The 55,125-nt window shown below is 73.9% G+C and carries 50 protein-coding genes and 1 riboswitch (2 of these 51 running past the window's edge); of the genes, 23 read left to right on the top strand and 27 right to left on the bottom strand.

Annotated features, from left to right (window positions below; genetic code table 11):
* From ACIRVF_RS14585 to ACIRVF_RS14575, 3 genes are all read right to left on the bottom strand, one after another.
* On the bottom strand, positions 1-536 hold the 5' portion of the coding sequence (locus ACIRVF_RS14585) for a YoaK family protein (protein ID WP_402816676.1). Its footprint begins 142 nt before the window's first position; only the first 536 of its 678 coding nucleotides appear in the window; the start codon lies at positions 534-536; the stop codon falls past the left edge of the window.
* A gap of 52 nt (positions 537-588) precedes the next feature.
* Complete coding sequence (locus ACIRVF_RS14580; RefSeq protein WP_402816674.1) at positions 589-1,323, bottom strand: MgtC/SapB family protein; 735 nt, start codon at positions 1,321-1,323, stop codon at positions 589-591.
* A gap of 139 nt (positions 1,324-1,462) precedes the next feature.
* Positions 1,463-3,127: an NRAMP family divalent metal transporter gene (locus ACIRVF_RS14575; protein WP_402816672.1), complete on the bottom strand. Its 1,665-nt coding sequence runs from the start codon at positions 3,125-3,127 to the stop codon at positions 1,463-1,465.
* A gap of 358 nt (positions 3,128-3,485) precedes the next feature.
* A riboswitch (M-box (ykoK) riboswitch) is annotated at positions 3,486-3,662 on the bottom strand.
* Positions 3,663-3,838: 176 nt separating this feature from the next.
* Between ACIRVF_RS14575 and ACIRVF_RS14570 the strand changes: the two genes are divergently transcribed.
* The 4 genes from ACIRVF_RS14570 (at position 3,839) to ACIRVF_RS14555 (ending at position 8,779) form a co-directional block, all read left to right on the top strand.
* Positions 3,839-4,600, top strand: a complete 762-nt coding sequence (locus ACIRVF_RS14570) for an ABC transporter ATP-binding protein (protein WP_402816851.1) — start codon at positions 3,839-3,841, stop codon at positions 4,598-4,600.
* Positions 4,597-7,338, top strand: coding sequence for an FtsX-like permease family protein (locus tag ACIRVF_RS14565; protein ID WP_402816670.1), 2,742 nt, complete (start codon positions 4,597-4,599; stop codon positions 7,336-7,338). Before ACIRVF_RS14570 ends, ACIRVF_RS14565 begins: the two co-directional genes overlap by 4 nt.
* A 224-nt stretch (positions 7,339-7,562) precedes the next feature.
* Positions 7,563-7,898: a BlaI/MecI/CopY family transcriptional regulator gene (locus ACIRVF_RS14560; protein ID WP_402816849.1), complete on the top strand. Its 336-nt coding sequence runs from the start codon at positions 7,563-7,565 to the stop codon at positions 7,896-7,898.
* On the top strand, positions 7,895-8,779 hold the full coding sequence (locus ACIRVF_RS14555) for a M56 family metallopeptidase (protein ID WP_402816668.1): 885 nt from the start codon (positions 7,895-7,897) through the stop codon (positions 8,777-8,779). Before ACIRVF_RS14560 ends, ACIRVF_RS14555 begins: the two co-directional genes overlap by 4 nt.
* Before the next feature lie 105 nt (positions 8,780-8,884).
* Here the strand turns inward: ACIRVF_RS14555 and ACIRVF_RS14550 are convergent, their stop codons facing one another.
* The gene (locus ACIRVF_RS14550; RefSeq protein ID WP_402816666.1) at positions 8,885-9,955 is read right to left on the bottom strand and encodes an NlpC/P60 family protein; all 1,071 of its coding nucleotides are present in this window, start codon (positions 9,953-9,955) and stop codon (positions 8,885-8,887) included.
* A 358-nt stretch (positions 9,956-10,313) separates the two neighbouring features.
* Between ACIRVF_RS14550 and ACIRVF_RS14545 the strand changes: the two genes are divergently transcribed.
* From ACIRVF_RS14545 to ACIRVF_RS14530, 4 genes are read left to right on the top strand one after another with little or no spacing between them, the layout of a single operon-like run.
* Positions 10,314-12,182 (top strand): methylmalonyl-CoA mutase subunit beta, encoded by a 1,869-nt coding sequence (locus ACIRVF_RS14545; protein WP_402816664.1) that lies wholly within the window; start codon positions 10,314-10,316, stop codon positions 12,180-12,182.
* Positions 12,179-14,392 (top strand): methylmalonyl-CoA mutase, encoded by a 2,214-nt coding sequence (scpA, locus tag ACIRVF_RS14540; RefSeq protein ID WP_402816662.1) that lies wholly within the window; start codon positions 12,179-12,181, stop codon positions 14,390-14,392. Before ACIRVF_RS14545 ends, scpA begins: the two co-directional genes overlap by 4 nt.
* A gap of 12 nt (positions 14,393-14,404) precedes the next feature.
* Positions 14,405-15,397 (top strand): methylmalonyl Co-A mutase-associated GTPase MeaB, encoded by a 993-nt coding sequence (gene meaB, locus ACIRVF_RS14535; protein ID WP_402816660.1) that lies wholly within the window; start codon positions 14,405-14,407, stop codon positions 15,395-15,397.
* Between the two features lie 5 nt (positions 15,398-15,402).
* The gene (locus ACIRVF_RS14530) at positions 15,403-15,816 is read left to right on the top strand and encodes an SRPBCC family protein (RefSeq protein WP_402816658.1); all 414 of its coding nucleotides are present in this window, start codon (positions 15,403-15,405) and stop codon (positions 15,814-15,816) included.
* Positions 15,817-15,819: 3 nt separating this feature from the next.
* Here the strand turns inward: ACIRVF_RS14530 and ACIRVF_RS14525 are convergent, their stop codons facing one another.
* From ACIRVF_RS14525 to ACIRVF_RS14500, 6 genes are all read right to left on the bottom strand, one after another.
* A complete protein-coding gene (locus ACIRVF_RS14525; protein WP_402816656.1) occupies positions 15,820-16,008 on the bottom strand; it encodes a hypothetical protein in 189 nt (62 codons plus the stop codon).
* 180 nt (positions 16,009-16,188) lie between these two features.
* A complete protein-coding gene (locus ACIRVF_RS14520; RefSeq protein ID WP_402816654.1) occupies positions 16,189-17,676 on the bottom strand; it encodes an NADH-ubiquinone oxidoreductase-F iron-sulfur binding region domain-containing protein in 1,488 nt (495 codons plus the stop codon).
* Positions 17,673-18,524, bottom strand: a complete 852-nt coding sequence (locus ACIRVF_RS14515) for a hypothetical protein (RefSeq protein WP_402816652.1) — start codon at positions 18,522-18,524, stop codon at positions 17,673-17,675. Before ACIRVF_RS14515 ends, ACIRVF_RS14520 begins: the two co-directional genes overlap by 4 nt.
* A gap of 484 nt (positions 18,525-19,008) precedes the next feature.
* Positions 19,009-19,653: a pyroglutamyl-peptidase I gene (gene pcp / locus ACIRVF_RS14510; RefSeq protein WP_402816650.1), complete on the bottom strand. Its 645-nt coding sequence runs from the start codon at positions 19,651-19,653 to the stop codon at positions 19,009-19,011.
* 22 nt (positions 19,654-19,675) lie between these two features.
* A complete protein-coding gene (locus ACIRVF_RS14505) occupies positions 19,676-20,650 on the bottom strand; it encodes a DUF979 domain-containing protein (protein ID WP_402816648.1) in 975 nt (324 codons plus the stop codon).
* Positions 20,647-21,366, bottom strand: coding sequence for a DUF969 domain-containing protein (locus tag ACIRVF_RS14500; RefSeq protein WP_402816645.1), 720 nt, complete (start codon positions 21,364-21,366; stop codon positions 20,647-20,649). Before ACIRVF_RS14500 ends, ACIRVF_RS14505 begins: the two co-directional genes overlap by 4 nt.
* A gap of 159 nt (positions 21,367-21,525) precedes the next feature.
* Here ACIRVF_RS14500 and ACIRVF_RS14495 point away from each other — a divergent pair, with 159 nt between their 5' ends.
* Genes ACIRVF_RS14495 through ACIRVF_RS14480 form a run of 4 tightly spaced genes read left to right on the top strand, consistent with a single transcriptional unit; the run spans position 21,526 to position 24,643 of the window.
* Positions 21,526-22,329 carry a GntR family transcriptional regulator gene (locus ACIRVF_RS14495; protein WP_402816643.1) on the top strand — a complete coding sequence of 268 codons (804 nt, stop codon included), beginning with the start codon at positions 21,526-21,528 and terminating at the stop codon, positions 22,327-22,329.
* Positions 22,326-23,108, top strand: coding sequence for a LamB/YcsF family protein (locus tag ACIRVF_RS14490; RefSeq protein WP_402816641.1), 783 nt, complete (start codon positions 22,326-22,328; stop codon positions 23,106-23,108). The genes ACIRVF_RS14495 and ACIRVF_RS14490 overlap by 4 nt, the downstream gene beginning before the upstream one ends.
* Before the next feature lie 40 nt (positions 23,109-23,148).
* A complete protein-coding gene (locus ACIRVF_RS14485) occupies positions 23,149-23,772 on the top strand; it encodes an allophanate hydrolase subunit 1 (RefSeq protein WP_402816639.1) in 624 nt (207 codons plus the stop codon).
* A gap of 10 nt (positions 23,773-23,782) precedes the next feature.
* The gene (locus ACIRVF_RS14480; protein ID WP_402816637.1) at positions 23,783-24,643 is read left to right on the top strand and encodes a biotin-dependent carboxyltransferase family protein; all 861 of its coding nucleotides are present in this window, start codon (positions 23,783-23,785) and stop codon (positions 24,641-24,643) included.
* Between the two features lie 76 nt (positions 24,644-24,719).
* Here the strand turns inward: ACIRVF_RS14480 and ACIRVF_RS14475 are convergent, their stop codons facing one another.
* Both ACIRVF_RS14475 and ACIRVF_RS14470 read right to left on the bottom strand, forming a co-directional pair.
* The gene (locus tag ACIRVF_RS14475; protein WP_402816635.1) at positions 24,720-25,769 is read right to left on the bottom strand and encodes a glycosyltransferase family 2 protein; all 1,050 of its coding nucleotides are present in this window, start codon (positions 25,767-25,769) and stop codon (positions 24,720-24,722) included.
* A 287-nt stretch (positions 25,770-26,056) separates the two neighbouring features.
* Positions 26,057-26,659 (bottom strand): superoxide dismutase, encoded by a 603-nt coding sequence (locus tag ACIRVF_RS14470; protein ID WP_402816633.1) that lies wholly within the window; start codon positions 26,657-26,659, stop codon positions 26,057-26,059.
* Between the two features lie 163 nt (positions 26,660-26,822).
* Between ACIRVF_RS14470 and tsaD the strand changes: the two genes are divergently transcribed.
* Positions 26,823-27,920, top strand: a complete 1,098-nt coding sequence (gene tsaD, locus ACIRVF_RS14465; RefSeq protein WP_402816631.1) for a tRNA (adenosine(37)-N6)-threonylcarbamoyltransferase complex transferase subunit TsaD — start codon at positions 26,823-26,825, stop codon at positions 27,918-27,920.
* 23 nt (positions 27,921-27,943) lie between these two features.
* Here tsaD and ACIRVF_RS14460 read toward each other — a convergent pair whose 3' ends face one another.
* Together ACIRVF_RS14460 and ACIRVF_RS14455 are read right to left on the bottom strand one after the other, a co-directional pair.
* A complete protein-coding gene (locus ACIRVF_RS14460; RefSeq protein ID WP_402816629.1) occupies positions 27,944-31,129 on the bottom strand; it encodes a type 2 lanthipeptide synthetase LanM family protein in 3,186 nt (1,061 codons plus the stop codon).
* Between the two features lie 193 nt (positions 31,130-31,322).
* Positions 31,323-31,502, bottom strand: a complete 180-nt coding sequence (locus ACIRVF_RS14455) for a hypothetical protein (protein ID WP_030279901.1) — start codon at positions 31,500-31,502, stop codon at positions 31,323-31,325.
* A 416-nt stretch (positions 31,503-31,918) separates the two neighbouring features.
* On the opposite strand from ACIRVF_RS14455, the gene ACIRVF_RS14450 reads away from it, so the two are divergent.
* The 3 genes from ACIRVF_RS14450 (at position 31,919) to ACIRVF_RS14440 (ending at position 34,556) form a co-directional block, all read left to right on the top strand.
* A complete protein-coding gene (locus tag ACIRVF_RS14450) occupies positions 31,919-32,446 on the top strand; it encodes a hypothetical protein (protein WP_402816627.1) in 528 nt (175 codons plus the stop codon).
* 164 nt (positions 32,447-32,610) lie between these two features.
* Positions 32,611-33,873 carry a sensor histidine kinase gene (locus tag ACIRVF_RS14445; protein WP_402816625.1) on the top strand — a complete coding sequence of 421 codons (1,263 nt, stop codon included), beginning with the start codon at positions 32,611-32,613 and terminating at the stop codon, positions 33,871-33,873.
* Positions 33,870-34,556: a response regulator gene (locus ACIRVF_RS14440; protein WP_402816623.1), complete on the top strand. Its 687-nt coding sequence runs from the start codon at positions 33,870-33,872 to the stop codon at positions 34,554-34,556. Before ACIRVF_RS14445 ends, ACIRVF_RS14440 begins: the two co-directional genes overlap by 4 nt.
* Before the next feature lie 66 nt (positions 34,557-34,622).
* Here ACIRVF_RS14440 and katG read toward each other — a convergent pair whose 3' ends face one another.
* On the bottom strand, positions 34,623-36,839 hold the full coding sequence (gene katG, locus ACIRVF_RS14435; protein WP_402816621.1) for a catalase/peroxidase HPI: 2,217 nt from the start codon (positions 36,837-36,839) through the stop codon (positions 34,623-34,625).
* Positions 36,840-37,049: 210 nt separating this feature from the next.
* Here katG and ACIRVF_RS14430 point away from each other — a divergent pair, with 210 nt between their 5' ends.
* From ACIRVF_RS14430 to ACIRVF_RS14420, 3 genes are all read left to right on the top strand, one after another.
* Complete coding sequence (locus tag ACIRVF_RS14430; RefSeq protein WP_402816619.1) at positions 37,050-37,463, top strand: Fur family transcriptional regulator; 414 nt, start codon at positions 37,050-37,052, stop codon at positions 37,461-37,463.
* Between the two features lie 101 nt (positions 37,464-37,564).
* Positions 37,565-38,038, top strand: coding sequence for an RrF2 family transcriptional regulator (locus ACIRVF_RS14425; RefSeq protein ID WP_402816617.1), 474 nt, complete (start codon positions 37,565-37,567; stop codon positions 38,036-38,038).
* 44 nt (positions 38,039-38,082) lie between these two features.
* Positions 38,083-39,276 (top strand): MFS transporter, encoded by a 1,194-nt coding sequence (locus tag ACIRVF_RS14420; protein WP_402816615.1) that lies wholly within the window; start codon positions 38,083-38,085, stop codon positions 39,274-39,276.
* A gap of 116 nt (positions 39,277-39,392) precedes the next feature.
* On the opposite strand, the gene ACIRVF_RS14415 is transcribed toward ACIRVF_RS14420, so the two are convergent.
* Positions 39,393-40,736, bottom strand: a complete 1,344-nt coding sequence (locus ACIRVF_RS14415) for a cytochrome P450 (protein WP_402816613.1) — start codon at positions 40,734-40,736, stop codon at positions 39,393-39,395.
* 94 nt (positions 40,737-40,830) lie between these two features.
* On the opposite strand from ACIRVF_RS14415, the gene ACIRVF_RS14410 reads away from it, so the two are divergent.
* Positions 40,831-41,451 (top strand): L-threonylcarbamoyladenylate synthase, encoded by a 621-nt coding sequence (locus ACIRVF_RS14410; protein WP_402816611.1) that lies wholly within the window; start codon positions 40,831-40,833, stop codon positions 41,449-41,451.
* Between the two features lie 17 nt (positions 41,452-41,468).
* Here ACIRVF_RS14410 and ACIRVF_RS14405 read toward each other — a convergent pair whose 3' ends face one another.
* The 4 genes from ACIRVF_RS14405 to ACIRVF_RS14390 form a co-directional block, all read right to left on the bottom strand.
* The gene (locus ACIRVF_RS14405; protein WP_402816609.1) at positions 41,469-41,726 is read right to left on the bottom strand and encodes a hypothetical protein; all 258 of its coding nucleotides are present in this window, start codon (positions 41,724-41,726) and stop codon (positions 41,469-41,471) included.
* Positions 41,723-42,433 (bottom strand): hypothetical protein, encoded by a 711-nt coding sequence (locus tag ACIRVF_RS14400; protein WP_402816607.1) that lies wholly within the window; start codon positions 42,431-42,433, stop codon positions 41,723-41,725. The genes ACIRVF_RS14405 and ACIRVF_RS14400 overlap by 4 nt, the downstream gene beginning before the upstream one ends.
* Before the next feature lie 14 nt (positions 42,434-42,447).
* Positions 42,448-43,287 (bottom strand): helix-turn-helix domain-containing protein, encoded by an 840-nt coding sequence (locus ACIRVF_RS14395; protein ID WP_402816605.1) that lies wholly within the window; start codon positions 43,285-43,287, stop codon positions 42,448-42,450.
* Positions 43,288-43,451: 164 nt separating this feature from the next.
* The gene (locus ACIRVF_RS14390; protein ID WP_402816603.1) at positions 43,452-44,234 is read right to left on the bottom strand and encodes an SDR family NAD(P)-dependent oxidoreductase; all 783 of its coding nucleotides are present in this window, start codon (positions 44,232-44,234) and stop codon (positions 43,452-43,454) included.
* Between the two features lie 171 nt (positions 44,235-44,405).
* Between ACIRVF_RS14390 and ACIRVF_RS14385 the strand changes: the two genes are divergently transcribed.
* Positions 44,406-45,068, top strand: coding sequence for an NADPH-dependent F420 reductase (locus tag ACIRVF_RS14385; protein WP_402816601.1), 663 nt, complete (start codon positions 44,406-44,408; stop codon positions 45,066-45,068).
* A 93-nt stretch (positions 45,069-45,161) separates the two neighbouring features.
* On the opposite strand, the gene galK is transcribed toward ACIRVF_RS14385, so the two are convergent.
* Both galK and galT read right to left on the bottom strand, forming a co-directional pair.
* On the bottom strand, positions 45,162-46,301 hold the full coding sequence (gene galK / locus ACIRVF_RS14380) for a galactokinase (protein ID WP_402816599.1): 1,140 nt from the start codon (positions 46,299-46,301) through the stop codon (positions 45,162-45,164).
* On the bottom strand, positions 46,298-47,494 hold the full coding sequence (gene galT, locus ACIRVF_RS14375) for a galactose-1-phosphate uridylyltransferase (RefSeq protein WP_402816597.1): 1,197 nt from the start codon (positions 47,492-47,494) through the stop codon (positions 46,298-46,300). Before galT ends, galK begins: the two co-directional genes overlap by 4 nt.
* A gap of 103 nt (positions 47,495-47,597) precedes the next feature.
* Here galT and ACIRVF_RS14370 point away from each other — a divergent pair, with 103 nt between their 5' ends.
* Complete coding sequence (locus ACIRVF_RS14370; protein ID WP_402816595.1) at positions 47,598-48,407, top strand: DeoR/GlpR family DNA-binding transcription regulator; 810 nt, start codon at positions 47,598-47,600, stop codon at positions 48,405-48,407.
* A 102-nt stretch (positions 48,408-48,509) separates the two neighbouring features.
* Here ACIRVF_RS14370 and ACIRVF_RS14365 read toward each other — a convergent pair whose 3' ends face one another.
* From ACIRVF_RS14365 to ACIRVF_RS14345, 5 genes are read right to left on the bottom strand one after another with little or no spacing between them, the layout of a single operon-like run.
* On the bottom strand, positions 48,510-49,538 hold the full coding sequence (locus ACIRVF_RS14365; RefSeq protein WP_402816594.1) for a LacI family DNA-binding transcriptional regulator: 1,029 nt from the start codon (positions 49,536-49,538) through the stop codon (positions 48,510-48,512).
* 37 nt (positions 49,539-49,575) lie between these two features.
* Positions 49,576-51,312, bottom strand: a complete 1,737-nt coding sequence (locus ACIRVF_RS14360) for a glycoside hydrolase family 36 protein (RefSeq protein ID WP_402816593.1) — start codon at positions 51,310-51,312, stop codon at positions 49,576-49,578.
* 5 nt (positions 51,313-51,317) lie between these two features.
* The gene (locus tag ACIRVF_RS14355; protein WP_402816592.1) at positions 51,318-52,145 is read right to left on the bottom strand and encodes a carbohydrate ABC transporter permease; all 828 of its coding nucleotides are present in this window, start codon (positions 52,143-52,145) and stop codon (positions 51,318-51,320) included.
* On the bottom strand, positions 52,142-53,104 hold the full coding sequence (locus tag ACIRVF_RS14350) for a carbohydrate ABC transporter permease (protein ID WP_402816591.1): 963 nt from the start codon (positions 53,102-53,104) through the stop codon (positions 52,142-52,144). The genes ACIRVF_RS14355 and ACIRVF_RS14350 overlap by 4 nt, the downstream gene beginning before the upstream one ends.
* On the bottom strand, positions 53,101-54,444 hold the full coding sequence (locus ACIRVF_RS14345; RefSeq protein WP_402816590.1) for an extracellular solute-binding protein: 1,344 nt from the start codon (positions 54,442-54,444) through the stop codon (positions 53,101-53,103). Before ACIRVF_RS14345 ends, ACIRVF_RS14350 begins: the two co-directional genes overlap by 4 nt.
* Positions 54,445-54,758: 314 nt before the next feature.
* Here ACIRVF_RS14345 and ACIRVF_RS14340 point away from each other — a divergent pair, with 314 nt between their 5' ends.
* Positions 54,759-55,125 carry the 5' portion of a hypothetical protein gene (locus tag ACIRVF_RS14340; protein ID WP_402816589.1) on the top strand. The gene runs 197 nt beyond the window's last position, so 367 of the gene's 564 nt are visible here — the first part of the coding sequence; its start codon is at positions 54,759-54,761; its stop codon lies off the right edge, out of view.

The raw sequence follows: 55,125 nt of genomic DNA, 5'->3' as shown, positions 1-55,125 counted from the left end.
GCGCCCGCGAACATCCAGACGGCCGAGGCCAGTCGGCGCGATCCGGTGAGGTCCGCGGCGAGGGCGGTGATGGTCATCGTGAGCACGGTGGTGGTCAGATCGGGGACCTTGAGCGAGCGGACCACCGCGTTCTGCCCGCCCATGGCGAGGGCGAGCAGCCCGATCAGGGTGTAACGGGCCGTCTCCGAGCTGTGGCCGGCCACGGCCGCCAGGAGGATGCTCACGGCTACGAACACCGACTGTACGGCGACGGCGACGGTCAGCAGGCGCCCCCGGTGGCCGGGCAGGCGCCGGAAGAGGTGGCCGCCGGCCAGGGCGCCGAGCAGGAAGGCGGCGAGGGCGGACAGCGAGGCGGTGGCGGACAGCCCGGGGGCGCCGGCCAGGGCGAAGCCGAGGAACACCACGTTGCCGGTCATGTTGGCGACGAAGACGTGCCCGAGTGACAGGTAGCTGACCGCGTCCACCACCCCGGTGACCACGGTCAGCACCAGCAGCATCGGCACCAGCGGCCCGTGCTCGGGGTCGGGTTTCGGCATCGGGCCTCCCGGAGGGTTCGTGTGACGGTCTTTCCGTTCTGCACCGGCGCCGTCAGGCCAGCGCCGGGTTGCCCGGCTCGTCCGGCTCCTCGTCCAGGTGCCAGTGGAGGTCCCGCACGCCGGGCTCCAGGGACAGCCGGGTGACGACCTGTTCGAGGGCCGGGGCGACCTGGCCGCTGATCGCCACGGTGGCCCGCAGGCTGGTGGCGTCGCCCTGGTCGGTGCGGCGGGCGCGCAGGCCGGTGGGGGCGAGGCCGGAGGCGGTCAGGGCCTGGAGCAGCAGGGCGCGGATGTGGGTCTCGGACTTGCGGTCGCACTCCAGGTGGACGGTGGCCCGGGAGGTGGAGTCCGGGTCGCTGCCGGACTGCGGGGCCCGGTCGAGCAGCCGCCCGGCCGGGCGCAGCACCAGGTGGACGGCGAGCACGGCGAGGGTGCCGAGGACGGCGAGGTCCAGCTTGCCGGAGGCGGCCAGCACCCCGACGGCGGCCGAGCACCACAGGGTGGCGGCGGTGTTGAGGCCGCGCACGCCTGCGCCGTCGCGCAGGATGACGCCACCGCCGAGGAAACCGATGCCGGAGACGACGTAGGAGGCGACCCGGGTGGGGCTGCCGGTGTCGCCGACGGCTTCGCTGTAGAGGACGAACAGGGTGGCCCCGGCGGCGACCAGGGCGTTGGTGCGCAGGCCGGCCATCCGGGCGCGCCACTGGCGCTCGACGCCGATCAGCGCGCCGCAGGCGACGCCGGTGGCGAGCCGGACCAGGAACTCGACGGTGGTCAGGGTGTGCACGACGGCACCTCCTCCGGAGGATCCGCCGGACCCACGGGAGTCGCTGCACTCACGGGAGTCGCGGGGAACGCGGGCAAAGGGAACGGACGGGCGGCGAGCCGCTGCCCACCGCCCGTCCGTACGGGTTGCGACCGGTGGCTCAGTGGTTCAGAGCGGTCTGCACGATCTTGATGATGACCATGACCATCGCGATCAGCAGGTAGGCGCGCAGGGCCCCCATGCCGACCTTGCGGGCGGTGGACATCACCGGACGGCTCAGCGTTTCCAGCGGGGGCATCCGCCAGTCCTCGCGGCCGGTGCGGTCGATCGGGTCCTCCTTGGTGCCCCGGCGGCCGAAGGTGAAGAAGTACCCGGCGACCAGCGCGCCCGCGACCCCGCAGCCGGCCATGATCCACAGGATCGCGCCGGAGCTGATGTCCGGCCAGACCACCGAGGCGGTGAGGATCAGCGAGAGCATCACCAGCACGCCGACCACCGTCGAGGTGAAGGCGTTGGTCCTCGGCCCGTTGACCCACGGGCCGAGCACGGCCCTGTCGTTGCAGAGCAGCAGCAGGAAGACGGTCGCGGAGGGCAGCAGCACCCCGGCGAGCACCTGGACGAACTGGGTGATCAGGCCCTGGGTGTAGCCGTTGGAGAGCAGGGTGATCGCCGCGGCGACCACCACCAGGCCCGCGTACACCGCGTAGAAGCCCTTGGCGCCCTTGACCCCGCGGTGCAGTGAGTGCCTGATGCCGAAGACGTCTCCGATGGCGTAGGCGGTGGACAGCGAGACCGCGAAGGCGCCGATGATCGAGGCGTCCAGCAGGGCGATGGCGAACAGCACGCCCGCCAGGTGTCCGGCCTTGTCCTCGATGCCCTTGGCCACGGCGGCGGTGTCGGAGAACTGGCCGAAGCCGTCGGTGCCCGCGAAGGCCGCCGCCGTGAGGCCGATCAGCGCGGCCGCGCCGACGATGACCACGACGATCCCGATCCACAGGTCGACCTTCTCGTACTTCATGAAACGCGGGGTGATCCGCTTGTCGATCACGTACGACTGCTGGAAGAACAGCTGCCACGGGGCGACGGTGGTGCCGACGATCGAGATGATGACCAGCATCACGGCGGCCAGCTGGCCGGCGCCGCCGGGCATGGTCGGCGTGACGAGGTCGTGGGCCATCTGCGAGGTCCGGGGGTGGACCAGGAAGTAGATCGGGACCAGCAGCAGCGAGCCGACGCACAGCGTGATGGCGACCCGCTCGAAGCGCTGGAAGGAGCCGGTGAAGGCAGAGGCGATGATGATGGCCGCCGCCAGCACCACCGAGACGACCTTCGGCAGTCCGAGGTACCCGGCCGCCATGGTGACGCCGATGAACTCGGTGACCAGGGTGAGGGCGTTGAGCAGGAAGAGGTCGATGACGCTGAACGCGCCCCAGAACCTGCCGAAGCGCTCCAGGATGAGCCGGGCGTGGCCGACGCCGGTGACCGCACCGAGGCGCAGCACCATCTCCTGGTTGACGTACAGCACCGGGACGAGCATCAGCAGGGTCCACAGCAGCTGGGTGCCGTAGTTCTGGCCGGCCTGGCCGTAGGTGGAGAAGGCGCCGGCGTCGTTGTCGCCGACCATCACGATCAGGCCGGGGCCGACGATCGCCAGCAGGGTCTTGAGCCGGGCGGAGAGTCCGCTGCGGGGGGTGGTGTCGTCGAGCCGGATGGTGCCGAGGGCGCCCTTGATGTCGCCGACGTGGGCGTCGTCGAGCACGGCGGACGGGGCGGCGGGAGCGGTGGGGACCGTGGGGACCTTCGGGTCCAGCATCACGTTGGTCATGGCGGAGCCTCCCTGCCCTCTGCCTTGAGAGGGCGACAGGGGGCACGCAGCAGCGATCCTCCCTGCGGGCGCACGCCGTCCGCTCCGTACGGCGACGCTGAGCGGCGGCGGCCGTGCGGGCATGACGAAGCGTCAGGCGGCTTGTGTCCGGGCATGGCAGAGCTCGGGACGAAGCGCCGGGTGAACGCGCAGGGAAGGTTGTTACCGCGTGCCGGAGGTGTTCGAGAGCATGCGGGGGTAGGGGCTACTGTGGCCCGGACTATTGCAGTCCATTTCTCTCGCCTCCTCCCGGTCGGGGGCGCACCGACTGTGCGCCGCGTCGCGACACGGCAAGGAGCACACCGGCCGACGATGGACCGGTACACCCCAACTCGTCAGAGCTTTGGCACTCCACGGCGTGTCCAGCCGGATCGGCCGGAAGCCACTTGGGGTCAACCCTTAACTCGGGAAGACCTGTCCTGAACCTGGGCGTCTCTCGACGTCGTCGGGTCAGTGGCCTGTGTCCGTGAAGACGCCTCACCGAACGAGGTGCCTTTTCAAACCTCGAAAAGCATAGCCCCGCCACGGCCACCGCACGTCACCTTTTCGGCTGATCTTCGACAGCTTTGTAGAACCTTGACCGAACCGGCCCGGCTTGTGCATTCACTGGCGGCATATATAGTTCACCGACATATACAGCTGAACAGCTCACGAGGGGGAACTGTGTCCCACATCGATCCGAGCCGGCCCGCACCCGTCCTGCAGCTGTCCGGGGTCTCCCGGGTGCACGGGCGCGGTGCCGCCGAGGTCCACGCCCTGCGCGGGGTCGACCTGACCGTCCACGCGGGCGAGTTCGTCGCCGTGATGGGGCCGTCCGGCTCCGGGAAGTCGACCCTGCTGACCCTGGCCGGCGGGCTGGACCTGCCCAGCGACGGCCAGGTGCTGGTCGAGGGCGTGGCCCTCGGCGGGCTCGGCCGGGGCCGGCTCGCCGACCTGCGGCGGCGGTCCGTCGGGTACGTCTTCCAGGACTACAACCTGATCCCGGCGCTCACCGCCGCCGAGAACATCGCCCTGCCGCGCGAACTCGACGGCGTCTCCGGCCGCACCGCCCGCCGGGAGGCGCTGGCCGCCCTGGAGGAACTGGGCATCGGCGAGCTCGCCGACCGCTTCCCCGACGACATGTCCGGCGGCCAGCAGCAGCGCGTCGCCATCGCCCGCGCCCTGATCGGCGAGCGCCGGCTCGTCCTCGCCGACGAGCCGACCGGCGCGCTGGACTCGGCCACCGGCGACGCCGTGCTCGCCGTGCTGCGCGCCCGCTGCGACGCCGGGGCGGCCGCCGTGATGGTCACCCACGAGGCCTCGCACGCCGGTTGGGCGGACCGGGTGGTCCACCTGCGGGACGGCGCGATCGCCTCGGAGAGCACCGGGCGCCGCTCCGGCGGCTGCCAGGCCGCCGTCCACCGGCCCAACCACCTGGGCCAGGTGGTCCGGTGAAGTTCGGAGCGTGGAAGGTCGCGCTGCGGCTCGCCCGGCGCGACGCACTGCGGGCCAAGGGGCGCAGCGCCCTGATCCTGGCCATGGTGGCACTGCCCGTCCTCGGAGTCACCGGCGCCGACGTGGTCCACCGCAGCGGTCAACTGACCCCGGCCGAACGGGTCGAGCGGGTGGTGGGCGGCGCGGACGCGCTGGTCACCGCGCTCAGCCCGGGCCAGGGCGTCGAACAGGCCCCGGTCGCCGAGGACGGCGCCTTCGCCGTCCAGCCCCGCCCGGGGCAGCAGCCGACGCCCGAGCAGCTGAAGGCCGCGGGCGCCGACCCGGCCGCCCTGGTCACCTCGCTGCTGCCGCCCGGCAGCACCCTCACCCCCGCCCGGACCGGTCCGGAGACCGGCGCGGGTTCGCCCGAGGGCCTGGTCCGCACCCTGACCGCCGAGGCCGACCTCGGCGACCCGGTCTGGCGCGGCCGGCTGGACCTGGTCAAGGGCCGAGCCCCGGGCGCGCCGCACGAACTGGCCGCCACCCAGGCCTTCCTGGACCACGCCGGGCTCTCGCTGGGCGGCACCACCACCGTCCAGGGGCTGGAAGGGACCACCTTCACCGTCACCGGTGTGGTGGAGCACCCCGGCGAGCTCGGCCGGGTCGAACTCGTCGCCAGGCCCGGCGCGTTGCTCGATCAACTGGCCGCCGCCGCGGAGCCCGGCCGCCCGGCCGCCGAGCGGGCGCGGGGCGAGCACCCGTCCTGGCTGGTGGGCCTGCCCGGCGGGGCCGCCCTCGACTGGGCCACGGTCCAGCGGTTCAACGCCCACGGCTACACCCTCACCGCGCGCTCGGTCGCGCTCGACCCGCCGCCGTACGGGGCCGTCCCCTACTTCCGGGACTCCACCACCTACCGCGACCCGGCCGTCGGCAACAGCACCAGGGTCGTGGTCGCCACCGTCACCGGGATGGCGCTGCTGGAGGTCGCCCTGCTCGCCGGGCCGGCCTTCGCGGTCGGTGCCCGGCGCTCCCGCCGCCAGCTCGCCCTGCTGGGGGCGTCCGGTGGCCGGCGCTCGCACATCGGCGCGGTGGTGCTCGGCGGCGGACTGGTGCTCGGCCTGGCCGGCGCGGCACTCGGCGTGGCCGTCGGCACCGGCCTGGTCGCGGCGCTGCGGCCGGTCATCGAGGAGGTCGGCGGCGCGCGCTTCGGACACTTCGCGCTGCCGGTCGCCGACCTGCTGGCGATCGCCGGGATCGGCCTGCTCACCGCGCTGCTCGCGGCCGCGCTGCCCGCCTGGCAGGCCGCGCGGCGCAGCGTCACCGCCGGGCTCACCGGGCGGGACACCGTCCGGACGCCCAACCGCCCGGTCACCGTGCTCGGCGCGGCGCTGGTCCTCGGCGGCGGCGCGATCGCGGTGTACGGCGCCGGCGCGGTGCAGCACGGCCTGCCCGTGGTGAGCACCTACGACGCCCGTACGCTCACCGTGCTCGGCGGCTCGATCACCGCCGAACTCGGCCTGCTCGCCTGCACCCCGGTGCTGGTCGCCCTGTTCGGCCGGTTCGCCGGACGGCTGCCGCTCGGCCCCCGGCTGGCACTGCGGGACTCCGCCCGCAACCGCTCGCGCACCGCACCGGCCGTCGCCGCGGTGATGGCCGCGGTGGCCGGAGCCGTCGCCATCGGGGTGTACAGCACCAGTACGGACGCCGAGAACCGGCGCGACTACCGGCCGCAGGCCCCGTCCGGCGCCGTCCAGCTGATCAGCCACGACGCCGGACCGAAGGCCGCCCAGCTGCCGGCCGAGGTGGAGAAGCAGCTGACCGGGCTCGGCGGGCGGGCCGACGTCGGCCAGCTGGTCTACCGGTTCTGCGACAACTGCTCCAGCACCGTCGTGCTCAAGGGACCGGCCGAGCCGCGCCGGCTCGCCGACGTGCCGCACGTCGCCACCGGGGACGCCTCCGTGCTGCACAACCTGTTCGACGTCCGTGACCCGGCGGCCGAACGTGCCCTGGCGGCCGGGAAGTTGCTGGTCTTCGACCGCTCGCTGATCGGTGCTGACGGCAAGGCCGTGATGCTGCTGCGCGGGGGCGGCGGTGCGCCGCTGCAGCCCGGGCAGATCCCCGGGCCCGACCTCCGGGAAGTCCCGGTGGACGCGGTGCTGGTCGACGACCCGAACGCGGCCCGCTTCGCCCAGGGGCTGATGCCGACCGGCGCACTGGCCGGGCTGGGCCTCGGCTCGACGCCCCAGGGCTCGGTGTGGCGGCCGGCCACCCCGCCCGACCGCAAGGCGCAGCAGCGGGCCGCGGCCGCCGCCGTCCGGCTGGACCACTACGCCGACCTGACCGTCGAACGCGGCTACCAGCCCAGGAGCGACGCGATCACCCTCGCCCTCACCGGCTTCGCCGGACTGGTCGTGCTCGGCGCGGCCGGGATCGCCACCGGGCTGGCGGCCGCCGACTCCCGGCAGGACCAGGCCACCCTGGCGGCCGTCGGCGCACCGCCGCGGACCCGCCGGACCATGGCGGGCCTGCAGTGCGCGCTGATCGCCCTGCTCGGCGCGGTGCTCGGGGCGGCGAACGGGTTCGTCCCGGCGGTGGGGCTGCTGAAGTCCCGGGCCACCGGCGCCGGTTCGCAGCCGGCGCTGATCACCGCACCCTGGGGGGAACTGCTGCTGGTCGTGCTGGTGCTGCCGGTGGTGGCGGGGCTGCTCGCGGCGCTGTTCACCCGCTCGCGGGTGGCGCTCGGGCGGCGGCTGTCCTGATCACCTGTCCTGATCACCGTTCGAGCACGTCAGGCACTCCTTGGACACCGGGTGATCACCACCGCCCGGACTCCGTGGGCGCCCGTTCCCGTCACCCGGGGGCGGGCGCCCGGCGCGCGCCGTAGCATGGGCCGCGTTCCGGCGGGCGAAGGGCGCCGGCGAACGGTTCGGCGAGGGAGACGAGGGCGGTGCTACGGGGTTTCGGCGATCTCGAAGCCGAGATCATGGACCGGCTCTGGTCCTGGGGCCGTCCGGCCACGGTGCGCGAGGTGGTCGACGACCTCCAGCAGCAGCGGGCGGTCGCGTACACCACCGTCACCACCGTCGCCGACATCCTGCACACCAAGGGCTGGCTGCGCCGGGACAAGGTCGGCCGCGCCTGGGTGTACGAGCCGACCTGCAGCCGGGAGGCGTACACCGCCCAGCTGATGCACCAGGCGCTGGAGACCAGCCCGGACCGGGCCGGCGCGCTGCTGCACTTCGTCGACCGGATGAGCGGGGACGAGGCGTCCGCCCTGCTCGCCGCCCTCGAACAGGTGAAGGCCCGGGACGCCGGGTGACGCTCGCCCTGCTCGGCCTCCACCTGGCCGTGACCGGCGTGCTGCTGCCCCGCCGACTGGCCGGCTCCGCCCGGCTCCAGGCCCGCCCCACGCTCGCCGCGGCCCTGTGGCTGGCGCTGATGGCCTCCTTCACCGTCGCCCTGGTCCTGGCCGGACACCACGCCGTCGAGCCCGCCGCGCACGAGCCGGCCGGGCTGATCGGGCTGCTCCCCCACCTCGAACCGACCGGGCCGGTGCTGCCGCACACCCACGACTGGTGGCTGCCGGCCACGGCCGGGGCGGCGCTCACCGCACCGGTGGCCGCCGTCGGCGTGCGGACCGGGCGGGCCCGGCGGCGGCACCGGGCGGTGCTGGACGTGGTCGCCGTACCGGACCGCCGCTGGGGTGCGCTGGTGCTGGAGCACGCCCACCCGACCGTCTACTGCCTGCCGGGGCGCCGCTCCCGGGTCGTGCTGTCGCGCGGCGCGCTGCGGCTGCTGGACGAGCGGCAGCTGGCCGCGGCCATCGCCCACGAGCACGGGCACATCCGCGGCCGCCACCACCTCTTCCGGCTGCCCGCCGACGCCTTCGCCCTGCTGTTCGGGCCGCTGCCGCTGGCCCGGCTGGGGCGCTCGGAGGTCGCGCTGCTGCTGGAGATGGCGGCGGACGACGCGGCGCTGGCGAAGGTGTCCCGTGGCGAACTGGCCTCGGCGCTCTGCGCGTTGGCCACCTCGGGGGCGACTCCGGGCGGGACGCTCGCGGTCGCCTCCACCGGGGCACTCGCCAGGGTCCGCCGGCTGGCCCGGCCGGGCAGCGGCCGGCGGCGCCGACCGGCGTGGTGGGTCGGGCTGCCGGTGCTGCCCGCCCTGCCGTACCTGCTGGCCTGCGCGCCGCACCCGTGAACCGCGCCCGGTACCGGCGAGCCGGCGGGCGGCCGGCCGACGCCCGGCCGGTGGCGGGCTCCTCCTGACCGGCCTCCGGCCGCCGTAGGGGATCCGACCCGCCGATTACGGCCGGACGGCGCCCATGTAGGGCATCGCGGAGATCGGCAGGACCTCGACGTTCTTGCCGGTGCGCGGAGCGTGGATCATCTTGCCGTCGCCGATGTAGATGCCGACGTGGTGGATGTCGCTGTAGAAGAACACCAGGTCGCCGGGCTGGAGGGCGTCGCGGGAGATGCGCGGGCCGTCGTTCCACTGGTCCTGCGACATCCGGGAGATCTTCACACCGGCCGCCTTGTACGCCTGGCTGGTGAGGCCGGAGCAGTCGAAGCTGTCCGGGCCGCTCTTGCTCCAGCCGTACGGCTTGCCCAGCTGGGCCTGGGCGAACGCGATGATGGCGGCGGCGCGGCCGCCGACGGGCGGGGCCGGGGTGCTCAGGTCCTGGCGGGCCGAGGAGCGGGAGGCGCGGTCGGTGGCGGCCGCCTGCTGGGCCTCGGCCTTGGCCTTGTCGGCGGCCTGCTGGGCGTTGACCTTGGCGCGGTCCTCGGCGCCCAGCTTGTTGAGCATGGCCTGCGCCTCGGACAGCTTGGTCTGGATCTGCTGCTTCTTCGCCGCCAGTTCGGTGCCGACCGAGTCGAGCCGGGCGAGCGTGGCGGTGGCCTCGGCGCGGTCCTGGTCGAGCTTGCGCTGCTCGTCCTGGGCCTGCTTGAGCAGGGACGCCTGGCCGTCGGTGACCTGGTTCTGCACCGCGGCGCGCTCCAGGTAGGCCGCCGGGTCGGAGTCGAGCATCAGCTGGACGGACGGGTCGATGCCGTTGTTGCGGTACTGGTCCGCCGCGACCGCGCCGAGCCGGGTCCGCAGCTCGTTCATCGCCTCCTGGCCGCGGGCGACCTTCTCCTGGATCGTGTTGGCCTCGCCCTGCAGCTTCTGCTGCCTGTCCTGGAAGCCGTTGTACTGCTCGATGGCCTGCTCGGCCTCCTCGTTGAGCTTGTCCACCTGCTCCTTGACGGAGGCGAGGGTCGGGGTCGGCTCGGCGTGGGCGGTGCCCGCGGCGAGCACCGCGCCGCCGGCCATCGCCGTGGTGAGGACCGCCATGCGGGCCCGGCTCGGGGGGCTGGGCTTGCGGCGCTTTCCCATCGCGATGGGCTCCTTCGAGGGGCTTCGGACTGCGTCGGGGACGTCCTGGGGCAGCTCGGGGGGACGTCTTCGGACGGCGTCGGACGGCGTCGGGGGACGGCGAAGGACGGGCGGAGCCGTACGGGGGATGCCGACCCCGCCCGCCTTCTTCGAAGTAACTTAATAGATGAGTGGCCGGGTTCCGCAATCCCCTGTCCGCAACCCCCTTGACCCCGCGATGGACAGTCGGTGGGCAGTCGGCGCGACACCCCTCTTGACACTCCACGGCGGAAGGAGTGCAAAAGGTTCGCCAAAGCGAGAACAAGCTCACACGCGCCGCCCCTCCTGCGGGCATGCGAACGGGCGCTAACCTGCGCACATGAAGGTCCCGCCCGAAAGGCTCCCCCTCGCCGCCGAGTTCCCGGCCGCGCACCGTGAGCAGTGGCAGCAGCTCGTCGAGGGTGTGCTGCGCAAGTCCGGTGCCCGGCCCGAGGACGGCGCCGCCGCCGAGCAGGCGCTCACCACCGCGCTCCCGGACGGGCTGCGCGCCCGTCCGCTGTACACCGCCGAGGACACCTCGGCCGAGCCCGGATTCCCCGGCTTCCCGCCGTTCGTCCGCGCCGGCCGCCCGCAGGGCTCCGCGGCCTCCGGGTGGGACGTACGCCAGCGGCACGCCGACCCGGACCGCCGGCGCACCAACGAGGCCGTGCTGGCCGACCTGGAGCACGGAGTCGGCTCGCTCTGGCTGGAGCTGGGCGGCACCGGCCTGCCGGTCGACGCCCTGCCCGAGGCGCTCACCGGGGTGTACCTGGACCTGGCCGCCGTCGCGCTCGACGCCGGCGCCGAATTCACCGACGCCGCCGAGCAGTTGTTCAAGCTGTACGAGGAGCGCGAGGTCTCCCCCGGCTCCGCCGCCGGCAACCTCGGCGCCGACCCGCTCGGTCTCCAGGCCCGCACCGGCGAGGCGGACCGCACTGGGGCGCTGCTCGCCGAGGCCACTGCGCTCGCCGCCCGCTGCGCCGAGGGCTACCCGAACGTCCGGGCACTCACCGTCGACGCCCTGCCGTACCACGAGGCCGGCGCCTCCCCCGCCCAGGAGCTGGGCTGTGCGCTCGCCACCGGCGTCGCCTACCTGCGCGCGCTGACCGCCGCCGGACTGTCCGTGGACGCCGCGCTCGGCCAGCTGGAGTTCCGCTTCGCGGCGGACGCCGACCAGTTCCTGACCATCGCCAAGTTCCGCGCCGCCCGCCGCCTGTGGGCCCGGGTCGCCGAGGTGTCCGGCGCCTGCGCCGAGGCCTCGGCGCAGCGTCAGCACGCCGTCACCTCCACGGTGATGATGACCGCCCGCGACCCGTGGGTGAACATGCTGCGCACCACCGTGGCCTGCCTCGCCGCCGGGGTCGGCGGCGCCGACGCCGTCACCGTGCTGCCCTTCGACAGCGCGCTCGGCCTGCCCGACGCCTTCGCCCGCCGGATCGCCCGCAACACCCAGTCGATCCTGCTGGAGGAGTCCCACCTGGCCCGGGTGATCGACCCGGCGGGCGGCTCCTGGTACGTCGAGCAGCTGGGCGAGGAGCTGGCGCGGGCCGCCTGGGCCTGGTTCCAGGAGATCGAGCGGGCCGGCGGCCAGCAGGCCGCCCTCGGCTCCGGCCTGGTCGGCGAGCGGATCGCCGCGACCTGGGCGGAGCGCTCCACGAAGCTCGCCGAGCGGCGCGAACCGGTCACCGGCGTCAGCGAGTTCCCCCACCTGGACGAGCAGCCGCTGGTCCGCGAACCGGCACCGGCGGCGCCGGGCGGCGGTCTGCCGCGGGTGCGCCGCGCCGAGGCCTACGAGGCGCTGCGGGACCGCTCGGACGCCTTCCTGGCGGAGCACGGCCATCGCCCGAAGCTGTTCCTGGCCTCGGTCGGCACCGCCGCCGCGCACACCGCGCGCACCACCTTCGCGGCCAACCTCTTCCAGGCCGGCGGCATCGCCACCGTCGCCGCCGAGGGCGTCGACCCGGCCGCGTTCGCGTCGGCCTTCGCCGAGTCCGGCGCCACCGTCGCCTGCCTCTGCTCCAGCGACGCCCTGTACGGCGAGCACGCCGCGGCGGTCGCCGGCGCCCTGAAGGCGGCCGGCGCCCAGCGGGTGCTGCTGGCCGGGCGGCTCGGCGAACTGCCCGCCGGAGTGGACGAGTTCATCTACGCGGGCGGGGACGCGATCGCCGTCCTGACCTCCCTGCTGGACCAGATCGGAGTTGCTCGATGATCCCCGACTTCACCGGAATCGAGCTGGACGGCGGCACCGCCGCAGGCGACACCGCGGTCTCCGATGCCCAGTGGCAGGCCGCCTGGCGCCGGGCCACCGGCAAGGACGTCGACGAGCTGGTCTGGGAAACCCCCGAGGGCATCGGCGTCAAGCCGCTGTACACCGCCGCCGACCTGGCCGGACTGGACTTCCTGGAGACCTACCCCGGCATCGCCCCGTACCTGCGCGGGCCGTACCCGACCATGTACGTCAACCAGCCGTGGACCGTCCGCCAGTACGCGGGCTTCTCCACCGCCGAGGAGTCCAACGCCTTCTACCGCCGCAACCTGGCCGCCGGTCAGAAGGGCCTCTCGGTCGCCTTCGACCTGCCGACCCACCGCGGCTACGACAGCGACCACCCGCGCGTCACCGGCGACGTCGGCATGGCGGGCGTCGCCATCGACTCGATCTACGACATGCGCCAGCTGTTCGACGGCATCCCGCTCGACAGGATGTCGGTGTCGATGACCATGAACGGCGCGGTGCTGCCCGTCCTGGCGCTGTACATCGTCGCGGCCGAGGAGCAGGGCGTACCGCCGGAGAAGCTCGCGGGGACCATCCAGAACGACATCCTCAAGGAGTTCATGGTCCGCAACACGTACATCTACCCGCCGCAGCCGTCGATGCGGATCATCTCGGACATCTTCGCGTACACCTCGCAGAAGATGCCGCGGTACAACTCGATCTCCATCTCCGGCTACCACATCCAGGAGGCCGGGGCCACGGCCGACCTGGAGCTGGCCTACACCCTGGCCGACGGGGTGGAGTACCTGCGCGCGGGCCTGGACGTGGGGCTGGACGTGGACGCCTTCGCGCCGCGGCTGTCGTTCTTCTGGGCGATCGGCATGAACTTCTTCATGGAGGTCGCCAAGCTGCGCGCGGCCCGGCTGCTGTGGGCCAAGCTGGTCAGGCAGTTCGACCCGAAGAACGCCAAGTCCCTTTCGCTGCGCACCCATTCGCAGACCTCGGGCTGGTCGCTGACCGCCCAGGACGTCTTCAACAACGTCACGCGGACCTGCGTCGAGGCGATGGCCGCCACCCAGGGCCACACCCAGTCGCTGCACACCAACGCCCTCGACGAGGCGCTGGCGCTGCCCACCGACTTCTCCGCCCGCATCGCCCGCAACACCCAGCTGCTGCTGCAGCAGGAGTCCGGCACCTGCCGGGTGATCGACCCGTGGGGCGGCTCGGCGTACGTCGAGAAGCTGACCCACGACCTCGCCGCCAGGGCCTGGCAGCACATCCAGGAGGTCGAGGCGGCCGGCGGCATGGCCAAGGCCATCGACGCGGGCATCCCGAAGATGCGCGTCGAGGAGGCCGCCGCCCGCACCCAGGCGCGGATCGACTCCGGCCGCCAGCCGGTGATCGGCGTCAACAAGTACCGGGTCGAGAGCGACGAGCAGATCGACGTCCTCAAGGTCGACAACTCCGCGGTGCGCGCCCGGCAGATCGAGAAGCTCCGGCGGCTCCGGGAGGAGCGCGACGAGGCCGTGACCCAGGACGCGCTGCGCGCGCTCACGGCGGCCGCCGAGGCCGGCCCGCAGCGCGGTGGCTCGCTGGACGGCAACCTGCTGCACCTGGCCGTCAACGCGGCCCGGGCCAAGGCCACCGTCGGCGAGATCTCGGACGCCCTGGAGAAGGTGTACGGCCGCCACTCCGGCCAGATCCGTACCATCTCCGGTGTGTACCGAGACGAAGCGGGCCCGTCGGCTCCCCTCCAGCGCACCCGTGACCTGGTCGAGCGGTTCGAGCAGGCCGAGGGCCGCCGTCCGCGCATCCTGGTCGCCAAGATGGGCCAGGACGGCCACGACCGCGGCCAGAAGGTGATCGCCACCGCGTTCGCGGACCTGGGCTTCACGGTCGACGTCGGCCCGCTGTTCCAGACCCCGGCCGAGGTCGCCCGCCAGGCCGTCGAGGCCGACGTGCACATCGTGGGTGTCTCGTCGCTGGCCGCCGGTCACCTGACGCTGGTGCCCGCGCTGCGCGCCGAGCTCGCCGAGGCGGGGCGCGAGGACATCACCATCGTGGTCGGCGGGGTCATCCCCCCGCAGGACTTCGACGCGCTGTACGAGGCGGGCGCGGCGGCCGTGTTCGGCCCGGGCACGGTGATCCCGGACGCGGCGTACGACCTGCTGACGGCACTGGCGGCCGACCTCGGCCACGAGCTGTGATCGCCTGATCGTATGCCTCCGCGGACGATCGACCTCGACAGCTACGTGACGGGTGTCCTCGACGGCTCGCGTGCCTGGATCGCGCGCGCCGTCACCCTCGTCGAATCCACCCGGCCCGACCACCGCGCGCTCGCGCAACAGCTGCTGCAACGGCTGCTGCCGCACGCGGGCGGGGCTGTCCGGGTGGGCATCACGGGGGTGCCCGGGGTCGGCAAGTCGACCTTCATCGACTCCTTCGGGACGATGCTGACCGGGCTGGGCCACCGGGTCGCGGTGCTCGCCGTCGACCCCACCTCCAGCCGGACGGGCGGGTCCATCCTGGGCGACAAGACCCGGATGGAGCGGCTGGCGGTGGATCCCGCCGCCTTCGTCCGGCCGTCGCCGACCTCCGGGACCCTCGGCGGGGTCGCCAAGGCCACCCGGGAGTCGATGGTGGTCATGGAGGCGGCCGGGTACGACGTGGTGCTCATCGAGACGGTGGGCGTCGGGCAGTCCGAGACGGCGGTGGCGGGCATGGTGGACACCTTCCTGCTGCTCAGCCTGGCCCGGACCGGGGACCAGCTGCAGGGCATCAAGAAGGGCGTGCTGGAGCTGGCGGACGTCATCGCCGTCAACAAGGCGGACGGGCCGCACGAGCGCGACGCTCGCGCCGCTGCCCGCGAACTGGCCGGTGCCCTGCGGCTGTTGCAGGCACCGGACGCGGCGTGGACGCCGCCGGTGCTCACCTGCAGCGGGCTCGACGGGGCCGGGCTGGACGTGCTGTGGGAACGGTTGCAGCAGCACAGGAAGGTGCTGGACGCCACGGGCGCGCTGGCGGCCAAGCGGCGGGAGCAGCAGGTCGAGTGGACGTGGTCGATGGTCCACGACCAGCTGTACGCGCGGCTGCACGAACACCCGGAGGTGCGGCGGCTCGCCCCGGCGCTGGAGACCGAGGTGCGCGCGGGTACGCTGCCGGCGGGGCTGGCCGCGCAGCGGATCCTGGACGGCTTCTTCGGTACCGGTTGAGGGAGTTGGGGACCATCGCCACCATCGTCGAGGACATCGCCGTTGCGGCCGACGCGGATGCGGTGTGGGACGCGGTCAGGGACGTCGGCGCCGTCCATCGGCGCCTCATCCCGGGGTACGTCCTCGACACGAGGGTTGACGGCGACGTCCGCTACCTGACCATGCCCGGTGGGGCGGTGATCCGGGAGCTGATCGTCAGCATCGACGACGGGCTGCGACGGCTCGCGTACTCGGCGGTCGAGGGCTTCGAGCTGCCGTTGACCCACCACCACGCCTCGTTCCAGGCCGTCCCCGAGGGGCCTGGTCGCTGCCGCCTGGTGTGGACCACCGACGTGCTCCCGCACGAGATGGCCGAACAGGTCCGCCTGCGGGTGGTACGGGGTGCCCAGGTCATGAAGCAGACCCTGGAACCGGCCTGACGGTCACGCCCGGCGACGAACCCCGCCACCACCGCCGCCGAGAACAGTACCCACCACAGGAGGCGCGCCGTGGTGGCCACTACGCCGCTCCCGATAGACCTCGGCGCGACCGGCGCCGAACCGCTGCTCCAACTGCTTGAGCACGCCTTCCGGGTCGCGCACGACCGCCTTGAGTTCCGCCTCGATCGCCATTCCGTTCCCTTCGTCGGACCACGCGCCCAGCGTGGTCGAGGCCGCTCACCGGTGGTGGCTGGACAACGACCGGACCGGGCCGGAGCGGTTGGGTCTCACCGTTGCGGCCGGGGGGCATACTGCCTGGCTGGACCATCCGTCGAACTCCTGGCCCTTGCGGTAGCCGGCCGACGGGGGCGATCAGCCGCGGCGGCGGATCCGCAGGGCGAGGGCCGGGCACTGGTTCACTGCTCGGCGGGCGCCGTGTTCCTGCCAGGCGGCGACCGCCATGACGGTGGACACCGGGTAGCCGTGCGGGCCGAGCCGGATCAGGTCCGGGGCGAGCACGGCGCACAGGCCGTGGCCCGCGCAGCGGGACCAGTCGACTTCCAGCGTGGTCTCGTTCCGGCGCGGGAGGGGCAGCGCCCCGTTCACCGGGCGGCCGCAGCCGGCTCCGGAGGTGTGCAGGGCGACGTCCTCGGCGAACACGTCGAGCGCGGACAGGACGAACCGGGCCGTGCCGTCCGGGTGTGAGCAGGCGCCACCGCCCTGGGTCGTGGTGACGGCGCGGCGGGCGGTTTCCAGGGCGTCCAGGGCGGCGGACCCGCCGCCGGCGGCCGCCAGCGCGGCGAGGGCGTCGGCGGCGGCCGGCAGGCCGCGCTTGCAGGGGCCGCACTGGCCGGCCGACTCCGCCGCCAGCCAGGCGGCGATCCGGGCGATCTCGCCGAGCGGGCAGACCTCGGCGGGGAGCACCGCGATCGCGCCCGCGCCGAGCGTGCCGCCGACGGCTGCGAGTCCGGCGTTGGACAGCGGCGCTTCCACCGCCCTGCGCGGGTCCAGCCAGGCACCGTGGTAGCCGCCCACCAGCACGCCGGCACCCGGTGCGACACCGCAGGCCTCCAGCACCGTTCCGAGCCGGATCCCGGCCGGGACCTCGACCACCAGCTGATCGGCGCCGGTCCGGTTGACCGTCAGCAGAACGGTCCCGGGCTCGTGGATGCCGACGGAGGCGTAGGCGTCCGGTCCGATCCGGGCCGCGACGGCGAGCTGCGCCCAGGTCTCGGCGTTGGCCAACAGGGTCGGACGGCGGCGCACTCCCCCGTCTCCGCCGTCGGCCGCGCGGGCCTTCACGGTCGGCGGCAGGACGGGCTGGCCGTTGATGCCCCGGATCAGGGCGCCGGACTCTCCGGAGACGAAGCGTTCGGGCAGGCACACGGTCCGGGCCGGGCACGGGAGGTCGGTCCGCTCCGCGAGGGCGGCGGGGATCGAGACCTCGCCGGGGCCGCCCGCGGCGACGCCGATCACCAGTTCCTCGGCCCCGAGGGCGGCCGCGGCGAGGCGGGCGCCGTCGATGACGAGGTGCGGCGCGCGGGAGAGCAGCATCCGGTCCTTGGCGCTGGGCGGTTCGCCCTCGGCGCCGTTCACCACGACGACCGGCGGGGTGCCGGTGCGGTCGGCGGCGGCCAGGGTGGCCCGTGTCTTGCGGGCGAACGGGAAGCCGGCGCCGCCGCGGCCGCGCAGTTCGATGCGGTCGGCCACGGCCATCAGGGCGTCCCGGTCGAGGTGGGGCAGCCGCCCGTGGACGTCGGTGTGGGCAGCCAGATCGAGCCGCCGTCGGTGGTCGAGACCGGCGGTCAGCAGGGCCGGACCCAGCCGGTGCACCTGAGGCAGGTCGAGGGCGGCGCTCACTGGGCACCCCCCGGCCGGGCGAAACCGGACAACGGGGGCCCGGGCGGCCCCACCGTTCGGGCGGCCTGCCCGGGCCGGCGGGCCGCCTTCCCCGCGTGCCGGGCCTTCCCGAGCGGTGCCGGGACGGACAGGTGGGCGAGAGCGGCGAAGGGCTGGGTGGCGGGCCGGTGCGCCTTCACCGCGCGTCGGTGTCGGGCGCCGGTCCGGCGACGGCCGGCGAAGGCCAGGGCGCGGACCAGGAGGGCGAGTGCCACGACGGCCGCGCACAGCCCGTAGCTCCACACCACCCAGGCGTGTGCCGGTCGGCCCGCGGCCAGCCCGTGGGCCAGGGCGATCGGCCAGCAGGCGTACGCCGTCGCGTGCAGGACGCGCCACAGCCACGGACGGCGGCTGCCGGCGAACCTCCCGCGTACCGCGCCGGTCGCGGCGACCAGCACGAGCAGATCGGCGGCGATGGTGCCCAGGCCGACCGCGAACGTCGCGCCGCCGCTGAACGGGAGCACCGCGGTCTGTGGCGCGGCGTGGCGCTCCATGACCTTGACGGCGATGTGCGTGGCCAGGAAGCCCAGCGCCGCGACGGCGGTCGCCCGGTGCACGGACTGCACGGCCACGCGCAGCCGGGGAGTCAGCACCAGCCGGTCGGTGGCGACGAGCCCGCCGACGACGGCGCCGGTCAGCGTGAGGAGGGTGAAGACGCCGGCGAAGTAGTCCAGGAAGCCCGTCACCCGGCCGACCGCCGCGGCCGCCGGAGCTCCCACGGCCGGAAGGTGGCCGCCGACCGTGAGCACGGCCGCGCCGATCCCGGCCGACGCACAGCACATCAGCACGGTCACCGCCGTGGGGGGCACGGACCGCCGGGTGCGGCGGAGCGGTGTGCGGCGGTGCTTGAATCGCGGGCCAAGGGATGTCACGGGGTACCTCTGAACGTCGGCCCCCCGAGTTCTGCTGGTTGTCATACGGGTGCCCGTATTGTTAGCGGGCGATCGAATCCGTGACAAGCCTCGAACTACGGCGCCGAGTAGTACCGGCAGGTCCACCCGGAGGGCGTTCGGGCGGCTGAGAGGGCGGGATCACTTCCACGACCGGCCGTAGTGGAGACGGGGACCGCCGTGACCCGGCTCACGCTCCCGGGCCCGGTGGGAGGCGTCGGCCCGGCACACCGTGCCGCCGCGGAGCGGGACCAGGACGAGGCGGCCGAGGCCCGGGCGGGACCGAACGAGCGGGCCTCCTGCTCCACTCCGGCCCGGGCGCCCGGACTCCGCCCGACCCGACGGGCCATCGCGCTGGCCGCAGCCGGAGCCGCGGCTCAGCGGCGGCGAGGTGCTTCCGGCTTCAGCGGGTCGCCCCCTCGGGGATGCGGAGGTCGGTGGGGTGGGTGGCGGCGGCGGTGAGGAGGGCGCGGAGGGCGTGGGCGGCGACGGAGGCCGGGAGGGAGGGCTTGGAGCCGTCGAGGGCCTGTTCGGGGAGGGCGGGTATGTGAACGAACCCGCCGCGGACGGTGGGGAGTTCGGTGGCGATCAGGTGCATCAGGGCGTAGAAGACGTGGTTGCAGACAAAGGTCCCTGCGCTGTTCGACACGGAGGCGGGGACGCCCGCCTCCCGGACGGCGGCCACGCACGCCTTGACGGGCAAGGTCGAGAAGTACGCCGCGGGGCCGTCCGGCACGATGGGTTGGTCGACCGGCTGCCGGCCCGCGTTGTCGAAGGTGCGGGCGTCGTCGACGTTGATGGCGACGCGCTCGACGCAGACGTCCGGCCGGCCGGACCACAGGCCGAGCGAGACCACCACATCCGGGGCGAACTCCCTTACCGCCGTGCGCAGTTCATCGGCAGCCCGGCCGAAGACGCAGCTCAGCCGGGTGGCGGTGATCAGGAGCCCCTCGGGCGGGGTGGCGGCGACGAGGCGGGCGACCTCCCAGGACGGGTTGACGTCGGCGCCGTCGAAGGGTTCGAAGCCGGTGAGCAGGACCCTGGTCACAGGACCGCCTTTCCGAGAGGAGTCAGAACGCGAAGAGTGACATGATGGCGATGTTGCAGACCAACAGTGCGCCTGCGGTGGGCAGTTGGGCCTTGATCGGGCCGTACTGGTCCTTGAGTTCGAGCAGGGCCGCCGGGACGAGGTTGAAGTTGGCCGCCATCGGGGTGACCAGGGTGCCGCAGAAGCCGGCCAGCATGCCCACCGCCAGGACCACGGCCGGGCTGCCGTGCAACTGGGTGACCAGGACCGGCCAGCCGATGGCGGCGGTCATCACCGGGAAGGCGGCGAAGGCGTTGCCCATGACGATCGTGAACAGGGCCATGCCCAGGCAGTAGACCGCCACCGCCGCGTACTTGCTGCCGTCCGGCAGGAAGTGGGTGGTGAGCTTGCCGACCTGGGTGCCGACGCCGGCGCTCTGGAAGATCGAGCCCAGGACGGCGAGGAGTTGGGGCAGCAGCAGCGCCCAGCCCATCGCCTCCAGCAGGCCGCGGCCGGAGCGCAGGGCGACGGCCGGGTTGCGCTCGCGGGTGAGCAGCAGTCCGAGGCCCAGGGCGACGATCGTGCCGATGCCCAGTCCGAGCAGGGTCTCGCTGCCGGTCTGCAGCAGCACCTGACCGCCGCTGCCGAGGTGCACGCCCTTGAGCAGCGTGCCGCAGGCCAGCGCGATGAGCGGGAGAGCCAGCGCGGGGATGAACAACCGGTTGCCCAGGCGCGCCGCGGAGGCGGCCCGTTGTTCGGGGGCGGCGGCCGTGGGGGTCCCGCGGCCGGTGAAGCCGAAGCCGGCCAGACAGATCATGGCCAGGACGGCGACGCCCAACGGTGCGGCGGGGGCGCTCTTGTCGGCGACCCAGCTGCCGTAGACGAAGCTCGCGCCGAGCAGGCCCCAGAAGGCGGCGCTGCCGTAGCGCCTGGGGTTGCCGCGGTCCACCGCCATCTGGGCGGCCATCGCGATGAAGACGGCTCCGACCAGCCAGTACAGCCACTCGACCTTGATCACTTGCTCGGCTCCTCGATGCGGACGGCGGTGGTGGACGGGCCGACGGCGGCGGAGAGGTCCCGGGCGAGGGTGTGGTCCAGGCGCAGCAGGCGCGCGCCGTGGACGAGGGTGGCGCAGACCGCGGTGGGGATGGCCCACAGCGCGAGCTGCACCGGCTCCAGGTCGGTGTGGTAGGTCGCGTTGACGAAGCCGGTGATCAGGAGGATCGAGCCGACGGCGAGGAAGCAGTCCTCGCCGAAGAACAGGCCGACGTTGTCGGCGCTCGCGGCGAAGGAGCGCAGGCGTTCGCGGGCCTTGTCGGTCAGCGTGCCGTGACGGCGTTCGGCGGCGGCCTCGGCCATCGGTACGACCATGGGCCGCACGGCGGGGGCGGGGCCACCGAGGCCGGTGAGGCCGAAGGCGGCGGTGAGCTGGCGGAGCACCAGGTAGACGGCGAGCACGCGTCCGGCGCTGGCCCTGGCGAGCTTGTTCATCAGGGTGCGGGCCTGTTCCTGCAGGCCGTGGCGCTCCAGCAGGCCGATCACGGGGAGGGTGACGGCGAAGACGGTCACCGAGCGGCTGGAGGCGAAGCCGGTCCCGAAGGCCTCCAGGACCTTCAGCGGGCTCATCCCGCCGAGCAGTCCGGTGAGCACGCCGGCCACGCCGACCACGAGGAGCGGATTTCGCCGGGTGGCGAACCCGGCCACCACGACGAGGATGCCGAGCAGAACGATCATGTTCCTGACCGCCTTTCGAAGGGACCTCCGCCCCGAGCACGGCCGTCCGGGGCACCGTTGGGCGGAGGAGGTCGCGACTGGGTGGGCCGCGACCCTGCGGGGGTTGCCGTGAGGCTAGGGGATTGTGGAACAATCCGACAAGAGTTCAGGAGGTGGAACGTGACCGGGGTTTTCGACGCGCTCGCGGCCGACCGTGGCCGGCTCGAACGCGCCAGCGCCGCCCAACGCGTGGCCGAGGTGCTGCGCGACCACATCACCGAGGGCAGGCTCGCCCCCGGCACCCGACTGTCGGAGGAGGCGCTCGGCGAGGCGCTCACCGTCTCGCGCAACACGCTCCGCGAGGCGTTCCGGCTGCTGGCCGACGAACGGCTGGTCGTGCACGAGCTGAACCGCGGCGTGTTCGTCCGGATCCTCGAACCGGCCGACGTCGCCGACATCTACACCCTGCGCCTCGCCCTGGAGACGGCCGGGGTGCGCGCCCTGCGCAGCGCGGCGCCCGAGCGCCTGGCCGCCCTGCGGGCAGCGCTGGAGCGTGCGGAGGCCGCCGAGGCGGTCGACGACTGGGTCACCGTCGGTACCGCCGACCTGCACTTCCACCAGGCCGTCGCGGGGATCGCGGGAAGCCGCCGGATCGACGAGTGCATGGCCCGGCTGATGGCCGAACTGCGCCTGGCCTTTGCGGCCGTACCCTCCGCCCGGGGGCTCCACGCGCCGTTCCTGCGCCGCAACCAGACGCTCACCGGGCTGCTGGAGTCGGGCGAGATCGACGACGCGGAGGTCGAGCTGACCAGCTATCTGAACGATGCGCGCGCGGTGATCGTCCGCGCGATGACGGACACGGCGCCGGCGAACGGCGCGGCCGTGAACGGCGGCACGGGGGTGCACGGCGCGACGGTCGACGGCTCGATGACGGTCGACGGCTCGATGACGGTCGACGGCTCGATGACGGACGGCGCGAGATGAGACCCGTCGAGCCGTCTCCCGCGACGGTCGTCGACCTCAACGCCGACCTCGGCGAGGGCTTCGGCCGCTGGACGCTCACCGACGACGACGCCCTGCTGTCCGTGGTCACCAGCGCCAACGTCGCTTGCGGCTTCCACGCCGGGGACCCGAGCACCATGCGGCGGGTCTGCGAACTGGCCGCAGCGCGGGGCGTACGGATCGGCGCCCAGGTCTCCTACCGGGACCTCGCCGGGTTCGGGAGGAGGGCCATGGACGTCCCGCCGGACGAGCTCGCGAACGAAGTCGCCTACCAGATCGGCGCGTTGCAGACGTTCGCGCGCGCGGCGGGGGCGCGGGTGGCGTACGTCAAGCCGCACGGCGCGCTGTACAACCGGACGGTGCACGACGAGGAGCAGGCGGAGGCGGTGGTGCGCGGCGTCGGACTGGCCGCACCGGGCCTCCCCGTCCTCGGGCTGCCCGGCTCGCGGCTGCACGAGGCCGCCGGACGGGCCGAACTGCCGGTGGTTGCCGAGGCGTTCGCCGACCGCACCTACACCCCGCAGGGCACGCTCGTCCCCCGCCGCGAGCCCGACGCCGTCGTCCACGACCCCGAGGCCGTCGTCCACCGCTCGGTCGCCATCGCCCGGGACGGCGAGGTCAGCGCGCGCACCGGCGACCGGATCCGGCTGCGGGCCCGCTCGCTGTGCGTGCACGGCGACACCCCGGGCGCTGCGGACCTCGCCCGCCGGGTCCGAACCGCTCTGCTGGCGGCCGGTGTTCGGGTCGAGGCGTTCGCGTGAGCGGCACCGAACACGGCAGGAGACGGACGAGGTGGACGGGATGAACATCCGGGTCCTGCGGGTCGGCCTGGACGCGCTGCTGGTCGAACTCGACGGCGCCGACGAGACGATCGCCTTCCACGCCGAACTCGTGCGCCGCCGCGCGGCCGCCGAACTCCCGCCCGTCACCGAGGTCGTGCCCGCCGAGCGGACCGTGCTGCTCGACGGCGTGGCCGACCCCGAGGCCCTGGCCGCCGAACTGGCGGGGTGGCGCGTGCCGCCGCTGCGGGCGACCAGCGAGGAGACCGTGACCGTCCCGGTGCGCTACGACGGCGCCGATGTCGCGGAGGTCGCCGCGCTGTGGGGCGTCACCGAGGAGGAGGTCGCGCGCATCCACTCGGCGACCGAGTTCCGGGTCGCCTTCAGCGGCTTCGCCCCCGGCTTCGGCTACCTGACCGGTCTGCCCGAGCGCTACCGGGTGCCCCGGCGGGCCGTTCCGCGCCCCGCCGTCCCGGCCGGGTCGATCGCCCTCGCCGGCCCGTACACCGGCGCCTACCCTCGCTCCTCCCCGGGCGGCTGGCAGCTCATCGGGCACACCGACGCCGTGCTGTGGGACCCGTCCCGGGAACCGGCGGCCCTGTTCAGCCCGGGGACCCGGGTCCGGTTCGTGAACGAGGAAGCGTGATCGAGAGCGCATGACCGTCACCGTGACGAACGCAGGCCTGCTGACGACCGTCCAGGACCTCGGCCGGCCCGGCCACGCGCACCTGGGCGTGCCGCGCTCCGGGGCTCTCGACCAGCCCGCCCACCGGCTCGCCAACCGCCTGGTCGGCAACCCCGCGACGGCGGCCACCCTGGAGACCACCGTGCTCGGCTGCGCGGTGCGGGTGGACCACGCGGTGACCGTCGCCGTGGCCGGCGCGCCGTGCGCCGTGCGGGTCGACGGGCGGCCCGCCGCCTGGGCCGCCCCGGTGCGGCTGCCCGCCGGGGCGCTGCTGGAGGTGGGGCCGGCGACCCGGGGAGTGCGCAGCTACGTCGCCTTCGCGGGCGGGATCGCCGCCGCTCCCGTCCTCGGCAGCCGCTCGACGGACCTGCTCTCGGGTCTGGGCCCGGCGCCCCTGACCCCGGGGGACGCGTTGCCGCTCGGCGAGCCGGTCGGCCCGGCGGCCGGGGCGGACGTGGTGCCGGCCCCCGCGCCGCCCGACCCGCTGTTCCTGCCCGTGCTGTTCGGGCCGCGGGACGACTGGTTCACCGCCCGTTCGCTCGCCGTCCTGACCGGCTCCGGCTACCGGGTCTCCCCCACCAGCAACCGGATCGGCCTGCGCCTGGACGGCCCGCCGCTGGAACGCGCCCGCGAGGGCGAACTCCCCAGCGAGGGCATGGTCCTGGGCGCGGTGCAGGTCCCGCCCGACGGCCGTCCGGTGGTGTTCCTCGCCGACCACCCCACCACGGGCGGCTACCCCGTCATCGGCGTCATCCCCGCCACCGCCCTCCCGGCCGTCGCCCAGGCGGCGCCCGGCACGCCGGTCCGCTTCACCCCGGTGGGACGGCGGTGACGCCTCGGCGGTGGACCCCTCGGCTCAGGTGGCTCAGCGGCTCAAGCGGGCTCAGGTGGCTCAGCGGCTCAGGTGCTCAGCGGCGCACGGCGGCGGCGCGGCGGGCGGCGGCCTGGCGGGTGCGGCGGACGGCGCGGTGGAGGCGCTGGACGGCGATGAAGCGGTTCATCGCGTCGGTCAGGGTGAGGCGGTACTTGAGCCGGAGCTGGGCGTTGAGGTCGGCGATCCGCTCGGGCCCGATGGCGTTCAGGAGCCGGCTGACGTGCCGCTGGTAGACCTCCCAGTAATTGCGGTCACCGTCCGGGATCGACCAGAAGAACATCGGGATCTCCTCGACCAGGCAGTTGCGGTCGTAGGCGCCCAGGTACGAGGCGAACTGCGGCTCCGGGCGGGCGAGGAGCCACTCCCGGACGAGTTCCATCGAGCGGACCCGGTCGATCAGGCCACGCGGGTCGGTCTTCTTCTGGGTGATGGAGAGGGCGCCGTCCTCCCGGACCCGCCAGTGGTAGATCGGGTCGGCGAGGACGTCGACCCGCTCGGCGAGGAAGTGGTGGGGGACGCTGACCGGGGCGTCCTCGTACAGGATGCCCTCGGGGTACCGGATGCCCGCGGCGTCGAAGAAGGAGCGCCGGTAGACCTTGTTCCAGGCGGTGCGGTCGGTGACCAGCGCGGGCAGCTCGCTGACGTGGGTGCGCAGCCGGGTCTCGCGGAACGGGCGGCGGTGGGCGTGCGAGGGGCTGAGGCCGGTGGTGCGCAGGCGCATCGCGTTGCCGGTGACGAAGTCGGAGCCGGTCTCGTCGAGCGTGCTGATCATCAGTTGGTAGGCGTGCGGCGGCAGGGTGTCGTCGCTGTCGACGAAGGCCAGGTACTCGGTGCCGGGGGCTAGGTGGCGCCATCCGGTGTTCCGGGCGGCGCCGAGGCCCTTGTTCTCCTGCTGGACGAGCCGGAAGCGACCGTCCCGGGCGGCGTACGCCTTGGCGATGACGGGGCCGTCGTCGGTCGAGCCGTCGTCGACCATGACGCACTCGAAGTCCTCGAAGGTCTGTGCCGCGATCGAGTCCAGGCACTCTCCGAGGTAGCGCTCGACGTTGTAGATCGGGACCACGACGGACAGGCGCGGAGCCATCGAACGACCTTTCGCTCGGGAGCGGGCGGTCCGGTCGGTGGGCCTGGCGGCCGGTCGGCCACCGACCGTCGGTGACCGGCGGTGGTCCGAGCGTAGCGACCGCGCGGCGGTCCCGGGCGAACAACGGGTGGCGGCGAGTCTTCGGTTCGGTGTGACTGCCGTGCCCGGTGACAACGCGCGTCACCAGGCGTCAACGGGTGTCAACGGCCGTGACGGGCCGGAACGGTGGAAAGCGCGGGGACGGCCCCGGACCGCCCGACCGGTCCGGGGCCCCGCGCGATCGGCGCTCAGGCGCCCTTGACGGCGGCGAACCGGGTCGAGACGTCCTGCCAGTTGACGACGTCCCACAGACGGGTGACGTAGTCGGGCCGGACGTTGCGGTACTGCAGGTAGTACGCGTGCTCCCAGGCGTCGAAGGCCAGCAGCGGGGTGGTGTTCTGGCCCACGTTGCCGTGGTGGTCGTAGACCTGCTCGACGATCAGGCGCTGCCCGAGCGGCTCCCAGGAGAGGATGCCCCAACCGGAGCCCTGGACGCCGGTGGTGGCGGTGGTGAGCTGCTTCTTGAAGGCCTCGAAGCTGCCGAAGTGCTCGGTGATGGCGTCGGCCAGCTCGCCCTCGGGGCGGTCGCCGCCCTCCGGGGAGAGGTTCTGCCAGAACAGCGAGTGCAGCACGTGGCCGGACAGGTGGAAGGCGAAGGTCTTCTGCAGCCCGACCAGGCCGCCGAACTGCTCCTTGTCGCGCGCCTCGGCGAGCTGCTCCAGGGTGTCGTTCGCGCCCTTGACGTACGCGGCATGGTGCTTGGAGTGGTGCAGTTCCAGGATCTCGGCGGACATGGCCCGCTCAAGCGCGGAGTAGTCGTACGGCAGGTCGGGAAGCTGGTAGGTGCCCATCAGGACACGGCCCCTTTCGGCGGGTTGAGCGATGACGATCGTGCCGGGACAACACTATTGCGTATGAGTTGCAGAAACGAAGCATGGGCTCCTGCTTATTCCTCACATCCCGTCGGGCACAATGGTCATCTGATCGTGTAATGACCGACAAGGGTGAGTGGGTATGACAGGGGCGGCAGCGGCACCAGGGGCACCGGTGGTGGTGCTGGGCATCGAGTCCTCCTGCGACGAGACCGGCGCGGGACTGGTCAGGGACGGCGTGCTGCTCGGGCAGGCGGTGGCGTCGTCGATGGACGAGCACGCCCGCTACGGAGGGGTGGTGCCGGAGATCGCCGCCCGGGCCCACGTCCACGCGATGGCGCCGGTGGTCCGGGAGGCCCTGGACCGGGCCGGGCTGACCCTGGCAGACGTCGGGGCCGTCGCGGTGACGACCGGTCCGGGGCTGGCCGGGGCCCTGCGGATCGGGGTCGCCGCCGCCAAGGCCTACGCCTTCTCGCTCGGCGTCCCGCTGTACGGGGTGCACCACCTCGCCGGGCACGTCGCCGCCGCGACCCTCGACGGCGGGCCGCTGCCCGACCCGTGCGTCGTGCTGATCGTCTCCGGCGGGCACACCTCGCTGCTGCTGGTCCGCGATCTCGCCCGGGACCCGATCGTCCACCTCGGCGACACCCTGGACGACGCGGCCGGCGAGTGCTTCGACAAGGTCGCCCGGATCCTGGGCCTCCCCTACCCCGGCGGTCCGGCCGTCGACCGCACCGCCCGCACCGGCGACCCGGCGGCGGTACGGCTGCCGCGCCCGCTCACCGGGCCGCACGACGACCCGTACGCCTTCTCCTTTTCCGGCCTCAAGACCGCCGCCGCCCGCTGGGTCGAGTCCCGGTCCGAACCGAACGTCCCGGACGCGGCGGCCGCCCTGCAGGAGGCGATCGCGGACGTGCTGACCCGCAAGGCGGTGCGGGCCTGCACCGACCACGGGATCGACACCCTGGTGGTGGTCGGCGGGGTCGCGGCCAACTCCCGGGTGCGGGCGCTCGCCGAAGAGCGCTGCGCCGCGGCCGGCATCACCCTTCGGGTGCCGCCGCTGCGGCTGTGCACCGACAACGGCGCGATGGTCGCGGCGATCGGGGACCTGCTGGTCCGCGCGGGCGCCGAGCCCGCGCCCGCCGGGCTGTCGGTGGACCCGTCGGCACCGCTGGAGTTCGCGGCGCTCAGTCCGGTTCCGTTTCCGGTTCCCGCCCCGGTGCCGGTGCCGGTGCCGTAGGCCGGACCTGCCGGTTCGTGGGATCAGTGCTGCTTCGGCGGTTCGAGGATCAGGACGGCGGGGGTGGTGGCGGGGGCGGCGAGGCGGAGGAGGCCGTGGCCGATGCCGGCCAGGCCCACCATCAGGGAGGGGCTGTGGGCACCGTGCGGCAGGCCGCAGGTCCAGCCCCGGTCGTCCAGGGCGTCCAGGGCGGCGCGGGCCCGGTGCCGGGTGGCGGTCTGCCAGCGGTCACCGGCGCGGTGGAGGGCTTCCAGGTTGCCGAGGTCGCCGTGGCAGAGCGAGGAGTTGTGGCCGAAGCCGTCCCGGAGGACGGTGTCGAGGGCGGTGTCGCGTTCCGTGAGGAGCAAGTCCCGCTGGTCGGGGAGGAGTTCGGCGAGGGAGGTGCGGGCCAGGGCGATGCCCGAGGCGCCGTGGCACCACAGCGCGGGGTAGGAGGGGGCGCCGTCGTCCTCGCGGACGTCCCGCCAGTTGCCCTCGGTGGCGTCGAACAGGGTGCGCTCGTACTCGACCGCGCTGAGGGCGAGTTGGGGTAGGCGGGGGTCGCCGAGGCGGTGCCCGGCGCGGGCCAGGGCCCAGGCGATGCCCGAGCCGCCGTGGGCGAAGCCGGCCAGGGGGCGGGTCGCGGTCCCGGCGAGGGCGGCGGGCAGCCAGCCGGTGCCGCCCTCGGGGTGCGGGGCGGCGGCCCGGACGAGCCGTTCGGCGCAGGCGGCCAGGGCGTCGGTGACGGCGGGACCGGGGCGGACGGCCTCCCAGGCGAGCAGACCGCCGATGGTGCCGGCGCCTCCGGCGAGCAGGTCGTACTGGGTGTCCTCGGCAACGGTGGCGGTGACACGGTCGAGCACGAGGGCGCCGAGCGCGTCGAGTTCGGGGTCCGGGTGGTGGGCGGCGAACTGGGCGAGCGCGTACAGTACGCCGCCGGTTCCGGACAGGCCGCCGCCGAGCCGGTCGGCACGCCGCCGGATCTGGTGACGGAGCGTCAGTTCGGCCGCGCGGGCGGCATCCCGGTGCGACCGGTCACCGGTGGCCAGGGCCAGCTGATGGAGGAAGAGGGTGATGCCCGCGGTGCCGCTGTACAGGTCCGGGCCGAGTTCGGCGGGGGCCCAGCGGCCGGGCGGTGCCCAGTTGGGACCGGCCCAGGCGAGGTCGGCGCTGCCGCGGTAGGCCTCGCTGAGCAGCTGTTCACCGGCTTCGACGGCCTTGCCGAGAGCGCGGTCGGCCAGGTTGTCCCCCGGTTCGACGGGTGCGCCGGAACGGGCCGTGGCGACCGCCCGGCCGGGTTCGCGCGCCCCGTCCGCGGTGGTCACCGAGAGCCGCAGCAGCTGGAGTTGGCGGGTGAGGTCGTCCTCGCCGAGGGCGTCCGCCTTGGCGAGCGCGAGTTCGAGCGCGGGCCGGTCGGTGACGCCCGGGACCGGTGCGCCGGTGGACGAGCGGGCGTCGACGCTGTCGGGGCGGATGGTGAAGACGGGCACGTCGCCGCGCCACAGGTCGGCGCGCTCGTGTTCGACGAAGGCGAGCGTCTGCTCCTCCCAGCCGACCAGCGCCCAGAGCCGGTCGAGGTGGCGGTCCTGGTCGAGGGCGTCGCGGAGCAGGTCGGGGTGGCAGGCGGTGTTGAGCAGGGTGCGGTACTCGAAGGTGTCGCGGCGCAGCAGCCTCGTCTCGTCGGCCGCGAACGCGCTGATCATCTTGCGGAGTTGGGGCTTGTCGGCGGCGAGCAGCCGGTAGGCCTCGGTGAAGCCGGCCTCCAGCTCCGCCAGGTGGTCGGCCGGTCGCAGCGGACGCCCGGCCGGTACGGGCCGGCTGCCGGGGGCTTCGACGGGCATCCTCCGGTACTCCAGCCGCAGTTCGTCCGTTCCCTGGTTGACCAGGACGGGCACGGGGCGGGGCGGGAGGCCGGCCGGGTCCCACCCGAGGGCGGAGATGTCGGCGCCGCCGTTGCCCTCGTCCCACATGCGCTCGGGGAGCAGGCCGGAGCGCAGCACCGAGTGCCGGGCCTGGTGGCGGGCGAGGCGCTCGGATTCGGACAGGTCCTTGGCGGGCTCGTGGAGGTCGGGGTGGAGGAGGGCCTCCAGGTCGATGAGGACGGGCTGGTCCCGGACGGCGAGCAGGTTCTGGGCATGGCAGTCGACCGCGTCGAGGACGTACATCAGCGCGGCGAGGGCGCCGGCCCGGTGGTAGAAGGCGCGCAACTCGTGTTCGTCCGCCGCTGGTTCGGCGGTGACGTGGGCCACCCAGCCGTAGCCGTCGCCGGCCAGGTGGGCGAGGTCGCGCAGGGGCAGGCGCAGCTGCGGGTTGAGCCACTGCAGGATCTGCTGGAAGTGGGTCTCGGCGCCGAGCGGCCGGGGCTTGTAGACGACTCGGACGCCGTGCTCGAAGCGCAGCGAGCTGACGGTGGCCCCGCCGCGGTGCGGGTCGCCGAGGCCGGTGGCGAGTTCGGTGAGCCGGCCGAGCGGGCGGCCGTCGGCGAAGGTGCGGGCGAGGGCGGGCAGGTCGGTGGCGAGGCGGCCGAACAGGGTGAGGGTGGTGCCGGTCCACTGTTCGGCGAGGGTGGTGAGGCGCAGGGCCAGGACCGGGTACTCGGCGAGGAGGCGGAGCGCCTGTTCGGGTCGGGTGAGCCGGTCGAGGAAGTCGCGGTAGCGCCGCTCGGGGGTGTCGGCGGTCAACTCGCCGCTCAGCCGGGCGACATGGAGTTCGGTGATGACCGTCCGGGTGGCCATCCCGTGAGCCGTGGCGGTGAGCGCGGGCAGGGCGAGGGCGGCCAGCTCCTCGGGGGTCCCGAGGGACGGGGCGTCCAGCGCGGCGAGTCCGGCGCGCAGGCGGTCGCGGGCGGCGGCGAGCAGTGGGGCGACGAGCCGGGCGAACTCGTGCTCCTCGGGGACGTCCAGGGTGCCGGGCCGCTCGAACGCGGCGGCGAGGCGCTCGGCCCACGGGTGGGTGTCCAGCCGGGCGGCGAGTGCGTCGGGGTGCTCGGCGAGGAGGGCGTGGACGGCGTCCGGGTCGAGTCCGTCGGACGCGAGGCGGCGGGCGAACCAGTCGGCCCGGTCGAACGGCGCCTGGGTCCGCCAGCGCTCCAGCTTCCGGGCGGCGCGTTCGCTGCGGTCCTCGTCACCGGTGCCGGCGACCGCCGGGTGGAGTCCTTCCGTCGCCCGGCCCCGGGCGTTCAGCGGGACGGCCCGGGCGGCAGCCCGTAGGAATTCGGACGTGTCGACCACGGGGCGGTGCTGCCTCTCTGGAATGCACGGGTTGCACAGGTTGCACGGGTTGCGCCGGTAACGGGGGTAACGCGGTGACGCGGGTAACGGGGTAACGCGGTGACGCGGGTATCGGTGGTGACACCGAGGGCCCGTCCGGCACGGCCCCCGAACCGGCCGCACGACCGGTTCGGGGCCGACACCGGACCCGGGCTCAGTAGCTGCAGACGCGACCGCAGCTGGACCAGCCGTCACACGTGCTGTTGAGCACCGCGGCGGTGACGTAGAGCTCGTCCGCGAGCTCCCCGGCCGGGTGGACCTGGTGGCCCTGGCCGAGGGTGAGCCGGAAGTCCTCGTCCTTGAGTGCGCGAACCTGCTCAGCCGTGGGCTGCATGCTGCCTCCTCCAAGCGTTCGGGTCTGGCACGGGTGTGCCGGTTCCGGATCTTGGCAGCGCCGCCCGGGGCACACCATAGGCATGCGCACCACCTGCCCTTCTTTCGGCCAGGATCGAAATAGCGCCCGCCCGACCGCGCCGACCCCGTTCTCCCAGGCCGCGTCCGGTGCCGGCCCCCTGCGGCCCGCCGTCCGATCGTTCGGGCGATCCCACACCTGGCCGGAATACGGGTGGTGCGCCCGAGGTGAACCGCGGCGGTGGTTTGAACCGGTCGTTCCTGTGGCAGCAGCTCGCATCCAGGGGTCACGATGGACTCCCCGACCCCCGAACCCCCGACCCCCAAACCCCGGACCCCTGGTGCCGAACCCCCGGCCTCCAACCTCCAAGCGCCAACCCCCAGCCCGATCGGAGTGCGATGAGCGAGCAGCGCAACCTCGTCCTGCTGACCTTCCCCGACACCACCACCTGGCGCTCCGCCTTCGAGGCGGCGCAGCACCTGCCGGGCCTGCACGCGGTCGCGGCCCTGGAGCGCAGCTCCGACGGCGTGCTGGAGGTGCGGGACACCTTCACCCGCGGGGCCGGCGTGGCCACCGTCGGCTCCGGTGTGCTGGGCGGCCTGGTGGGCCTGCTCGGCGGGCCGGTCGGGGTGCTGCTGGGCTTCACGGCGGGCGCCGCGCTGGGCAACGCGGCCGAGGAGCGGTACGCGACGGAGGCCGGCGCCGCGATGATCGTGCTGTCGCCCCGGGTGCCGGACGGCGGGGCGCTGCTCGCCCTCGACGTGCGGGAGTCCTCGCCCGGCCCGGCGGACGGGCTGGCCGCCGAGCACGGGGCGGTGCTCGACCGGATCGACGAGCACACCTTCGCCGAGCAGGTCCGGGCGGCAGAGAAGAAGGCCGAGGGGAAGGCCGAGGGGAAGAAGGCCGAGGAGCGCAGGGAGGGCTGAGGGGCTCAAGCCATCCGGCGGAGCACCGGCACCGCGCCCCGCCGACCTGTTCGCCGTCAGGCCGTGCAGCAGCGGTGTCATCCCTCCGGTGTAGTCGACCGGTGTACGGGCTGCCGCCGATCGCGGGGCTGTCCGGGGCAGGGGCCGACCGCGACAATGTCCCGGTGATCAACCACCCCGCAGTGCGACGGCTGCTGGGCGGCGGAGCGGGCAGCCCGGCTCCCCCGCCCCGGCCGACCCGGCGCGGCCAGGCCTTCGACCTGGCCCTGGCCCTGTTCCTCTCCTACACCTGCGGCCGTTACGCCACCGTCGCGGCCGGTACGCACGGCGCTCACGGCGCTCACGCCACGCCGCCCGGCGCCACCTGGCACGGGCTGTTGCTGCTGGTGCCGCTCGTCCCGCTGCCGCTGGCACTGCGCCGGCGCCACCCGCTGGCGGTGCTGTGGACGGTGCTGCCGGCCGCGCTGCTGGTGCGGGGGCAGCACGAGGACATCGCGTTCTGGGAGGGCGTGGTGGTGATCGTCGCCGCCTACGGCGCGGCCGCGTACGGACGCCACTCGAAGGCCCTGCTGCTGAGCCTGTCGGCCGCCGCCGGCACGCTCGTGGTGCTGTTCGACATGGCCAAGCTGCCGCACTTCCCGAACGGGGTGGTCGCCCTGCTCGTCCTGGTGCCGGTGTTCGCGGTCGCCCACGAACTGCGGATGTGGCGCCGCCGGTTGGAGGAGGAGCGGGAGCGGCTGTCCGCGCTGGAACGCGCGCAGCTGGCCGCGCTGCAGCGCGCGGTGGAGCACGAACGGGCCCGCATCGCCCGGGAGCTGCACGACGTGGTGACCCACAACGTGAGCATGATGACGATCCAGGCCGGAGCCGCCCGCAAGATCCTGGACACCGCCCCCGACAGGGCCCGGGAGGCGATGGTCGCGGTGGAGTCCGGCGGTCGGGCGGCGATGACCGAACTGCGGCAGGTGATGGGCCTGTTGACCATCGACTCGGACACCGGGGAGGACGACCCGGCGGCGAGCGCCGACCTGAGCCCGCTGCCCGGCCTCGGGAGGCTGGACGCCCTGGTCGAGGGCGTCCGCCGGGCCGGGCTGCCGGTGGAGCTGACCGTACGCGGGGAGCGTCGGGCCGTCCCGCCCGGGGTCGAGCTCGCCGCCTACCGGGTCGTCCAGGAGGCGCTGACCAACACCGTCAAGCACGCGGGCGGCGCCGACGCGGAGGTGACCGTCGACTACGCCCCCGACCACCTGCGGGTGGAGGTCACCGACACCGGCGGACGCCCCACCGGTGCGGCCGCCACCGGCAACGGACGCGGCCTGCTCGGGCTGCGCGAACGCCTCGCCGTCTACGGCGGCACCCTGCACGACGGCGCCCGGCCGCACGGCGGTTACCGCGTCACGGCCTCGATACCGCTGGAGAGTCGATGAACGAGCAGCCCCTGCGCGTGGTGGTCGCCGATGACCAGGCACTGGTCAGGATCGGGTTCCGGCTGATCCTGGAGTCCGAGGGGATCGAGGTGGTCGCCGAGGCCGAGGACGGTGAGCAGGCCGTCGCCGCCGTCCGCCGGAGCAGACCGGACGTGGTGCTGATGGACATCCGGATGCCGGGCCTGGACGGGCTGGAGGCCACCCGGAGGATCCTCGCCCGCGGTACGGAGAACCCGCCCCGGATCATCATCCTGACCACCTTCGACCTGGACCACTACGTCTACGCGGCGATGGCCGCCGGGGCGAGCGGCTTCCTGCTCAAGGACGTCACCCCGGAGCACCTGGCCGCCGCCGTCCGGCTGGTCCGCACCGGCGACGCGCTGCTCGCCCCGGCGATCACCCGCCGCCTGGTCGAGCGGTTCGCCCGCCCGGCCGCCCCCGACGCGGCCGCCCCGCACCGGGAGCTGGCCACCCTCACCCCGCGCGAGCTGGAGGTGATGGGGCTGCTCGCCCGCGGCCTGAGCAACGCCGAACTGGCCGCCCGGCTCCAGCTGTCCGAGGCGACGGTGAAGACCCATGTGGCCCGGATCCTGGGCAAGTTGGGGCTGCGGGACCGGGCCCAGGTGGTGGTAGCGGCGTACGAGACCGGGCTGGTCAGCGTGGGAACGCCCGGAACGCCGTAGGCCGTGGAGACGAACGGGAGCCCGGGGGCTGGTCGGCACCCCGGGCTCCCGTTCACCTCACGGAGGTCACACCAGGTCGAAGCGGTCCGCGTTCATGACCTTGACCCAGGCCGCGACGAAGTCCTCCACGAACTTCTCCTTGGCGTCGTCGGCGGCGTACACCTCGGCGACGGCGCGCAGTTCGGAGTTGGAGCCGAAGACCAGGTCGGCCCGGGTGCCGGTCCACTTGACCTGCCCCGAGGCGTCCAGGCCCTCGAAGGTGTGGGCGTCCTCCGAGGTGGACCGCCAACTGGTGCCCAGGTCCAGCAGGTTGACGAAGAAGTCGTTCGTCAGCACGCCCGGGGTCTCGGTGAGCACGCCGTACGAGGACTGCTGGTGGTTGGCGCCCAGCACGCGCAACCCGCCGACCAGGACGGTCATTTCGGGAGCGCTGAGGCCCAGCAGGTTGGCCTTGTCGAGCAGCAGGAACTCGGCCGGAAGCCGGTTCCCCTTGCCGACCCAGTTGCGGAACCCGTCCGCCCTGGGCTCCATCGCGGCGAAGGACTCGGTGTCGGTCAGCTCCTGCGACGCGTCCACCCGGCCGGGCGCGAACGGCACCTCGACGGCCAGACCGCCCGCCCTGGCGGCCTGCTCGATGCCGACGCCGCCGGCCAGCACCACCAGGTCGGCCAGCGAGACCTGCTTGTCGCCCGCCTGGGCGTTGAAGTCCCGCTGCACGCCCTCCAGGGCCCGCAGCACGCCCGCCAGCCGGTCGGGCTCGTTGACCTCCCAGCCGGCCTGCGGCTGGAGCCGGATCCGGCCGCCGTTGGCGCCGCCGCGCTTGTCGCTGTTGCGGTAGGAGGAGGCCGCGGCCCAGGCGGTGGAGACCAGCTCGGAGACCGAGAGGCCGGTCTCGGCGATCCGCCGCTTGAGGTCGGCGACGTCCGCCGCGCCGATCTGCTGGTAGGAGACGGTCGGCAGCGGGTCCTGCCAGAGCAGCTGCTCGCTCGGCACCTCGGGGCCGAGGTAGCGCACGACCGGGCCCATGTCGCGGTGGGTGAGCTTGAACCAGGCGCGGGCGAAGGCGTCGGCGAACTCCGCCGGGTTCTCCAGGAAGCGCCGGGAGATCGGCCCGTACACCGGGTCGAAGCGCAGCGACAGGTCGGTGGTGAGCATGATCGGGACGTGCCGCTTGGTCGGGTCGTGGGCGTCCGGCACGGTGCCCTCGCCGGCGCCGTCCTTCGGCTTCCACTGGTGGGCGCCGGCCGGGCTCTTGGTGAGCTCCCACTCGTAGCCGAACAGCGTCTCGAAGAAGCTGTTGTCCCAGCTGGTCGGGGTGGGGGTCCAGATGCCCTCCAGGCCGCTGGTGATCGCGTCGCCGCCGACGCCGGTGCCGAAGCCGCTCTTCCAGCCGAGGCCCATCTGCTCCATCGGCGCGTCCTCCGGGTCCGGGCCGACGTTGTCCGCCGGGCCGGCGCCGTGGGTCTTGCCGAAGGTGTGGCCGCCGGCGATCAGCGCGACGGTCTCCTCGTCGTTCATCGCCATCCGGTAGAAGGTCTCGCGGATGTCGCGGGCGGCGGCGATCGGGTCCGGGTTGCCGTTGGGGCCCTCGGGGTTGACGTAGATCAGGCCCATCTGGACGGCGGCCAGCGGGCTCTCCAGCTCGCGGTCGCCGGTGTAGCGCTCGTCGCCCAGCCAGGTGGTCTCCGGGCCCCAGTAGACGTCCTCGTCCGGCTCCCACTCGTCGACCCGGCCGCCGCCGAAGCCGAAGGTCTCGAAGCCCATGCCCTCCAGGGCGACGTTGCCGGCCAGCACGATCAGGTCGGCCCAGGAGATGTTGCGCCCGTACTTCTTCTTCACCGGCCAGAGCAGCCGGCGGGCCTTGTCCAGGCTCGCGTTGTCGGGCCAGCTGTTGAGCGGGGCGAAGCGCTGCTGGCCGCCGTCGGCGCCGCCGCGGCCGTCGCTGATCCGGTAGGTGCCGGCACTGTGCCAGGCCATGCGGATGATGAAGGGGCCGTAGTAGCCGAAGTCGGCCGGCCACCAGGGCTGCGAGGTGGAGAGCACCTCCTGGATGTCCCGCTTGACGGCCGGGAGGTCGAGGGCGTTGAACGCCTCGGCGTAGTCGAAGTCCGCGCCGAAGGGGTTGGCCACGGCGGGGTTCTTGGCGAGGATCTTCAGGTTCAGCCGCTCCGGCCACCACTGGCGGTTCCCGCCGCCCTGGGTGGGGTGGAGCGCGCGCCCGTGGTTGACCGGGCAGCCGCCCGCGCTCGCCTCTACGCCGGTTGCATCGTGGTTCTCAGACATGGGAATCCTTCCCTACAAGGCGGATCACGGTGTCTATCTGCTACCTACGGCACCTACTGCTATTGCCCAGGCTAGCGCCGGAGCCGATCCTACGATGGACGGAATCCAAGTCAAGAAAGACACCAAACCCATATCCGGTCGGGAAGCGGACCGCAGCGGATGTCGATTGGTAAACTCCGGTCTTCCCCGTGACCTGAATAGGTGAACCGTATGAGTGACCTGCTGGAGCGGCTGCGCGAGCGCGGCTGGCGCCTCACCTCCCAGCGGCGTGTCGTGGCGGAGGTCCTGGACGGCGAGCACGTGCACCTGACCGCCGACGAGGTGCACGCCCGCGCGGCCGACCGCCTGCCGGAGATCTCGCGCGCGACGGTCTACAACACCCTCGGCGAACTGGTCACCCTCGGCGAGGTCATCGAGGTGTCCACGGACGGGCGCGCCAAGCGCTACGACCCCAACGCCCACCGACCGCACCAGCACCTGGTCTGCACCGGCTGCGGCGCCATCCGCGACGTCCACCCCGTCGGCGATCCGCTCGCCGACCTCCCGGCCGAGCAGCGCTTCGGCTTCGCCGTCTCGGGGGCCGAGGTCACCTACCGGGGGCTCTGCCCGGCCTGCGCGGGCTGACCGCTTCCGGCTTCCGGCTTCCGACTTTTGGCTTCCGGCCTCCGGGGGCGCCGGTGGCCTTCCGGGATTGAACCAGGATGTGTAGTGTCCTGGTTGTGCGCATGGGCGAGGGAGTCGAGTGGGGCCTGCACTGCTGCCTCACGCTGGCCTGGCTGGGCGACGAACACCCCGTGCCGACGGCCCGGCTGGCCGCCTGGTTCGACCTCCCGCCCGCCTATCTGACCAAGCGCCTACAGGCGCTGGTCCGGGCGGGCATCCTCAGCTCCACGCCCGGCGCCCGGGGCGGCTTCCGACTGGGACGGCCGCCCGGGCAGATCACCCTGATGGACGTGGTCGCCGCCATCGAGGGCCCGGAGGAACTGTTCCGCTGCACCGAGATCCGGCAGCGCACCGAGGGCGCGGCGGCCGCCGCTGACGACTTCCGCCGCCCGTGCGGAGTGTCGACCGCGATGCGCCGTGCCGAACTGGCCTGGCGGCGGGAGCTCGCCGGGCGGACCGTCGCCGACCTGATGGCGGAGGCACCGGCCGGGGCGGCGGAGCGCACCCGGCGGACCTACGCGCGTCTGACCGGCTGAAACGAACCCGATCCCTTCCCGGTTTCTTTCCGAGGAGAACCTGGATGTCCGATGTCCTGATTTCCGGCGCCCCACCACGACCGGCCACCACCGGGCTGTCCTCCACCCTCGTCCTCGCGCTGGGCACCTTCGCCGTCGGGACGGACGCCTTCGTGGTGGCCGGCTTCCTGCCGTCGATGGCCGGGGACCTCCACGTCTCCCCGGCCACGGCGGGCCAGTCGGTCACCGTCTTCGCCGCCGCGTACGCCCTGCTCTCCCCCGTCCTGGCCACCCTGCTCGCCCGGCTCCCCCGCCGCACCCTGCTGACCGCCGCGCTCACCACCCTCGGCCTCGCCAACCTCGGCTCGGCACTCGCCCCCTCCATGGCGGTCCTGCTCGCCTCCCGGGTGGTCGCGGCCGTCGGCGCGGCGGCCTACACGCCCAACGCCGGAGCCGTCAGCGCCTCGCTGGTCCGGCCCGAACTGCGGGCCCGCGCCCTGGCCGTGGTGATCGGCGGGCTGACCGCCGCGACGGCGCTCGGCGTACCGCTCGGCAACGCCGCCGGGCACTGGTTCGGCTGGCGCACCGCGCTCGGGGTGGTGGCCGGGCTCTGCCTGCTGGTGGCCCTGGTGCTGCGCACCGTCATGCCGCAACTGCCGGGCAACGCCCGGGTACCGCTGCGCACCCGGCTCGCCGTGCTGCGGCGGCCGGCCGTCCTCGCCGTCCTGCCGCTCACCGTCCTCGGCATGGGCGCGAGTTACACCGCGTACGCGTACAGCGTGCCGGTGCTGGGCGCGGTCGGGGTGCCGGAGCGGTCGGTGCTGTGGATGCTCTTCCTGTACGGGCTGGGCGCGGTCGTCGGCAACCTGGGCGCCGGGTGGGCGACCGACCGCTTCGGCTCGCCGGCGGTCCTGACCGCCGGCTACGCGACCATGGCGGCCGCGCTCGGGGCGCTGGCATGGCTGGCGGCCCTGAACGGGCGAGTCGTTCCGCCGGTCGGGCTGTTGGTGCTCCTCTGGGGCGCGAGCAGCTGGTGCCAGACGCCGGCCCAGCAGCACCGGCTGATCGAAGCCGCCCCGCAGGAAGCCCCGTTGGTGGTGTCGCTCAACTCCTCCGCGATCTACGTCGGGATCGGGCTCGGCACCCTGCTCGGCGGCGCGACGCTCGGCTCCGGGGCCGGCGCGGTGTACGGGCTGGGCGCGGGCCTCGCGGTGCTGGCGCTGGGCTTCCTGCGGTGGACCGCTCGGAGCACCGGCTGACCGGTCGGTGCGGGGTGAGGGCCCGGGAGCCGCCGCGGACCTCCGGGCGGAGGGCCCGCCGGGGTCAAGCGAGTACACCCGCGGCCCCGGGTCCGGGGCACCCGCGGAGCCGCCCTTCAGGGCCGGGGCCCAGCTGCCCCTGCTTCAGGACCGCCCCGCCGGCGCCAGCGGACGCGCAGGTCCTTCAGGCCGTTCTGGAAGTTGGAGACGAGTCGCTGCGGGGGCGGGCCCGGGGCGAGTTCCAGGCCGGGGAGTTCCGTGACGATGCGGCGGAGCAGGGCCGTCAGCTGGATCCTGGCCAGCCGGGCGCCCACGCAGAAGTGCGGGCCGAAGCCGAAGCTGACGTGGTCGTTGGGGCTGCGGGCGAGGTCGAGGCGGTCCGGGGCGGGGAAGACCGCCTCGTCCCGGTTGGCGGAGGCGTGGTAGACCACCACCTTGTCGCCGGCGCGGATCCGCTGCCCGGCGAGTACCACGTCCCGGGCGGCCGTGCGCCGGAACTCCAGCACCGGCGGCCAGAACCGGAGCAACTCCTCCACCGCCGAGCCGATCAGTTCGGGCCGACGGCACAACTCCCGGTACTGGTCGGGGTGCTGGAGGAGGGAGTACAGGGCGCCGGGCAGGCCGTTGCGCAGGGTCTCGTTCCCGGCGACGGCGAACAGGAAGAACATGGTCTCGAACTCGCCGGTGTTCAGGCCCGCTTCCAGCATCCGGGCGACCATGCTGCCCGGCGGGGGCTGTTCGGCGAGCGCGTGGGCGTAACCGAACATGTCGGAGAGGGCGGCGCGGGAGCGCGGGTTGAGCGGGCGGCCGTCGACGGTGGTGAGGGCGCCGGGGCGCCGGGCGAGCGCGGCGCGGCCCAGGTCGGTGAGCCGGGCCGGGTCGGCGGTGCTGGACCGGGCGTGGTCCGGGTCCTGGTAGCCGATCACCCGGTTCGACCAGTCGACCAGCAGCTGCCGGTCCTGGTCGGGCACCCCCAGGATGCGGGCCAGCGTCCGGACCGGCAGGTCGGCGGCGACCGGTACGAAGTCGGCCTCGCCCAAGGGGCGGACAGCGGCGACGAGTTCGGCCGCGCGCCGCTCGATGGCAGCGGTCAGCTCGTGCAGCGCGCGCGGGGTGAAGGCGGCGGCGACGGCCCGGCGCAGCCGGGAGTGGTCGGGCGGGTCCTGGTTGAGCATCATGGTGCGGGCGAAGGCCAGGTCGGCCGGGGTGTCCGGGTCCCGGATCTGGGTGGCGCCGAGGTGCGAGGAGAAGTCCTCCGGGCTGCGCAGCACGTGCTTCACGTCCGGGTGCCGCAGCACCGCCCAGTAGCCGGGCCCGGCCGGCCACTCCCCCACCGCCGGCTCCTCCACCCAGCACACCGGCGCCTGCGCCCGCAGCTCGCGGAACAGCCCGTACGGCACACCCTCCGCGTACGTCTCCGGCCGGAAGATCCGGTTCACCCGCGCCTGGTCGAAGCCCATGGCTGCCGACCGTACGCCGCCGGTCGGCGGCCCGCCAGAACCCGGGACGTCGCGGTTGCAGCGATCGGCGGCCGGAATCCCGTAAGGTCGGCCAATGGCGAAGTACTTCGACGTGCACCCAGAGTCCCCCCAGCCGCGCACCATCGGCACCGTGGCCGACAGCGTGCGGTCCGGGGCGCTCATCGCGTACCCGACCGACTCCTGTTTCGCGCTCGGCTGCCGACTGGACAACCACGAGGGCCTGGAGCGGATCCGCTCGATCCGGCGCCTCGGCGAACGCCACCACTTCACCCTGATGTGCGAGGACTTCGCCCAGCTCGGGCAGTTCGTCCAGCTGGACAACTACGTCTTCCGGGCCGTCAAGGCGGCGACACCGGGCAGCTACACCTTCATCCTGCCCGCCACCAAGGAGGTCCCGCGCCGACTGCTGCACCCGAAGAAGAAGACGGTGGGTGTCAGGATCCCCGACCACGCCGTCACCCGGGCGCTGCTGGCCGAACTCGGTGAGCCGCTGGTGTCCAGTACCCTGATCCTCCCCGGCGAGGACGAGCCGATGACCCAGGGGTGGGAGATCAAGGAGCGGCTGGACCACGTGCTGGACGCGGTGGTGGACTCCGGCGACTGCGGCACCGAACCGACCACGGTCGTCGACTTCTCCGGCGGTGAGGCGGAGATCGTCCGGCGCGGGGCGGGCGACCCGTCGCGCTTCGAGTGAGGGTGGCGGCGCCGGTCTCAGCGGTGGCGGAGGTCCACGAAGGCCCCCGCCAGGCCGCCGAGCGAGACGGCCGGGATGGCCGACGCGTCCCAGGGCTGACCGGCCGCCGTTCCCGAGATCACCACCAGGGCGGCGACGGCGATGCCCGTCGCCCGCGCCGGAGCCGAGCGGGGGACCAGCCGCAGGGGCTTGCCGTTTCGCCGTTGTCGGGCCAGTTTGATGACGAGCAGGAGTACTGCGACCGCGAGCAGCGGCGGCGTCATGCCGTGGGTCATGGCGCCAGGATGTCATGGACGGTGAAGAGTTGTTCGAGTTGGGCGGGGTCGTCGGTCCGGAACACGGCCGTCTCTACGGAGAGTTGGAGGTCAGGGCCGCGCAGCCATTCGGCGAAGGCGCGGTACGGGGCGCTCTGTTCGTCCCAGAAGGCGTTCGAGGGGGCGAGTCCCCCGGCGAGGGCGAACTCGTGCAGCCGCTCCACGGCCGTCGGGGTCGCCAGGCGGGCCCATTCTGCTAGCCGGTCGCCGGTGCCGTCCGGGTCGGCGGCGGCGAGGGCGCAGAGGACGGACTCGGCGTCCCACCACTCCTCGGCGTTGTGGAGGGCGTCCGACCAGAGCGCGGCCAGGAGCCGGCGCAGGTACCCGGCCTCCGGCCAGTCGTACCAGCCGGCCTGGGCGAGCTTGATGCCGACCACTTCCAGGTCGGGGACGGAGAGTTCGCCGGTCAGCACGAGCTGGAGGATGCGCGGGGCGAAGTAGCGGAAGTCGCCGGGCGAGCCGACGGTGTTCAGCGCCGAGGTGGCGTAGCGCGTCAGCTCGTCCGGCCCCAGCCGCTCGCGCGGGGTGCGCAGGAGGGTGTCGATCCCGTCCGGCGGGTGGCAGCACGGGCACGCGTCGATGCCAGTGGGGCGCGGGGCCGTTGCGAAGGCGGCGGGGAGCCCGTGGATGAGGTGCTGCAGTGCGGTGCCGTCCGTGGTGGACGCCATTCGACACGCCCCTCTCAGTGGCTTGCCGACCAGCTGAGCAGCAGGCGCAGGGCGTCGTCGGAGGGGGTGCCTGGCTCGGCGGTGTAGGTGATGAGGGCCTGGTCGGGGTCGTCGGCGGGGCGGAGGGTGTCGTAGCTGAGGTCGAGGAGGCCGGCGACGGGGTGGTGGAAGCGTTTGCGGCCGGAGGTCTTGTCGGCGACCGGGTGTTCAGCCCAGTAGGTGTTGAACTCACGGCTTCCCAGGCAGAGTTGGCCGATCAGTTCGGCGAGGCGGGGGTCGTCGGGGCGGCGGCCGGCCTCCAGGTGGAGGAAGGCGACGTTCTCCCGGGCGCAGGTGGCCCAGTCGGCGAAGAGGTCGCGGGAGGCCGGGTCGAGGAAGGTGATGCGGGCGATGTTGCGGTGTTCGGGCGGGAGGGCCCCGTAGTCGCCGAAGACGGCCGACGCGGCCCGGTTCCAGGCCAGGATGTCCATCCGGTGGCCCATCACCACGGCCGGGACGTGGTCGAGCCGGTCGAGCAGGCGCAGCAGGGAGGGGCGGGGCTGCTGGCGCGCCGCGGGGCGGCGGCGGGTGCGCCCCGCGGGGCGGGCGAGGCGGTGGAGGTGACCGGACTCGTCGGGGGCCAGACGCAGGGCCCGGGCCACGGCGTCCAGGACGGCTTCGGAAGGGTTGCCGACGCGGCCCTGTTCGAGGCGGGTGTAGTAGTCGACGCTGACCCCGGCCAGGTGGGCGAGTTCCTCGCGGCGAAGGCCGGCGACCCGTCGGCGGCCGCCGTAGTCGGGAAGGTCGACGTCCTCGGGCCGGAGCCCGGCCCGGCGGGTGCGGAGGAAGTCGCTGAGGGCGGTGGTCGGGTTCACGGAGACGATTCTGTCCCCCGAACCCGTTTCCGTGCCTGGTCCTGCCAGGGCCAGGCACGGGAACGGGGAACGGGAACGGGGACGGGGGACGGGGGACGGGGGACGGGGGACAGCCTCGGTCTCAGCCCGCGGCCTCGGCCCCGGCGTCAGCCCCGGTCTCGGCCTCAGCCGGTGAGCGACGGGAAGGCGGGGACGAGGCCGCCGTCGATCACGAGGTCCTGCCCGGTGATGTATCCGGAGCGCTCGGAGAGCAGGAAGGCGACGGCCTCCGCGACGTCCTCGGCCCGCCCCAGCCTGCCCAGCGGGACCTGGGCGCGGATCGGCTCGTGGTCGGCCGGGTCGGGGACGGCGGCGTGGAACATCTCGGTCACGACGTAGCCGGGGCTGACCGAGTTGACCCGGATGCCGCGCCCCGCGAGTTCGGCTCCGAGGGTGCGGGCGAGGCTGAGGACACCCGCCTTGCTCGCCGCGTAGGCGGCCGCCCCGGGCAGTCCGCGGTGCGGGGTCCAGGAGGCGTTGAGGACGACGGAACCACCGCCGGCCGCTTCCAGCAGGGGCAGGGCGTACTGGACGGTGAGGAACACGCCCTTGAGGTTGGTGTCGAGGATCCGGGCGAAGTCGGCCTCGCCGACCTCCTGCACCGGCTGGAACCCGGCGACGCCCGCGTTGGCGAAGACGCCGTCGAGCTTGCCGTACCGCTCACGGACGGTGTCGGCGAGGCGGGCGAGGTCGGCGGGCACCGTCACGTCGGCGCGGACGGTGAGCAGGCGCTCCTCGGCAGCGGCGAGGTCCTCGGCGGCACGGAACAGTCGGGCGTCGTCACGCCCGGTGATCACGACCCGGGCGCCGGTGGCGAGGAGGAGGCGGGCGGTGGCGAGACCCATGCCGCTGGTGCCGCCGGTGACGAGGACGGTGGGGTGGGAGGTGGAGTGGGACGTGGAGTTCATGGCCCCACCCTCACGGCGGTCGCCGGGGCGGTACCAGGCCCCGGCCGACCCGGGGTGTGCCAGGACCACCCTCGGGGACGAATCGGGACCGGATCGGGAACAGATCGGATCACCGCCGGGTTGGGCCATGGCGACGAGCTTGCGGCACACCCGAACAGCGAGGGCTTTCCCATGAAGATCGGCATCATCGGTGCGGGCAACATCGGCGGCAACCTGACGCGGCGTCTGACCGCGCTCGGACACGAGGTCTCGGTGGCCAACTCGCGCGGACCGGAGTCGCTGAAGGCGCTGGTCGAGGAGACGGGCGCGAAGGCGGTGACGGCCGCCGAGGCGGCGAAGGACGCGCAGGTCGTGGTGGTGACGGTGCCGCTGAAGAACGTGCCGGACCTGCCCCCGGGGCTGCTGGACGGCGCCGCCGAGGGCGTGGCGGTGATCGACACCGGCAACTACTACCCCCAGGAGCGGGACGGCCGGATCGACGCGATCGAGGACGGCGGGCTGACGGAGAGCCGCTGGACGGAGCAGCACCTCGGCCACCGGGTGGTCAAGGTGTTCAACGGCACCTACGCGCAGGACCTGCTGGAGCGGCCCCGCCCGGCCGGTGACCCGGAGCGGCTGGCCGTCCCGGTCGCCTCCGACGACGAGGCCGCGAAGCGGGTCGTACGGGCGCTGGTCGACGAGTTGGGCTTCGACACCGTGGACGCGGGCGGCATCGACGACTCCTGGCGCCAGCAGCCGGCCACCCCGGTGTACGGGCTGCGCGCCGGGGTCGAGGCCGTGGAGCGGGCGCTCGCGGAGGCGTCCCCGGAGCGCCCGGCGGCCCACCGGGCCTGAGGACCGTCGGACCGGGCCCCGGGCGGCGCGGCCTGCGCGCCGCCGGGCCCCGGTCGGCGAGGGCGGCGAGGGCGGCGCGCCGCCGGGCCCCGGTCAGCGCAGTCGGCGCGCCCCCTCGGCCGGCACGGCGGTGAGGGCGCGCGGCTCTGCGTACCCGGCGGCACGGAAGGCGGCGGTGACGGCCGCGGTGACGCGGTCGGCGGCGGTGGCGTCGACGAGGGCGATGACGGAGCCGCCGAAGCCGCCGCCGGTCATCCGCGCGCCGTAGGCGCCCGCCGCCACGGCGGCTTCGACGGCGAGGTCGGTCTCCGGACAGGAGACCCGGTAGTCGTCACGCAGCGAGGCGTGCCCGGCGGTGAGGACCGGGCCGAGCGCGGTGAGCTCGCCGGCGTCCAGGGCGGCGACGGCGGTCTCGACCCGCGCGTTCTCGGTCACCACGTGTCGCACCAACGGCTGGAGTTCAGCCGGGAGTCGGTCCAGGGCGGCGGGGAGCCCGGAGGGGTCCAGCGAGCGGAGGGCGGACAGCCCGAGCAGGGCCGCGGCCTTCTCGCAGCCGGCCCGCAGGGCCGCGTACGCGCCGTCGCCCAGGTCGTGCTTGACCCGGGTGTCCAGGACCAGCAGCGCCAGGCCCTGGCCCGCGAGGTCGACGGGAACCTGGCGCATCGTCAGGTCGCGGCTGTCCAGGAACAGGGCGGCGCCCGGTCGGCAGCACATCGAGGCCATCTGGTCCATGATCCCGCAGGGCACGCCGACGAAGGCGTTCTCGGCGCGCTGGGCCAGCTGCGCCAATTCCGGCGCCGAAAGGCCCAGCCCGTACAGGTCGTTGTACGCCGCGGCGGTCGCGCACTCCAGCGCGGCGGAGGAGGACAGCCCGGCGCCGCCCGGCACGTCGCTCTCCAACCGGACGTCCGCCCCGCCGACCGCGTGCCCGGCGGCGCGCAGCGCCCAGACCACTCCGGCCGGGTAGGCGGCCCAGCCCGGCACCGAGCCGGGGGCGAGGTCGTCGAGGCGCAGTTCGGTGACCTCCGGGCCGCCCTGCGCGGAGTACAGCCGCAGCAGCCCGTCGTCGCGGCGCCGGATCTGGGCGCGGACGGCCTGCGGCAGGGCGATCGGCAGGACGAACCCCAGGTTGTAGTCGGTGTGTTCGCCGATCAGGTTCACCCGGCCGGGGGCGGCCCACTCCCCCTCGGGTGCGCGGCCGTAGAGCTCGCCGAAGGCGGTTGCGGTGTTCATGAGGCGACCTCCCGCAGCCGACGGGCCGCGTCCTCGGGGTTGACGTCGTTGACGAAGGCGTCCATGCCGGATTCGACCCCGGCCAGGTACTTGAGCTTGTCGGCGGTGCGCCGGATGGTGAACAGTTCCAGGTGCAGCGCGAGTTCGTCCCGCTGGCCGGCGGGCGCCTGGTGCCAGGCGGAGATGTACGGGGTGCGCCCGGCCCCGCCGGGGTCTCCGGGGCCTGCGGATCCACCGGAGCCGCCGGGGCCGGCGAAGAGGCGGTCGAACCGGCGCAGCAACTCCAGGTAGAGGGAGGGGAATTCCTCGCGCTGCGCGCCGTCCAGGCCGGTGAGGTCGGGCACCCGGCGGTGCGGGTAGAGGTGGACCTCGTACGGCCAGCGGGCGGCGAACGGGACGAAGGCGGTCCAGTGCTCCCCTGCGAGGACGACCCGGTCGGGGCGGGCCCGTTCGGCGGCGAGCAGGTCGTCGAAGAGGTTGCGGCCGGTGGCGGCGCGGTGTTCGGCGGCCCGGACGGCCATCCGGGCGGTGCGCGGAGCGGTGAAGGGCAGGGCGTAGATCTGGCCGTGCGGGTGGGCGAGGGTGACGCCGATCTCGGCGCCCCGGTTCTCGAAGCAGTACACCTGCCGCACGCCCGGGAGGGCGGCGAGTTCGGCGGTGCGGTCGGTCCAGGCGTCCAGGACCAGGCGGGCGCGCTCCGGGGTGAGGTCGGCGAAGGAGGCGTCGTGGTCGGCGGTGAAGCAGACCACCTCGCAGCGTCCGGCGCCGGGCCCGCCGGTCCACAGGCCGCCGGCGTCGAGGGCGAGTTCGCCGGGCGGTCCGGCGAGCGAGGGGAAGCGGTTCTCGAAGACGGCCACCTGGTAGTCATCGGCCGGGATCTCGCTGAGCCGGCCGTCCCGGGACGGGCAGAGCGGGCACTCGTCGGCCGGGGGCCGGTAGGTGCGGGCCTGGCGGTGGGCGGCGATGGTGACCCAGTCGCCGGTGGCGGGGTCGAGCCGTACCTGGGAGCCGTGGGACGGCGGGTCGAGCGGGCGCCGGTCGACGGCGTTCCGGTGGACGGCCTTCCCGGCGTCGTAGTAGAGGAGCTGCCGTCCGTCCGCCAGTGTGGTCACGGTGCGGGCGGGAGGAGCGGTCGGGGGCGGGGCAGGGGTCGGAGCCGGGGCAGGGGTCGGGGGCGGGATCGTCCCGGGCATGGCCTTCTTCCTCTGAGTGGTGCCATTCGAGATCAACATGAAGCTACAATTCCGAACATTATCCATCAGGGTTTGGTGTTGGAAAGCGATCGAAGGAGGTCCGATGACCGACAGCGCCCTGCCCCTCGCCGGGCAGCGCCGGATGCTGATCCTGGAGCAGGTCCGCGCCCGCGGCGGGGTGCGGGTGACCGAACTGGTCCGGGACCTCGGCGTGTCCGACATGACGGTCCGCCGCGACCTGGACGCGCTGGCCCGCCGCGGACTGGTCCGGAAGGTCCACGGCGGCGCGGTGCGGATCGAGGCGCCGGCCAGTCGCGAGCCCGGGTTCGAGGCCAAGGCCGGCTGGGAGCAGCCCGCCAAGGAGGCGATCGCCCGCGCGGCGGCCGCGCTGGTGCCGCCGGGATCGGCGGTCGGACTGGCGGGCGGCACGACCACGTACGCGGTCGCCCGGCAGCTGCGCGGGGTCGAGGGCCTGACCGTGGTCACCAACTCGCTCCGGATTGCCGACCTCCTCGAACAGCCCGCCGCGGACGGCACGCCCGCCACCGCGACGGTGATCCGCACCGGGGGCGTCCGGACGCCCTCGGACGCGCTGGTGGGGCCCGTGGCCGACCAGGCGATCCGGTCGCTGCACGTCAACGTGCTGCTCATGGGCTGCCACGGCCTGTCCGCCGAAGCCGGCCTGACCACCCCGAACCTGGCCGAGGCCGAGACCAACCGCGGCTTCATCCGCTCCGCCCGCCGGGTCGTCGTGGTGGCCGACCACACCAAGTGGGACGCGGTCGGGCTGGCCTCCTTCGCGACGCTGGACGAACTGGACGTCCTGGTCACGGACGACGCGCTGGCCGAGGAGCAGCGGGCGGCGGCCGCCCGCCAGGTCGGCGAGCTGATCATCGCACCGGCCGCCGACTGAGAACTGGCTGTCGGCCGAGGACCGGCCGCGGACGAGGGTCGGGCCGCCGTCCGGGATCCGGCCGCCGTCCGAGGCCCGGCCGTCGCCCGGGGCCCGCCGTCCCTACGGACCGGCCGTGCTTCCCCGCACCACCAGCTCCGCGGCCAGCTCCACCCCCGACCGGGGCGGCGCGGCTCCGCGCGCCTGGTCGAGCAGCCGCCCGACCAGCGCGGTGGCGATCGCTCCCAGCGGCAGCCGCACCGAGGTCAGCGCCGGGTGCAGATGGCGGCAGAGCGGCGTGTCGTGGAAGCCGGTGACCGCGATCCCGCGCGGCCCCACCGCCAGTCCTTCGGCCCGCACCGCCTCGTACACGTCCAGCGCCAGCAGGTCGCTGCCCGCCGCGACGGCCGTCGGCGGCTCCGGCCCGCGCAGCAACTCCCGGACGGCCGCCCCCTCCGGACCGGCGGCGGTGACGGCGGCCAGTCCCAGTCGGCGGGCCTCGGTCAGGAAGCCCGCCCGGCGCGCCGCCATCCACGGCAGGTGCTCGGAGGCGCCGAGGTATCCGATCCGCCGGTGGCCGAGCGCCGCGAGGTGGCGGACCACGGCCGCCGTCGCCGCGTCGTTGGCGATGTCCACCCACTGCTGCGGCTGGGCGGACCCGGTCCGCCCGAAGCTGACGAACGGGACGCCGAGCCGGGCGACGTGGTCGATCCGGGCGTCCTCGGCGAGCACGTCCGCCAGCACCAGTCCGTCCACCTGGCGGGCCGCCACCAACTCGTCGATCGCGGCCGTCGGGTCCGCCGTGCCGCGGGCCGGGCGGAACAGCAGCACCCGCCAGCCCTGTTCGCCGGCCGCGTCGACCAGGGCCTCCAGGAAGCCGGCCATCAGCGGATTGGGGTCGTGGGGGTCGTCCGCCGGAGCCAGGTAGCCGATGGTGCGGCGCGCGCCGCTGCGCAGCGAGCGGGCCGACTGGTCGGGCTGGTAGCCGAGTTCGCGGATCGTCGCGGTCACCCGCGCCAGGGTCTCCGGACGGACCCGGTGCGGCGCGTTGAGCGCGTTGGACACGGTCTGCCGGGAGACCCCGGCCGCTCGGGCGACCTCCTCGATGGTGGTGGCGCCACGGCGCGGCCGGTGTGCTCCCTCGGGCGGCATGCGCTCCTCCAGGCGTACGGTCGGGCGTTCGACCAGGTCAGGCGCGGCGCAGCGTCAGCAGCCCGCCGCGCGGCACGGGGACGGGGGCGGCGAGGCCGAGGTCGACCTCGCCCTCGCGGACGATACGCCCCCTGGCGTCCCGCACGGTGGCCACGGCCGTCCCGCTGCCGCCGGTCAGCCGGACGTCCGGGTCGGCGTCGGCGTTGGCCACCAGCAGGGTCCGCCAGCCGTCGCCGGAGGCGTCCACCGGCAGGGCGGCGTAGCGGGCCACCGCGACGGTGTCCCCGCCCAGCGCGGTGACCAGCGGGTACCCGAGGTCCGGGCGGGACGGCCGCAGCTCGCCGAGCTGCAGGGTGTCCAGGTGGGTGCGGAAGACACCGAGCCAGAAGGCGACCGCCTCGCGCTGGGCGGGGCTCTGCGCGGCGAGGTCGACGGAGACCTGCGGCACCGAGAACAGCACGTTGATCAGGTGACAGGCGATCTGCTCCGGCGGCTCGGCCCGGTGCCACATCAGCATGTCGGAGTGGACCGGGACGCGCCCGGCGGCGAGCCGCAGGTCGACGGTCCGCTGCCGGTTCTCCTGCGGGCTGAGCGGACAGTCGGTGGCGCGGATCATGGTGACGTACGGCCACAGGGCCGGGCTGACGTACGGCTGGCGGTACTCGACCATCGCCTCCGGGTCGGCCGCGGTGATCCGCCGGCGGATGGCGGAGAGCAGGCGCTCCACGCCCTCGTCCACGCTCGCGCAGTCCGCCCCGGGGCCGGCGGCCGGCGCCGGCCCGCGGGAGAACCAGTCGACGAAGTCGACCTTGAGACCGTCCATGCCCCATTCCTCGACGGCGCGGGCGAGCCGGTCGGTGAGGAAGTCGCGGACCTCGGGGTAGCGCGGGTCGGCCACGACCGCGCCCAGGTGGGCGGCGTCGGCGAGGGCGTGGTGGCCGAGCTTCCCGAAGGCGGCGCTGTCCCTGCCGATGAACGGCAGTGCGTACCAGAGCAGGTAGCGCACGCCGAGCCCGTTGACCCGGGCGACGTGGGCGGCGGTGTCGGGCAGCGACACCGGCTCCCAGTCGCCGCAGTGGGCGTAGCCGCGGGTGCGGTCGGCGGTCATCCAGCCGTCGTCCACGATGATCACGTCCAGGCCGAGCGCCTTGCCGAGCGCGGCCTGGGCCTCGACGCGCTCGGGCGTGACGTCCTGGTGCATCGAGTACCAGGTCGAGTAGGCGGGCCGACGGGCGGCGTCGGGGATGTCGACGGCGCGGCCGTCACCCCACCAGGCGGCGAGGTCCGCCAGGCAGCGGGCGAAGTGCCGTCCCGAGGTGTCGATCCGTACGGTGAGCTCGCCGTCGGCCTGGGCCCAGAACCGGAACTCGCCGGTCTCCTCGACCACTCCGGCCCCGGCCTGCACGTCGGGGCGCCCGGCGGCGAAGGCGCACAGGGCGACGTCCCCGGTGCCGACCAGCGCGGCGATCGGGGCGCCGGCCGCGAGGCCGGTGCGGCGCGGCGCGCTCCAGGCGGCGGGCAGCCAGCCGGTGCCGCGCGGCTCCGGTGTCCAGAAGGCGGTGGCGTCCACGCAGGGCACCCGCCACTCGATCCGCACCGGGCCGGTGTCGCGCGCGGTCACCTCGACCACTCCGTCCGCGACCGCTTCGGCGGTGGCCGCCCCGCTCGCCGTGAGGCTCGCCCTGAGCCGGGCGCCGAGGTCCGGGCCCGCCGGGTGGAGCGGGCGCAGGCCGCCGACGGCGGCGGGGGCGTGCGGCTCCCAGATGTCGGTCATGCTGCTCAGCCTTTCGTGGCGCCGGCCAGCAGGCCGGAGATGAACTGCCGCTGCAGGACTAGGAAGAGGACCATCATCGGCAGGGTGGACAGCGCGGTGCCGGAGAGGATCGCGCCGTAGTCGGTGGTGGCCTTGTTGCCGTACAGGGTCGCGAGGGCGACCGGCAGGGTGTGCATGTCGGGGCTGCGCAGGGCGATCAGCGGCCAGACGAACTGGTTCCAGGAGCCCAGGAAGAGGAAGATCGAGAGCGCGGCGAGCACCGGCCGCATGACCGGGACCACGACGCTCCACAGCACCCGGAACTCGCCCGCGCCGTCGACCCGCGCGGCGTCCAGGAGTTCGTCCGGCAGGCTGGTCAGCGACTGGCGCATCAGAAAGACGGCGAAGGGCACGCACAGGCCGGGCAGGATGATCGCCTGGTAGGAGTCGAGCAGCCCGAAGCTCGTCATCATCTTGAACAGCGGGACCAGCATGACCTGCTCGGGCACCACGAGGGTGGAGAGCAGCAGTGCGAACAGCAGGGTGCGGCCGCGGAAGCGGAACTTGGCGAAGGCGTAGCCCGCCAGCAGGGCGACGACCAGCGCGCCGACGGTCTGGATCCCGGCCACCAGCAGGGAGTTGCCGACCACCCGGAGCAGGCCGATCCGCTGGTCGAGCCGGTCCAGGTTGTCGCCGAGGCCGCCGCCGGGCAGCAGGTGCGGCGGCCAGTCGAAGATCTCGGTGTCCTTGCGGGTGGTGGAGATCAGCAGCCAGTAGAAGGGGGCGACGGACAGACCGGTCAGGCCCGCGAGGAGGAAGGTCAGCGGCCAGCCACGGAGCTTCTCGGGGTTCATCGGTCCTTCTCCCCCATCAGGCGCATCTGGACCGCGCCGAGCACCGACACCAGCAGCGTGAGCGCGTAGGCGATGGCGGAGGCGTAGCCGAAGTCGAAGTACCGGAAGCCGTTCTGGTACAGGTACATGGAGACGGTCAGGCTCGCGTTGTCCGGGCCGCCGCCGGTCAACACGTACGGCTCGTCGAAGAGTTGGAGCGTGCCGATGGTGGACAGCACGACGGTGAACAGCAGGACCGGGCGCAGCGCGGGCACGGTGACCGCGGTGAAGCGGCGGACCGGTCCGGCGCCGTCGACCATCGCGGCCTCGTACAGCTCCTTCGGGATGCCCTGGAGGCCGGCCAGGTAGATGACGGCGTTGTAGCCGGTGTAGTGCCAGGTGAGCACCAGGACGACGGCCATCCGGGCCCAGAACGGCTGGCCGAGCCAGTCGACGGCGGGCAGGCCGACGGTCTCCAGCAGCCGGTTCACGGCGCCGTCGTCCGTCCTGAGCAGGAAGGCGAAGATCACGCCGGTGGCGACCAGGCCGGTGACGGCGGGCATGAAGACGCCCAGCCGCCAGACGGCCCGCCAGCGCACCAGGGCGGAGTTGATGCCGACGGCCGTCAGCAGGGCGAGCGCCAGCATCAGCGGGACCTGGACGACGAGGATCTCGGCGGTGTTGCGCAGGGCCGTCCAGAACAGCGGATCGTCGAGCAGGCGGCGGTAGTTGGCGAGTCCGGCGGCGCGGGTGGCGTGGCCGGCGCCGGTGGTGAAGGAGAGCAGCAGGGAGTCGACGATCGGGTAGGCCTTGAACACGCCGAAGGTGACCAGGGCCGGGGCGAGCAGCAGGTACGGCAGGGCGGCGCGGCGACGGCGGGCGGCGCGGCCGGTCCGCGCGTCCTTTCCGGCGTCCTTCCCGGCGGGCTTCCCGGCGGGTCCCTCGGCGAGCGCGACGGCCGGGGTGGTGGTGGCCGTCATGCGATCGTTCGTCCGGTCTGCTGGGCGAGCCGCTCGGCGGCGTCCTGGAGGACGGCGGCGGGGTCGCCGGACTTGAGGAAGACCTTGGTCTGGGCGTCGCCGGCGAGCTTGAGGGCGCGGGCGTAGTCGCCGGAGTAGTTGGTCGGGTCGCCGCCGTCGACGGCGAGGTCCGCGAAGGTCTTCAGGACGGCCTGGCCGCCGAAGTACGGGCGGGGCGCGGCGTACACCGGGTCGGCGTAGGCCGCGGTGAGCGCGGGGAAGACGCCGCCGGCGGTGAACATGGCGTTCACCGAGGCCGGGCGGGTGAGCGCGTACTCGACGAACTTCCAGGCGGCGCGACGGCGGGGGCTGGAGGCCGAGACGGCCAGGTGGGTGGAGTTCACCAGGGCGGTGCGCTTGCCGCCGGGGGTGACGGCCGGCGGCTTGGCCAGGCGCCAGTTGCCGCTCTGTCCGGGGAACTTGGCCTCCAGGTAGTGCGCGGCCCAGGCGGGCATCGGGGCGACGGCGAGCTTGCCCGCCTTCATCAGGGTGGCCCAGCCCTGGTCGCCGGGGGCGTCGGCGACCAGCCCGGCCGCGTCCAGGCGCTGGACGATGGACATGGCGCGGACGTCCGGCTCGGAACCGAGGGTGATCCGCCCCTGGAGGTCGAAGTAGAACGCGCCCTGGAGCTGCATCAGGGACTGCAGGAAGTCGAGGTCGGGGTCGGGATTGGCGGCCTTGTTGATGCCGATGAGGGAGATGCCGGGGTTGGCGGCCTTGAAGCGGTCGGCGACGGCGATCAGGTCGTCCCAGGTGGCGAGGGTGGTGGGGTCGATGCCGGCCTTGTCGAAGCAGTCCTGGCGGTAGAAGAAGCCGAGCGGGTTGACCTCCCAGGGCAGTGCGTAGACGTGACCGTCCTTGCCGGTGACGACCGGCCACAGGCCCTTGGCGAAGGCATCCCGGTGGGCGGTCGCGCCGAACTGCGAGAGGTCGGCGAGGCCGCCGGGGAACTTGTCCACGTAGCCGGGCAGGTAGTCGCAGCCGATGTGCAGGACGTCGCCGAGCCCCTGGCCGCCGGCCGCGAGACCGACGGTGATCTTGTCCCAGATGGCCGGGTTGCCGATGTCCTGGACGTCGACCTTGATGCCGGGGTTGTCCTTCTCGAACGCCGGCACGACTCCGCGCAGCGCGGCGGCGGCGGTGGCCCAGGACCAGACGGTGACGGTCCCGGTCTCGGCGTCCCCGCCCGCGCCGCCACCCGGATCGGAGCCGCCGCAGGCCGCGAGGCCGCCGCCGGCGGCCAGGGCGAGCAGACCGGCTCCGGAGGCGCGGAGCAGCTCGCGACGGGAAAGGTGTGACATTGCATTCCTCCTGAGGGGACGGCGCCGGGCGGAGACGGAACACAGGGGACAGTGCACTCGGAGGCCGCAGTTTGAACGTTCAAACCCACAAAACAGCCCACAACCAAACAGGTTCACACGAGCGGGAGCCAGCAAACGCCCGCCCTCCCCACCCCGTCAACCCCTCCACCGCACAACACCCGCCTCCGCACCCGTTCCGTTATCACCGGACGGCGGGCCCGCCCGGCGACACCGGCCCCGCCCCGGCACCGGACAGTCGGGCAGGTGCGTTCCACGGTCTTCCCGAGGAGGCGCGCGAACGGCAGGGTGAGGCCGTGATCCTCTCCTTCGCGCATGACGACCTGCAGGGCTCGGTGGCGGTGACCGTGGAACAGGTGGCCGACCCCACCGCGATCGGCAAGCACCCCTCGGCCGCCGGCTTCCCGAGCTGCACCGCCGTGGTGGACTACCCCGGCGAGGGCTACCGGGCCCTCTTCGGCTGGGTCCAGCTGGTGCGGTCCACGGACAACTCCTCGGCCGGGGCCGGCTTCGACATGGATCCGTTCTGCCTCTTCGAGGACTCCCCGTCGCCGTACGCCTTCTTCGGTGTCAGGCCCACCCTGTTCGACGCGCCGTCCCGCGCGGAACGGGACCCCCTGCACTGGACGGCCCACAGCTACCTCGCCAGGACTCCGCTCGACG

Source organism: Kitasatospora sp. NPDC101157 (genome assembly GCF_044768255.1).
Classification (GTDB): Bacteria; Actinomycetota; Actinomycetes; order Streptomycetales; family Streptomycetaceae; genus Kitasatospora.
This window is presented reverse-complemented; position numbering and strand designations above follow the sequence as displayed.

Bases quoted from the DNA above. Each gene is read 5' to 3' on its own strand.
- ACIRVF_RS14575 (WP_402816672.1), bottom strand. From the start codon at position 3,127: ATGACCAACGTGATGCTGGACCCGAAGGTCCCCACGGTCCCCACCGCT.
- ACIRVF_RS14560 (WP_402816849.1), top strand. From the start codon at position 7,563: ATGGACCGGCTCTGGTCCTGGGGCCGTCCGGCCACGGTGCGCGAGGTG.
- ACIRVF_RS14550 (WP_402816666.1), bottom strand. From the start codon at position 9,955: ATGGGAAAGCGCCGCAAGCCCAGCCCCCCGAGCCGGGCCCGCATGGCG.
- ACIRVF_RS14545 (WP_402816664.1), top strand. From the start codon at position 10,314: ATGAAGGTCCCGCCCGAAAGGCTCCCCCTCGCCGCCGAGTTCCCGGCC.
- scpA (WP_402816662.1), top strand. From the start codon at position 12,179: ATGATCCCCGACTTCACCGGAATCGAGCTGGACGGCGGCACCGCCGCA.
- meaB (WP_402816660.1), top strand. From the start codon at position 14,405: ATGCCTCCGCGGACGATCGACCTCGACAGCTACGTGACGGGTGTCCTC.
- ACIRVF_RS14525 (WP_402816656.1), bottom strand. From the start codon at position 16,008: ATGGCGATCGAGGCGGAACTCAAGGCGGTCGTGCGCGACCCGGAAGGC.
- ACIRVF_RS14500 (WP_402816645.1), bottom strand. From the start codon at position 21,366: ATGATCGTTCTGCTCGGCATCCTCGTCGTGGTGGCCGGGTTCGCCACC.
- ACIRVF_RS14490 (WP_402816641.1), top strand. From the start codon at position 22,326: ATGAGACCCGTCGAGCCGTCTCCCGCGACGGTCGTCGACCTCAACGCC.
- ACIRVF_RS14485 (WP_402816639.1), top strand. From the start codon at position 23,149: ATGAACATCCGGGTCCTGCGGGTCGGCCTGGACGCGCTGCTGGTCGAA.
- ACIRVF_RS14480 (WP_402816637.1), top strand. From the start codon at position 23,783: ATGACCGTCACCGTGACGAACGCAGGCCTGCTGACGACCGTCCAGGAC.
- ACIRVF_RS14475 (WP_402816635.1), bottom strand. From the start codon at position 25,769: ATGGCTCCGCGCCTGTCCGTCGTGGTCCCGATCTACAACGTCGAGCGC.
- ACIRVF_RS14470 (WP_402816633.1), bottom strand. From the start codon at position 26,659: ATGGGCACCTACCAGCTTCCCGACCTGCCGTACGACTACTCCGCGCTT.
- tsaD (WP_402816631.1), top strand. From the start codon at position 26,823: ATGACAGGGGCGGCAGCGGCACCAGGGGCACCGGTGGTGGTGCTGGGC.
- ACIRVF_RS14455 (WP_030279901.1), bottom strand. From the start codon at position 31,502: ATGCAGCCCACGGCTGAGCAGGTTCGCGCACTCAAGGACGAGGACTTC.
- ACIRVF_RS14450 (WP_402816627.1), top strand. From the start codon at position 31,919: ATGAGCGAGCAGCGCAACCTCGTCCTGCTGACCTTCCCCGACACCACC.
- ACIRVF_RS14440 (WP_402816623.1), top strand. From the start codon at position 33,870: ATGAACGAGCAGCCCCTGCGCGTGGTGGTCGCCGATGACCAGGCACTG.
- katG (WP_402816621.1), bottom strand. From the start codon at position 36,839: ATGTCTGAGAACCACGATGCAACCGGCGTAGAGGCGAGCGCGGGCGGC.
- ACIRVF_RS14430 (WP_402816619.1), top strand. From the start codon at position 37,050: ATGAGTGACCTGCTGGAGCGGCTGCGCGAGCGCGGCTGGCGCCTCACC.
- ACIRVF_RS14425 (WP_402816617.1), top strand. From the start codon at position 37,565: ATGGGCGAGGGAGTCGAGTGGGGCCTGCACTGCTGCCTCACGCTGGCC.
- ACIRVF_RS14420 (WP_402816615.1), top strand. From the start codon at position 38,083: ATGTCCGATGTCCTGATTTCCGGCGCCCCACCACGACCGGCCACCACC.
- ACIRVF_RS14415 (WP_402816613.1), bottom strand. From the start codon at position 40,736: ATGGGCTTCGACCAGGCGCGGGTGAACCGGATCTTCCGGCCGGAGACG.
- ACIRVF_RS14410 (WP_402816611.1), top strand. From the start codon at position 40,831: ATGGCGAAGTACTTCGACGTGCACCCAGAGTCCCCCCAGCCGCGCACC.
- ACIRVF_RS14405 (WP_402816609.1), bottom strand. From the start codon at position 41,726: ATGACCCACGGCATGACGCCGCCGCTGCTCGCGGTCGCAGTACTCCTG.
- ACIRVF_RS14400 (WP_402816607.1), bottom strand. From the start codon at position 42,433: ATGGCGTCCACCACGGACGGCACCGCACTGCAGCACCTCATCCACGGG.
- ACIRVF_RS14390 (WP_402816603.1), bottom strand. From the start codon at position 44,234: ATGAACTCCACGTCCCACTCCACCTCCCACCCCACCGTCCTCGTCACC.
- ACIRVF_RS14385 (WP_402816601.1), top strand. From the start codon at position 44,406: ATGAAGATCGGCATCATCGGTGCGGGCAACATCGGCGGCAACCTGACG.
- galK (WP_402816599.1), bottom strand. From the start codon at position 46,301: ATGAACACCGCAACCGCCTTCGGCGAGCTCTACGGCCGCGCACCCGAG.
- galT (WP_402816597.1), bottom strand. From the start codon at position 47,494: ATGCCCGGGACGATCCCGCCCCCGACCCCTGCCCCGGCTCCGACCCCT.
- ACIRVF_RS14370 (WP_402816595.1), top strand. From the start codon at position 47,598: ATGACCGACAGCGCCCTGCCCCTCGCCGGGCAGCGCCGGATGCTGATC.
- ACIRVF_RS14365 (WP_402816594.1), bottom strand. From the start codon at position 49,538: ATGCCGCCCGAGGGAGCACACCGGCCGCGCCGTGGCGCCACCACCATC.
- ACIRVF_RS14360 (WP_402816593.1), bottom strand. From the start codon at position 51,312: ATGACCGACATCTGGGAGCCGCACGCCCCCGCCGCCGTCGGCGGCCTG.
- ACIRVF_RS14355 (WP_402816592.1), bottom strand. From the start codon at position 52,145: ATGAACCCCGAGAAGCTCCGTGGCTGGCCGCTGACCTTCCTCCTCGCG.
- ACIRVF_RS14350 (WP_402816591.1), bottom strand. From the start codon at position 53,104: ATGACGGCCACCACCACCCCGGCCGTCGCGCTCGCCGAGGGACCCGCC.
- ACIRVF_RS14345 (WP_402816590.1), bottom strand. From the start codon at position 54,444: ATGTCACACCTTTCCCGTCGCGAGCTGCTCCGCGCCTCCGGAGCCGGT.